The organism is Kitasatospora sp. NPDC085879, from assembly GCF_040686255.1.
Classification (GTDB): domain Bacteria; phylum Actinomycetota; class Actinomycetes; order Streptomycetales; family Streptomycetaceae; genus Kitasatospora.
This window is the reverse complement of record NZ_JBFBJZ010000011.1, coordinates 114,870-170,581: the sequence shown is the minus strand read 5'-3', so window position 1 is coordinate 170,581 and position 55,712 is coordinate 114,870. Positions and strand designations below refer to the sequence as shown.

At 74.4% G+C, this 55,712-nt stretch carries 54 protein-coding genes (2 of these 54 cut by a window edge); 26 read left to right on the top strand and 28 right to left on the bottom strand.

Annotation, left to right across the window (positions count from 1 at the left end):
* The 6 genes from AB0P35_RS11835 to AB0P35_RS11810 all read right to left on the bottom strand — a co-directional run.
* On the bottom strand, positions 1–845 hold the 5' portion of the coding sequence (locus AB0P35_RS11835) for an ABC transporter permease (protein ID WP_363509596.1). Its footprint begins 151 nt before the window's first position; 845 of the gene's 996 nt are visible here — the first part of the coding sequence; the start codon lies at positions 843–845; its stop codon lies beyond the left edge, outside the window.
* 44 nt (positions 846–889) lie between these two features.
* The gene (locus tag AB0P35_RS11830; protein WP_363509594.1) at positions 890–1,825 is read right to left on the bottom strand and encodes an ABC transporter permease; all 936 of its coding nucleotides are present in this window, start codon (positions 1,823–1,825) and stop codon (positions 890–892) included.
* A 593-nt stretch (positions 1,826–2,418) separates the two neighbouring features.
* On the bottom strand, positions 2,419–4,803 hold the full coding sequence (locus AB0P35_RS11825; protein WP_363509592.1) for a peptidoglycan binding domain-containing protein: 2,385 nt from the start codon (positions 4,801–4,803) through the stop codon (positions 2,419–2,421).
* Positions 4,804–5,123: 320 nt separating this feature from the next.
* A complete protein-coding gene (locus tag AB0P35_RS11820; protein WP_363509590.1) occupies positions 5,124–5,579 on the bottom strand; it encodes a DUF6113 family protein in 456 nt (151 codons plus the stop codon).
* Positions 5,576–6,463 carry an N-acetyl-1-D-myo-inositol-2-amino-2-deoxy-alpha-D-glucopyranoside deacetylase gene (gene mshB / locus AB0P35_RS11815; protein WP_363509588.1) on the bottom strand — a complete coding sequence of 296 codons (888 nt, stop codon included), beginning with the start codon at positions 6,461–6,463 and terminating at the stop codon, positions 5,576–5,578. Before mshB ends, AB0P35_RS11820 begins: the two co-directional genes overlap by 4 nt.
* Before the next feature lie 114 nt (positions 6,464–6,577).
* On the bottom strand, positions 6,578–6,772 hold the full coding sequence (locus tag AB0P35_RS11810; RefSeq protein ID WP_030275935.1) for a DUF2304 family protein: 195 nt from the start codon (positions 6,770–6,772) through the stop codon (positions 6,578–6,580).
* A gap of 299 nt (positions 6,773–7,071) precedes the next feature.
* Between AB0P35_RS11810 and AB0P35_RS11805 the strand changes: the two genes are divergently transcribed.
* From AB0P35_RS11805 to AB0P35_RS11785, 5 genes are all read left to right on the top strand, one after another.
* Complete coding sequence (locus AB0P35_RS11805) at positions 7,072–9,192, top strand: prolyl oligopeptidase family serine peptidase (RefSeq protein ID WP_363509586.1); 2,121 nt, start codon at positions 7,072–7,074, stop codon at positions 9,190–9,192.
* 138 nt (positions 9,193–9,330) lie between these two features.
* Complete coding sequence (locus AB0P35_RS11800; RefSeq protein WP_363509584.1) at positions 9,331–10,299, top strand: ABC transporter ATP-binding protein; 969 nt, start codon at positions 9,331–9,333, stop codon at positions 10,297–10,299.
* Positions 10,296–11,018: an ABC transporter permease gene (locus AB0P35_RS11795; protein WP_095873311.1), complete on the top strand. Its 723-nt coding sequence runs from the start codon at positions 10,296–10,298 to the stop codon at positions 11,016–11,018. Before AB0P35_RS11800 ends, AB0P35_RS11795 begins: the two co-directional genes overlap by 4 nt.
* Before the next feature lie 8 nt (positions 11,019–11,026).
* The gene (locus AB0P35_RS11790) at positions 11,027–12,268 is read left to right on the top strand and encodes a histidine kinase (RefSeq protein ID WP_095875468.1); all 1,242 of its coding nucleotides are present in this window, start codon (positions 11,027–11,029) and stop codon (positions 12,266–12,268) included.
* The gene (locus AB0P35_RS11785; RefSeq protein ID WP_095873310.1) at positions 12,265–12,870 is read left to right on the top strand and encodes a response regulator transcription factor; all 606 of its coding nucleotides are present in this window, start codon (positions 12,265–12,267) and stop codon (positions 12,868–12,870) included. The genes AB0P35_RS11790 and AB0P35_RS11785 overlap by 4 nt, the downstream gene beginning before the upstream one ends.
* 40 nt (positions 12,871–12,910) lie before the next feature.
* Here the strand turns inward: AB0P35_RS11785 and AB0P35_RS11780 are convergent, their stop codons facing one another.
* Positions 12,911–13,774, bottom strand: a complete 864-nt coding sequence (locus AB0P35_RS11780; RefSeq protein WP_095873309.1) for a transglutaminase-like domain-containing protein — start codon at positions 13,772–13,774, stop codon at positions 12,911–12,913.
* Positions 13,775–13,811: 37 nt separating this feature from the next.
* Positions 13,812–14,753, bottom strand: coding sequence for a GNAT family N-acetyltransferase (locus AB0P35_RS11775; protein WP_363509581.1), 942 nt, complete (start codon positions 14,751–14,753; stop codon positions 13,812–13,814).
* A gap of 205 nt (positions 14,754–14,958) precedes the next feature.
* On the opposite strand from AB0P35_RS11775, the gene fdxA reads away from it, so the two are divergent.
* The gene (fdxA, locus tag AB0P35_RS11770) at positions 14,959–15,285 is read left to right on the top strand and encodes a ferredoxin (RefSeq protein ID WP_030275917.1); all 327 of its coding nucleotides are present in this window, start codon (positions 14,959–14,961) and stop codon (positions 15,283–15,285) included.
* Between the two features lie 26 nt (positions 15,286–15,311).
* Positions 15,312–16,457: a succinyldiaminopimelate transaminase gene (gene dapC / locus AB0P35_RS11765; RefSeq protein WP_363509579.1), complete on the top strand. Its 1,146-nt coding sequence runs from the start codon at positions 15,312–15,314 to the stop codon at positions 16,455–16,457.
* A 74-nt stretch (positions 16,458–16,531) separates the two neighbouring features.
* On the opposite strand, the gene AB0P35_RS11760 is transcribed toward dapC, so the two are convergent.
* Both AB0P35_RS11760 and AB0P35_RS11755 read right to left on the bottom strand, forming a co-directional pair.
* Complete coding sequence (locus AB0P35_RS11760) at positions 16,532–17,260, bottom strand: hypothetical protein (RefSeq protein WP_179419377.1); 729 nt, start codon at positions 17,258–17,260, stop codon at positions 16,532–16,534.
* Between the two features lie 321 nt (positions 17,261–17,581).
* Positions 17,582–18,589, bottom strand: coding sequence for a hypothetical protein (locus AB0P35_RS11755; protein WP_363509577.1), 1,008 nt, complete (start codon positions 18,587–18,589; stop codon positions 17,582–17,584).
* A gap of 113 nt (positions 18,590–18,702) precedes the next feature.
* Here AB0P35_RS11755 and dapE point away from each other — a divergent pair, with 113 nt between their 5' ends.
* Positions 18,703–19,779, top strand: coding sequence for a succinyl-diaminopimelate desuccinylase (dapE, locus tag AB0P35_RS11750; RefSeq protein WP_363509575.1), 1,077 nt, complete (start codon positions 18,703–18,705; stop codon positions 19,777–19,779).
* Positions 19,780–19,842: 63 nt separating this feature from the next.
* Positions 19,843–20,655 (top strand): TIGR00730 family Rossman fold protein, encoded by an 813-nt coding sequence (locus tag AB0P35_RS11745; protein ID WP_095873305.1) that lies wholly within the window; start codon positions 19,843–19,845, stop codon positions 20,653–20,655.
* Positions 20,656–20,665: 10 nt separating this feature from the next.
* Here the strand turns inward: AB0P35_RS11745 and folP are convergent, their stop codons facing one another.
* Positions 20,666–21,478, bottom strand: coding sequence for a dihydropteroate synthase (gene folP, locus AB0P35_RS11740; RefSeq protein ID WP_095875466.1), 813 nt, complete (start codon positions 21,476–21,478; stop codon positions 20,666–20,668).
* A 159-nt stretch (positions 21,479–21,637) separates the two neighbouring features.
* On the opposite strand from folP, the gene AB0P35_RS11735 reads away from it, so the two are divergent.
* Both AB0P35_RS11735 and AB0P35_RS11730 read left to right on the top strand, forming a co-directional pair.
* Complete coding sequence (locus AB0P35_RS11735; RefSeq protein ID WP_363509573.1) at positions 21,638–22,159, top strand: DivIVA domain-containing protein; 522 nt, start codon at positions 21,638–21,640, stop codon at positions 22,157–22,159.
* Positions 22,156–22,749 (top strand): DNA-3-methyladenine glycosylase I, encoded by a 594-nt coding sequence (locus AB0P35_RS11730; RefSeq protein WP_363509571.1) that lies wholly within the window; start codon positions 22,156–22,158, stop codon positions 22,747–22,749. Before AB0P35_RS11735 ends, AB0P35_RS11730 begins: the two co-directional genes overlap by 4 nt.
* On the opposite strand, the gene AB0P35_RS11725 is transcribed toward AB0P35_RS11730, so the two are convergent.
* A complete protein-coding gene (locus AB0P35_RS11725; RefSeq protein WP_095873302.1) occupies positions 22,734–23,534 on the bottom strand; it encodes an enoyl-CoA hydratase-related protein in 801 nt (266 codons plus the stop codon). The two genes, AB0P35_RS11730 and AB0P35_RS11725, sit on opposite strands and share 16 nt — an antisense overlap.
* Before the next feature lie 325 nt (positions 23,535–23,859).
* On the opposite strand from AB0P35_RS11725, the gene AB0P35_RS11720 reads away from it, so the two are divergent.
* A complete protein-coding gene (locus tag AB0P35_RS11720; RefSeq protein ID WP_014137929.1) occupies positions 23,860–24,027 on the top strand; it encodes a DUF3117 domain-containing protein in 168 nt (55 codons plus the stop codon).
* Between the two features lie 142 nt (positions 24,028–24,169).
* On the opposite strand, the gene AB0P35_RS11715 is transcribed toward AB0P35_RS11720, so the two are convergent.
* Positions 24,170–24,826 carry an O-methyltransferase gene (locus AB0P35_RS11715; protein WP_095875465.1) on the bottom strand — a complete coding sequence of 219 codons (657 nt, stop codon included), beginning with the start codon at positions 24,824–24,826 and terminating at the stop codon, positions 24,170–24,172.
* 301 nt (positions 24,827–25,127) lie between these two features.
* On the opposite strand from AB0P35_RS11715, the gene sigE reads away from it, so the two are divergent.
* The 4 genes from sigE (at position 25,128) to AB0P35_RS11695 (ending at position 28,345) form a co-directional block, all read left to right on the top strand.
* Positions 25,128–25,841, top strand: a complete 714-nt coding sequence (gene sigE, locus AB0P35_RS11710; RefSeq protein WP_095875464.1) for an RNA polymerase sigma factor SigE — start codon at positions 25,128–25,130, stop codon at positions 25,839–25,841.
* Complete coding sequence (locus AB0P35_RS11705) at positions 25,838–26,881, top strand: zf-HC2 domain-containing protein (RefSeq protein ID WP_363509569.1); 1,044 nt, start codon at positions 25,838–25,840, stop codon at positions 26,879–26,881. Before sigE ends, AB0P35_RS11705 begins: the two co-directional genes overlap by 4 nt.
* Before the next feature lie 140 nt (positions 26,882–27,021).
* A complete protein-coding gene (locus AB0P35_RS11700) occupies positions 27,022–27,441 on the top strand; it encodes a sec-independent translocase (RefSeq protein ID WP_095873300.1) in 420 nt (139 codons plus the stop codon).
* Positions 27,442–27,667: 226 nt separating this feature from the next.
* The gene (locus AB0P35_RS11695) at positions 27,668–28,345 is read left to right on the top strand and encodes a hypothetical protein (protein ID WP_363509567.1); all 678 of its coding nucleotides are present in this window, start codon (positions 27,668–27,670) and stop codon (positions 28,343–28,345) included.
* 69 nt (positions 28,346–28,414) lie between these two features.
* Here AB0P35_RS11695 and AB0P35_RS11690 read toward each other — a convergent pair whose 3' ends face one another.
* The 4 genes from AB0P35_RS11690 to AB0P35_RS11675 form a co-directional block, all read right to left on the bottom strand.
* Positions 28,415–29,575 carry an Mrp/NBP35 family ATP-binding protein gene (locus AB0P35_RS11690; protein ID WP_363509565.1) on the bottom strand — a complete coding sequence of 387 codons (1,161 nt, stop codon included), beginning with the start codon at positions 29,573–29,575 and terminating at the stop codon, positions 28,415–28,417.
* Positions 29,576–29,675: 100 nt separating this feature from the next.
* A complete protein-coding gene (locus tag AB0P35_RS11685) occupies positions 29,676–30,296 on the bottom strand; it encodes a DUF1003 domain-containing protein (RefSeq protein ID WP_095873297.1) in 621 nt (206 codons plus the stop codon).
* Positions 30,289–31,563 carry a CBS domain-containing protein gene (locus AB0P35_RS11680; RefSeq protein ID WP_095873296.1) on the bottom strand — a complete coding sequence of 425 codons (1,275 nt, stop codon included), beginning with the start codon at positions 31,561–31,563 and terminating at the stop codon, positions 30,289–30,291. The genes AB0P35_RS11685 and AB0P35_RS11680 overlap by 8 nt, the downstream gene beginning before the upstream one ends.
* A 229-nt stretch (positions 31,564–31,792) precedes the next feature.
* Positions 31,793–32,332: a hypothetical protein gene (locus AB0P35_RS11675; RefSeq protein WP_363509562.1), complete on the bottom strand. Its 540-nt coding sequence runs from the start codon at positions 32,330–32,332 to the stop codon at positions 31,793–31,795.
* A 227-nt stretch (positions 32,333–32,559) separates the two neighbouring features.
* Between AB0P35_RS11675 and AB0P35_RS11670 the strand changes: the two genes are divergently transcribed.
* On the top strand, positions 32,560–33,411 hold the full coding sequence (locus AB0P35_RS11670; protein ID WP_363509619.1) for a DMT family transporter: 852 nt from the start codon (positions 32,560–32,562) through the stop codon (positions 33,409–33,411).
* Between the two features lie 33 nt (positions 33,412–33,444).
* Here the strand turns inward: AB0P35_RS11670 and corA are convergent, their stop codons facing one another.
* Positions 33,445–34,557: a magnesium/cobalt transporter CorA gene (gene corA, locus AB0P35_RS11665; protein WP_095873294.1), complete on the bottom strand. Its 1,113-nt coding sequence runs from the start codon at positions 34,555–34,557 to the stop codon at positions 33,445–33,447.
* 406 nt (positions 34,558–34,963) lie between these two features.
* Between corA and AB0P35_RS11660 the strand changes: the two genes are divergently transcribed.
* Positions 34,964–35,611 (top strand): suppressor of fused domain protein, encoded by a 648-nt coding sequence (locus AB0P35_RS11660; protein ID WP_095873293.1) that lies wholly within the window; start codon positions 34,964–34,966, stop codon positions 35,609–35,611.
* A gap of 22 nt (positions 35,612–35,633) precedes the next feature.
* Here the strand turns inward: AB0P35_RS11660 and AB0P35_RS11655 are convergent, their stop codons facing one another.
* The 6 genes from AB0P35_RS11655 to AB0P35_RS11630 form a co-directional block, all read right to left on the bottom strand.
* Positions 35,634–36,239, bottom strand: coding sequence for a MarC family protein (locus AB0P35_RS11655; protein WP_363509560.1), 606 nt, complete (start codon positions 36,237–36,239; stop codon positions 35,634–35,636).
* 80 nt (positions 36,240–36,319) lie between these two features.
* On the bottom strand, positions 36,320–37,168 hold the full coding sequence (locus tag AB0P35_RS11650; protein ID WP_095873291.1) for a PHP domain-containing protein: 849 nt from the start codon (positions 37,166–37,168) through the stop codon (positions 36,320–36,322).
* A gap of 116 nt (positions 37,169–37,284) precedes the next feature.
* Positions 37,285–37,923 (bottom strand): DUF6758 family protein, encoded by a 639-nt coding sequence (locus AB0P35_RS11645; RefSeq protein ID WP_095873290.1) that lies wholly within the window; start codon positions 37,921–37,923, stop codon positions 37,285–37,287.
* A 241-nt stretch (positions 37,924–38,164) separates the two neighbouring features.
* Positions 38,165–38,311 carry a hypothetical protein gene (locus AB0P35_RS11640; protein WP_095873289.1) on the bottom strand — a complete coding sequence of 49 codons (147 nt, stop codon included), beginning with the start codon at positions 38,309–38,311 and terminating at the stop codon, positions 38,165–38,167.
* A gap of 370 nt (positions 38,312–38,681) precedes the next feature.
* Positions 38,682–39,539 carry an alpha/beta hydrolase gene (locus AB0P35_RS11635; RefSeq protein WP_363509557.1) on the bottom strand — a complete coding sequence of 286 codons (858 nt, stop codon included), beginning with the start codon at positions 39,537–39,539 and terminating at the stop codon, positions 38,682–38,684.
* 171 nt (positions 39,540–39,710) lie between these two features.
* On the bottom strand, positions 39,711–41,486 hold the full coding sequence (locus AB0P35_RS11630; RefSeq protein ID WP_363509555.1) for a DEAD/DEAH box helicase: 1,776 nt from the start codon (positions 41,484–41,486) through the stop codon (positions 39,711–39,713).
* A 601-nt stretch (positions 41,487–42,087) separates the two neighbouring features.
* Here AB0P35_RS11630 and AB0P35_RS11625 point away from each other — a divergent pair.
* Complete coding sequence (locus tag AB0P35_RS11625) at positions 42,088–42,807, top strand: ferritin-like fold-containing protein (RefSeq protein ID WP_363509553.1); 720 nt, start codon at positions 42,088–42,090, stop codon at positions 42,805–42,807.
* 53 nt (positions 42,808–42,860) lie between these two features.
* Here AB0P35_RS11625 and AB0P35_RS11620 read toward each other — a convergent pair whose 3' ends face one another.
* The 3 genes from AB0P35_RS11620 to AB0P35_RS11610 all read right to left on the bottom strand — a co-directional run bounded on the left by AB0P35_RS11620 (position 42,861) and on the right by AB0P35_RS11610 (position 44,357).
* Entirely contained in the window at positions 42,861–43,151 is a 291-nt protein-coding gene (locus AB0P35_RS11620) for a hypothetical protein (protein ID WP_363509551.1), read from the bottom strand.
* Between the two features lie 197 nt (positions 43,152–43,348).
* Positions 43,349–43,576: a DUF3107 domain-containing protein gene (locus AB0P35_RS11615; RefSeq protein WP_095873284.1), complete on the bottom strand. Its 228-nt coding sequence runs from the start codon at positions 43,574–43,576 to the stop codon at positions 43,349–43,351.
* Between the two features lie 124 nt (positions 43,577–43,700).
* Positions 43,701–44,357, bottom strand: coding sequence for a TetR/AcrR family transcriptional regulator (locus AB0P35_RS11610; RefSeq protein WP_095873283.1), 657 nt, complete (start codon positions 44,355–44,357; stop codon positions 43,701–43,703).
* A gap of 206 nt (positions 44,358–44,563) precedes the next feature.
* Here AB0P35_RS11610 and AB0P35_RS11605 point away from each other — a divergent pair, with 206 nt between their 5' ends.
* The 5 genes from AB0P35_RS11605 (at position 44,564) to moeZ (ending at position 50,797) form a co-directional block, all read left to right on the top strand.
* Positions 44,564–45,478, top strand: coding sequence for an alpha/beta hydrolase (locus tag AB0P35_RS11605; protein ID WP_363509549.1), 915 nt, complete (start codon positions 44,564–44,566; stop codon positions 45,476–45,478).
* 353 nt (positions 45,479–45,831) lie between these two features.
* A complete protein-coding gene (locus AB0P35_RS11600; protein ID WP_363509547.1) occupies positions 45,832–47,469 on the top strand; it encodes a DUF3492 domain-containing protein in 1,638 nt (545 codons plus the stop codon).
* A complete protein-coding gene (locus tag AB0P35_RS11595) occupies positions 47,466–48,422 on the top strand; it encodes a hypothetical protein (protein ID WP_363509545.1) in 957 nt (318 codons plus the stop codon). Before AB0P35_RS11600 ends, AB0P35_RS11595 begins: the two co-directional genes overlap by 4 nt.
* An 83-nt stretch (positions 48,423–48,505) precedes the next feature.
* The gene (locus AB0P35_RS11590; protein WP_095873279.1) at positions 48,506–49,444 is read left to right on the top strand and encodes an NAD(P)-dependent oxidoreductase; all 939 of its coding nucleotides are present in this window, start codon (positions 48,506–48,508) and stop codon (positions 49,442–49,444) included.
* A gap of 174 nt (positions 49,445–49,618) precedes the next feature.
* Complete coding sequence (moeZ, locus tag AB0P35_RS11585) at positions 49,619–50,797, top strand: adenylyltransferase/sulfurtransferase MoeZ (protein WP_095873278.1); 1,179 nt, start codon at positions 49,619–49,621, stop codon at positions 50,795–50,797.
* A 75-nt stretch (positions 50,798–50,872) separates the two neighbouring features.
* Here the strand turns inward: moeZ and AB0P35_RS11580 are convergent, their stop codons facing one another.
* A complete protein-coding gene (locus AB0P35_RS11580) occupies positions 50,873–53,530 on the bottom strand; it encodes a lysylphosphatidylglycerol synthase transmembrane domain-containing protein (RefSeq protein ID WP_363509543.1) in 2,658 nt (885 codons plus the stop codon).
* Positions 53,531–53,664: 134 nt separating this feature from the next.
* Between AB0P35_RS11580 and AB0P35_RS11575 the strand changes: the two genes are divergently transcribed.
* Positions 53,665–54,015 carry an MGMT family protein gene (locus tag AB0P35_RS11575; protein WP_095873277.1) on the top strand — a complete coding sequence of 117 codons (351 nt, stop codon included), beginning with the start codon at positions 53,665–53,667 and terminating at the stop codon, positions 54,013–54,015.
* A gap of 175 nt (positions 54,016–54,190) precedes the next feature.
* Positions 54,191–55,712: the start of an ATP-dependent DNA helicase gene (locus AB0P35_RS11570; protein ID WP_363509540.1), read on the top strand. Its footprint extends 1,757 nt past the window's final position; only the first 1,522 of its 3,279 coding nucleotides appear in the window; its start codon is at positions 54,191–54,193; the stop codon falls past the right edge of the window.

Below are 55,712 nucleotides of genomic sequence, written 5' to 3'. Positions count from 1 at the left end.
TCACCGACGAAGGAGACCGCGAGGCCGATCAGCACCAGGCAGCCGGCGGGGAAGTAGAACAGCCACGGGAAGGTCGGCGCGTTGGTGGTGTTCTCCGCGATGATCGTGCCGAGCGACACGTCCGGCGGCTGCACACCGAAGCCGAAGAAGGAGAGGCCGCTCTCGCCGATGACCGCCGCGCCGACCTGGATCACCGAGTCGATGATCAGCAGCGAGGCCATGTTCGGCAGGATGTGCCGGAACACGATGACCGGGCCGGGGACGCCCATGTACTTGGCGGCCTTGACGAACTCACGGTCCTTCAGCGTCAGCGTCATGCTGCGGACGACACGTCCGGTGATCATCCAGCTGAAGGCGGCGAGCAGGACGACGAACACCAGCCAGCTGGCCGAGCGGAACGCCGGCGAGAGCACGGCGATGATCAGGAAGCTGGGCAGGACCAGCAGCAGGTCCACGCCCCACATCAGGAGCCGGTCGACCCAGCCGCCGTAGTAGGCGGCGAAGGAGCCGACGGCGGCCGCCACCAGGGTGGAGATCACACCGACCAGCAGGCCGATCACCAGGGACTTCTGGAGTCCGCGCATGGTCAGCGCGAACAGGTCCTGGCCGCCCTGGTTGGTGCCCCACCAGTGGTCGCCGCCGGGCGGCGCGGTGAAGGCCATGTAGTCGTGGAAGGTGTAGTCGTACTTGTCCACCAGCGGGCCGATGTAGGCCGCCAGGAACAGCAGGACGATGATGCCCAGGCCCACCAGGGCCAGGCGGTTGCGGGCAAAGCGGCGGACGGTCAGCCGGGCGCGGCCGGATCGCTTGGCCGAGGGCTTCGCAGCGGACGGGTTGACGCTCATCGGTTCTTCCTCTTCGTCGGTGGTCGGTCGTTGCGGACGGGGTGTCAGCGCACCCGGACGCGCGGATCGAGCGCCGCGTAGGCGAGTTCGGAGAGGAGGCCGGCGATGAGCACCAGGACTGCGGTGAACAGCGCGCCTGCCGCGGTCGAGTTCACGTCGTTGCGTGTGATCGAGTTGACCAGCATCTCGCCCATGCCGTGCCAGCCGAAGGTCTTCTCGGTGAAGGTGGCGCCGACGAACAGCAGCACGATGTTGAAGACCAGCAGCGGGACGACCGGCAGGACGGCGGTCCGCAGGCCGTGCTTCACCAGGGCCGTGCGGCGGCGCAGGCCCTTGGCGCGGGCGGTGCGGAGGAAGTCGCTGCCGAGCACGTCGAGCATGGTGCTGCGCTGGTACCGGCTGTAGAGCGCGACCTGAATGAGGATCAGGGTGAGCCCGGGCAGCAGCATGTGCTCGGCGCGGTTGGCGAGCGCCGCGAAGTCCCAGCGGCCGGCGAACTCGGGGTCGGTCTCACCGGTGAAGTGGATCGTGCCCGCGCCGAGGAAGTTGATCGAGGAGATCTTCAGGAACAGACCGAGGACGAACGTCGGCATCGCGAGGACGAAGAACGAGCCGACGGTGGTGACGCGGTCGAAGAGCTTGTACTGCTTCACCGCGCCGAGCGCGCCCATCGCGACGCCGCCGGCCGAGCCGATCAGGGTGGCCAGCAGCAGGAGACGGGTCGAGACGCCGATGCGGCGGCCGACCTCGTCGTTGACGGGGGAGCCGTCGATGGTCTTGCCCAGGTCGCCGTGGACGACGCCGTTCGCCCAGGTGCCGAAGCGCTCCAGGATGGGCCTGTCGGGGTTCATGTTGACGTCGTCGAGCGTCTTGCTGATGGTGCTCTTCGCCAGGGGAGGGTTGCGTCCCTCGTAGTTCGCCTGGGGATGGAGACTCAGCCCCGCGACGATGTAGGAGAGAGACGCCGCAAGTGTGACCATAATCAGGTAATTGGTCAGCTTGCGAAGCATGTAACGACCCAAGGTGGTTCTCCCCCTCGTGCGGTCCCGCGTTCACCGACCGCGCAAAGACCCTGCCGATCGCGATGCCAGAGGTCGTCGGCATCGGTACAGGTCGTCCGGGGCGCATCTCGATGTCGGATGGTTGATCGGAACTTGTGCTACCGCTGTGGAACGGCTCGTGCCACATCTTGCTGAACATGGCGAATGCTTGTCGACCGGCGTTGTATCAAAGATTGGTAACGCCGGAGGCGATCCTTCGGCCAGAGTGAGTTTCAACCATCGGTTCTTCGGAAAAATGCCCAGGTCGCGGGCGTTTCGCAGGCGTTCGACTGCACTTCGCGGCCGGTTTCCAAACCAAGCGCAGGATCTGATGTTATGTCCGGTTATGGAACGCCAATGGCGACGATTCGCCAGAAATGGCCATGAGTCGACGGAGCGTCAGACGATCTTCTCAGGCCGGGCGGTGGAGGTGCTGCGCGGCTGGTCCGGGGCGGGAAGCACCGAGGCCGGCACCCTGCGGGTACCGGCCTCGGTGCGGTGCTCGACCGTCCTCGGACGGTGCTCCGGCGGCGTCAGGCGGGGAAGGTGAAGACGCGGTCCTTGCCGGTCTTGCCGATCACGGTGGCGATGCCGTCCGCGACGTCCTGCGGGGTGATCGCGACGAGCGCCCCGTTCTTGCGGGTCTTGGCCTTGTCGAAGACGCCGTTCAGCGCGGCGTCCAGCTTGTCCAGGTCCCAGGTGAGGACGACCTTGCCGGAGGCGTCCGGGGCGAGGGTCAGCGCCCTGCTCGCGGTGAGCTTGCCGAAGTCCCACTTCCTGGCGCCGGCCTTGAGCGTCACATTGCCGTTGAGGACCTGCTTGCCGAGCTCGGCGGCTGCCGCCTTGAGCACGTCCTCACCGACCTTCGGCTGGGCCGCGGTCAGCGTCAGCGCGACCTCGCCCTCCGGCTGGCCGGCCGCGCGGTTGCGGTAGGCCTGCTCGACCTGCTCCGCGGCAGCCGCGGAGTCCAGGCCCTGCCCGGGCTTGCCGGCCACGACCTCGGCCTGGCCGGTCTCGGTGAAGCGGACGAAGCCCTCCTTGAGGCCCTGACCGGACTTCGCGGCCAGCTCGTCCAGCGCCGCCTTGAGCTTCGACCGGTCGACCTTGACCTCGGGCGCGACCGCCTTGGTACCGCCCGCCAGCGAGCCGATCACCTCGACCGGGTTGTAGCTGTGCTTGGTCAGCCCGTCCACGGTGCCGGTGGTGTCGAAGCTCAGACCGGCGGTGGCCGGGTCGAGGGTCAGCGCCTGGCCGCCCAGCTTCAGCTTGATCGGCTCCTTGCCGGTCTTGGCCACCGACTCGTCGAGGGCGCTCACCGCCTGGTCGCGGGTGTCGCCGCCGATGTCGGTGCCGAGCACGGTGGTGCCCTTGGGGATGTCCGCCTGGTTGAGCATCAGGCCGGTGCCGTACGCGGCGGCGCCGGCGAAGAGCAGACCGCCGACGGCGTAGCCGGCCAGCTTGCGCGACTTGCCGCGCTTCTTGGCGGCCGGCGCGGCCGGCTCCGCCGTCGGGGAATCGGCCTTCGGGGGCTCCGGCTTCGGGGCGGGCTCGGGGGCCGGCTCCGCGGCGGCGCGGGCCTGCGAGGGGCCGGGGCCGGCGAAGGGGCCGCCGAACGGGTCGCCCTGCCGGGGCGCCGTGCCGAACGGATCGGCGAACGGGTCGGCGGCGGCCCGGGCCGCGCCGGGCGCGAACGGGTCCGCCGGGGCGAACGGGTCGGAGGGGGCGAAGGGCCCGGCGGGGGCGCCCGGGGCGAAGGGGGCGGCGGCCGGCGGCGCCGAGCCGAAGAGGTTGGCGGTCGGCATGCCGGGTATCGAGTCGCCCTGGCGGGGCTCGTCACGGATCGGCTCGAAACCGCCGATCTGGGTGTCCTCGGGCTCCGGCTGCGGCGCGCCGGCCGCGCGGCCCGCGGCGAACGGGTCGGCCGGGCCGGTGTGGAAGGGGTTCTCCGGCGCCGGCGCGGCCGTGCCGAACGGGTCGGGGGCCCCCGGCACGCCCTGCGGCGGTGCGGCGAACGGGTCCGCGGCGAAGCGGCCGGTCGGGCGCGGGCCGGCGCCGCCCTCCGGGCGGCCCTGCGGCGGTGCGGCGAACGGGTCCTGCGGCGCACCCTCGGGCCCGCCGGCGAACGGCGAGGCCGGGGCGCCGGTCGGCCGCGGCGCGGGCCGCTGCTCGCCGGGCATCGGGCTGCGCGGACCGGGGGCTGCCACCCGCGGCCCGCCCTGCGGGGAGGTCCGAGGAGCGGCTTGCGGAGCGCCCGGGGCGGACTGCCGGGCGGCCTGCGGGCCGGCCTGGGCAGCGGCCTGCGGACCGGCCTGCAGAGCTGCCTGCGGGGCCGCGCCCGGGGTGCCCGCCGCGACGGGGGCGGGCCCGGCGGTCTTCTGCCGGGGCCGGAACCAGGCGCCGGTCGACTCCGACTCGCTGGTGCCGTCGGAGCGGCCCTGGCCGCCGGCGGGGGCGCCCTGGCCGCCGGCCGGGCCTTCCTGCCACTCCGGCGGCAGGTTCGGCGGCGCGGTGGCGGTGCCGGTGTCCATCACGCCGAGGACCGGCGAGCCGGGGCCCTCGGAGCGGTGCCGGGGCGCGCCCGGCTCGGCCGGGGGCTCCTCGTTCTTGACGGGGCTGCGCACCACGACCGGCGGGATCGGCCGGGATCCGGGGATGTTGATCCGCACCCGGGTGGTCAGGGTGGTCTCGGTCTTGGGGGCGTCGTCGGCGGGTGCGTCCGGGACGCCGATGCCGGCGCCCTGGGTCGCCGTGCCGAAGGGGTCGTCGCTGCGGCCGTGCGCGAACGCGGCGGCGCCCGGCAGACCGGTGCCGTACGGCGGGGTGCCGGAGGGGTAGGCGTCCGCCCCGTCCGCGCTGCGGCGGCCGGGGTTGGCCCCGCGGGGCGGCGGGTACGCGCTGTCAGATTCGCGGCTGCTCAATGCTGCTCTGCTCCGGGTTCGCGGCCGCGCCTACGGGCGGCGGCCGCGGGTTGTGGGACGTCCTCCCGCGTGCGGTGCGGCACCGCGCTGCGGACCGGACGGCCCTCCGACACCAGCTTCTTCACGTGTTGGCTGAGACGGCGCCGCCGCCACGCGACTGGGGCTGAAGGTACCCTCCCGCCCTGCGTCCGAGGCATCCGGGGCTGTCGTCCCCGGTCGTAGGACCGGAGGCACCCGCACCGGCACCACCATACTGGGAAGCGCCAGGCGACGGCCCGGAACGGAAAGAACCCGATATGTCCGATAATTCCGCTATCGGGCTATGCGTGCGGGTCCTTGACGGGACGTTGCCGATCGCCGCCGACCGCCCCGAGGCCCAAGGCCGTCCGGGTCGGCAGCGTCGCACAGACCACGCCGGCGACCGCGCCGGCGAACAGGTAGAGATACGAGGTCAGCCCGGCCGCCAGGACGAAGTCGCCCTCCGGGCGGGGCGCCATCATCACCATCAGCACGGCGAACCAGCCGGCCAGCGGGATGCCCGCGCCGAGCTTCGTCCCGGTCAGCCGCAGCCCGCCGTAGAAGACCCCGCCGGTCGCGCCCAGCGCCAGCAGCACGCCGAACGGCGGCCACAGAGCCTGCGCGAACGCTCCGCACAACGAGACCGCGGCCCCCACGAGGAAGAGCACGGCGTAGGCGGCCACCCGGAAGCCGCGCGGCGGCAACGGCTCGGCCAGCCGCTGGGACCGGGTGCCCAGGAGGGCGTGCTGGGGCTTCACAGCGCCACCCCCGCGAAGAGGTCCGTCTCCGGCAGCGGTCCGCCCGGCTCGCCGTGCACCAGCTGGTAGTACTCGGTGGCCACCAGCGGCTGCCCCAGGTCGTTGCTGAGCGCGAAGTACTCGCCGGCCACGGTGATCTGAGTGGCGTGCGCCCGCATCGCGGCCGCCTTCGCCCCGGCGTACGCCCGCCCGTCCAGGACGGCCGTCACCACCGCGTCGTCCACCACGCCGGGCACGTCGCCGGGGGCGGCGGTGCCGGGGAAGACCGCGGCGGCGGCCGTCTCCTTCAGGCCCTGCTCGATCACCGAGCGCGGCATCCGGTTGTAGTACACCTTGGCGATCCGCCAGGCCGCGCCCAGCTCCGGGCGGTGCGCCGGGTCGGCCGCCAGCTCGTACGCCCGGAGGGCAACCCGGTGCGCCTGGATGTGGTCGGGGTGGCCGTAGCCGCCGTTCTCGTCGTAGGTGACGAGCACCTGCGGCCGGACCTCGCGGACGACCGCGACCAGGTGGTCGGCGGCCTCGTCCACGTCGGCCTGCCAGAAGCAGCCGGGCCGCTCGTTGTCGGCGACGCCCATCATCCCGGAGTCGCGGTAGCGGCCCGGGCCGCCGAGGAAGCGGACATCGGCGACGCCGACCGCGCGCATCGCGGCGGTCAGCTCGCCGATCCTGTGGTCGCCGAGGGCGTCCTCCCGATCGGCCGTCAGACGGGCCAACTCGGGCGGGATCACCTCACCGCCCTCGCCGAGGGTGCAGGTCACCAGCGTGACCCCGGCACCCTCGGCGGTGTACCGCGCCATGGTGGCTCCGTTGCCGATCGACTCGTCGTCGGGGTGCGCGTGCACCAGGAGCAGGCGGCGTGGCGGGCGGTCGGAGGCTGCGGTCATGGCCGCCAGCCTAGTGCCGCGTCAGGCGACCTTCGCCCCGTCGCGGCCGGGCGGCTCGGGCCGCTCCTTGAGGGGCAAGGGTCGCCTGACGCGACACCGGCGACCGGTGGTCCGTCAGAGCTTCAGGCCATTGATCATCCCTGCCACGTTGCTGGTGACCTCCTGGATCGACGGTGCGATCGAGGTGGAGGCGAGGTAGAAGCCGAGGAGCGCGCAGATGATCGCGTGCGCCAGTTTCAGGCCGGATCGGCGGACCAGGACCACCACGATGACCAGCATCAGCACGGCTGCGGAGACGGACAAAGCCATGACGGCTCACACCCCTTCTCGGGTGCGCCGCCCTGGGCGGGCGGCGGGTCGTGCGGGACGGGCTCTCGATCCGGAACCGGGAAGGAACGGGACGGTCCGGCTCCGTATCGCGATGAGCAACACATACCCGATCGGTGACCCCGGTGTTACGTACCGTGAGGCGTCGAACGGTGGCGCGAGGGTGCTCCGGACGGCCGAACAGCCGGTGGGACACGGGCAGTCGGCCCCTCGGGAGCCATTGTCGGCGGCTGCTCCGAACGAGTGATCACCGGTACGGGCAGGCCGTAGGGTCGGGAGTCATGACCACCGAGAACCCCGCGGACACCTTCCCCCGGCAGTACGCGCGGACCCTGCGCTACACCGTCGGCGCCCCCCGCTCCTTCGCCGTCGCACCCGACGGCGGACGGGTCGTCTTCCTGCGCTCCGGCTCCGGCCGGGACCGTGCCAACAAGCTCTGGACCCTCGACCCCGCGACCGGCGAGGAGCGGATCGCCGCCGACCCGGCCGTCCTGCTCGGCGGCGGCGAGGAGCACCTCTCCGCCGCCGAGAAGGCCCGCCGCGAGCGCAGCCGCGAGGGCTCCGCCGGCATCGTCGGCCACGCCCTGGACGCGGCCGGCGCGCTCGCCGCCTTCGCCCTCTCCGGCCGGCTCTTCGCCGCCGACCTCGCCGCCGGCACCGCCCGCGAACTGCCCGCCGAGGGGCCGCTGCTGGACCCGCGGCCGGCCCCCGACGGCAGCCACGTCGCCTACGCCACCACCGCCGGCGCGCTGCGCGTCACCCGCACCGACGGCGGCGGCGACCGGGCCCTCGCCGAGCCCGACGCCGACGGCGTGACCTGGGGGCAGGCCGAGTTCGCCGCCCAGGAGGAGATGGGCCGCGACCGCGGCTTCTGGTGGTCGCCGGACAGCCGCCGGCTGTTGGTCGCCCGGGTCGACGACACCCCCGTCCGGCGCTGGTGGATCGCCGACCCGGCCAACCCCGCCACCGCCCCCGCCGAGGTCGCCTATCCGGCCGCCGGCACCCCCAACGCCGAGGTCGGGCTCTGGCTGATCGACCTGGACGGCACCCGCACCGAGGTCGTCTGGGACCGCACCGCCCACCCCTACCTGGCCCGGGTGCACTGGTCGGCAGGCGGCGCCCCGCTGCTGCTCGTCCAGGCCCGCGACCAGCGCCACCAGCAGATCCGCACCGTCGACACCACCGACGGCAGCACCGCGCCGCTCGTCGAGGAGAAGGACGCCGCCTGGCTGGAGCTCTTCGACGGCGTCCCCGCCTGGACGCCGGACGGCAGGCTGGTCCGGATCTCCGACGCCGGCGGCTCCCGTGCCCTGCTGATCGACGAAAAGCCCGTCACCGACGATTCCCTGCACGTCCGTTCGGTCTTCGCGATCACCGCCGACGGGGTGCTGTTCAGCGCCTCCGAGGGCGCGGCCGGCAGCGGCCGCCCGCCGGGCTGGACCGGCCTCTTCCGGGCCGGCGCCGACGGCATCACCCCGTTCGGCCCCGAGACGGACGGCGCGGCCGCGGCCGTCCACGCCGGCGGCACCACCGTGCTCTCCACCGCCTCGCCGGACCGGCCCGGCACCCTGGTGCAGGTACTGCGGGACGGCGAGCCCGTCGCCACCGTCGCCTCGCACGCCGAGACCCCGCTGCTCACCGCCCGCCCCGCCTTCCGCTTCGCCGGCGAGCGCCGCATCCCCGCCGCCGTCCTGCTGCCCACCGGGTACGACCGCGACCGCGACGGCCTGCTGCCCGTCCTGATGGACCCGTACGGCGGCCCGCACGGCCAGCGCGTCGTCCGGGCGCACAACCCGCACCTGACCTCCCAGTGGTTCGCCGACCAGGGGTTCGCCGTGGTCGTCGCGGACGGCCGCGGCACCCCCGGGCGCAGCCCCGCCTGGGAGAAGGCCGTCCGGCACGACTTCGCCGGCGTCACCCTGGACGACCAGGTGCACGCCCTGCACGCGCTCGCCGAGGAGTTCCCGCTCGACCTCGGCCGGGTCGCGATCCGCGGCTGGTCCTACGGCGGCTACCTGTCCGCCCTCGCCGTGCTGCGCCGCCCCGACGTCTTCCACGCCGCCGTCGCGGGCGCGCCCGTCACCGACTGGCGGCTCTACGACACGCACTACACCGAGCGCTACCTCGGCCACCCCGAGGAGCACCCCGAGGTGTACGACGCCAACTCGCTGACCGCGGACGCGCCGAAGCTGGAGCGGCCGCTGATGATCGTGCACGGCCTGGCCGACGACAACGTCGTCGCCGCGCACACCCTGCGGCTGTCCTCCGCGCTGCTGGCCGCCGGCCGGCCGCACACCGTGCTGCCGCTCTCCGGGGTCACCCACATGACCCCGCAGGAGCAGGTCGCCGAGAACCTGCTGCTGCTCCAGGTCGACTTCCTGAAGCGCTCGCTCGGGCTCTGATCCCGCCCGGTGATCCCGCCGGTGTCCTCGGCATGACATCCGTCATGCCGAGGACACGACGGCCCGCACTGCCGCCGGCACGCCCCTGCGCGTGAGCCTGGAGAGGTCAGCGAAAGGGCGTCGGAGGGACACCGGGCGATGGGTACGGGTACGGGGGAGGTCGCGGCCTTCCGGAACGTCGGCAAGCGGTACGGCCGCGTCACGGCGGTGGACGGGCTGGACCTCGTCCTGCGGCCGGGCGAGACGGTCGCGCTGCTCGGGCCGAACGGCGCGGGCAAGTCCAGCAGCCTCGACCTGCTGCTCGGCCTGCGCGAACCGGACACCGGCAGCGTCGAACTCTTCGGCGGGCCCCCGCGGGCCGCGATCGAGGCCGGCCGGGTCGGCGCCATGCTGCAGAGCGGCGGCCTGATGACCGAGGTCAAGGTCCGCGAGCTGGTGGCCCTCGCCTGCAGCATCCACCCCCGCGGGCACGCGGTGGACGACGTGCTCGCCGAGGCCGGCATCACCGAGATCGCCGACCGCCGGGTCGACAAGCTCTCCGGCGGCCAGGAACAGCGCGTCCGCTTCGCCCTCGCGGTGGCCGGCGCCAACGACCTGATCGTCCTCGACGAGCCCACCACCGGCATGGACGTCTCCGTCCGGCAGGCCTTCTGGGCCACCATGCGGGCCCAGGCCGCGGCCGGCCGCACCGTGCTCTTCGCCACCCACTACCTGGAGGAGGCGGACTCGGTCGCCGACCGGGTCCTGGTGCTCCACAAGGGCCGGCTGATCGCCGACGGCACCTCCGCCGAGATCAAGGCCAGGGCCGGCGCCCGCCGGGTCGGCTTCGAACTGCACCCCGGCGACGGCGAGGCCGACGAGGCCGCGCTGCGCGCCCTGCCCGGCGTCGCCGGACTCGAACTCGGCGGCCGACCGGGCGGCGTGCGCACCGTGCGGATCCGCGCTACCGACGCGGACGCCTGCGTGGCCGCCCTCTACCGCGCCGGGCTGTACCCGCGCGGCCTGGAGGTCACCGGCCTCGGCCTGGAACAGGCCTTCCTGACCATCACCGAGCAGGCCGCCCTCGAGGAGTCGGCCGCGGCGACCGCCGAGGAGATCGCGCGATGACCACCCTGATCCGGCTGGAGATCCTGCGCACCCTGCGCAACAAGCGGTACCTGATGTTCACGGTGCTCTACCCGGCCCTGCTGTACGTCTTCTTCATCAGCGCCTACAGCGGCGGCGACGTGGCCGGCGGCGTCCCGGCGAAGTCCTACTTCATGGTGTCGATGGCCACCTTCGGCGCGGTCGGCGCGGTGCTGACCGGCTCGGCTCAGCGGATCTCGCTGGAGCGCCGCAGCGGCTGGGTGCGGCAGCTGCGGCTGACCGCGCTGCCCGGCCGGGCCTACACGGTCGGCAAGATCGCCGCCTGCGCGGTGACCACGCTGCCGGCGATCCTGGTGGTCTTCGCGATCGGCGCGGTGGAGGGCGTGCAGCTCTCGGCCGGCAGCTGGCTTGGCCTCGCGGCGGTGCTCTGGCTCGGCAGCTTCGTCTTCGCCGCGCTCGGGGTGGCGCTCGGCTACGCCGCGCCGCCGGACGCGGTGCAGCCGATCGTGATGATCGTCTACATGCTGATGGCGCTGTTCGGCGGCACCTGGTTCCCGGTCGGCGACTCGCTGAAGGCCTTCGCCCGCTTCGACCCCGTCTACCTGTACAACCGGCTGGCCGCGTTCGTGCAGCCCGGCCAGGGCCTCGACACCGTCGCGGTCGCCGGGATGGCCGTCTTCCTGGCCCTGTTCGTCACGGCGGCGGCCGTCCTGTACCGCCGGGACACCCGGGCGGCATGATGGCCGACATGGTCGACCAGGACGCACGCACCACCCCGGCGGAGCCCGCCGTCTCCTTCCGGAACATCCCCGGGGCGAAGGTGGAGAGCCGCCGCCAGCTGCTGGTGAAGCTCTGCTGGATGTCGCTGTGGGCGATCTACCTGGTCTATCCGGTGAAGGACCTCGCGGACGGCCACCACTCCACCGCGGCCACGGTGTTCGGCTGGGTGGCGCTCGGCGTCTACCTCGCCTGCTACCTCTCGCTGGTGGCCTTCCGGTCGACCCGGTCGGGCACCTGGCGCGGGCACTACGCACTGGTCGCCGTGATGGTGGCGCTGTCCCTCGTCACCCCCTTCGTCCTGGGGGAGGCCTGGCTGACCCTGTTCACCTACGCCTCGGTCTGCCTCGCGGTGGTGCTGCCGACCCGGTTCAGCGTGGCCGGGGTCGGCGCGGCGACGGTGCTGGCCCTGCTGGTCGGCCTGCTGGCGCACGCCGACAGGGACACCCTGGTCGCGATCGTGGTGCCCTGCTTCCTCTCCGGGCTCGCGATGACCGGCCTGCAGCGGCTGATCACCACCATGCAGGAACTGCGCGAGGCCCGGGCCGCCGTGGCCCACCTCGCCGCCTCCGAGGAGCGGCTGCGGCTCGCGCGTGACCTGCACGACCTGCTCGGCCACTCGCTCTCCCTGATCACCATCAAGAGCGAGCTCGCCGGGCGCTTCTTCGACGCCGGCAAGCACGACCAGGCCCGCAGCCAGGTCGCCGACATCGAGAGCGTCGCCCGGCAGTCGCTGGTCGACGTCCGGGAGGCGGTCAGCGGCTTCCGCCGGCCCACCCTGCCGGTCGAGCTCGCCGCCGCCCGCACCGCCCTCACCACCGCCCGGATCACCCTGGAGGCCGCCCCCGGCCTCACCGACGCCCGCCCCGGCCTGGACGGTGAGGAGGCCGGCGTGCTCGCCTGGGCGCTGCGCGAGGCGGTCACCAACATTGTCCGGCACGGCACCGGCGCCACCGTCTGCACCGTCGCCATGGACGAGAGCTGGGAGGACGACGGCCGCCGCTACGCCGTGCTGGAGGTCACCGACAACGGCCGCGGCCCCGGCAAGTCCGCGCCCGGCAACGGCCTGTCCGGCCTCGGGGAGCGCCTCGCCCTGGTCGGCGGCCGGCTGGCGACCGGCCCCGGCCCGCACGGCCGCGGCTTCCGGCTGCGTGCCCTCGTCCCGCTGCGGGCCGTCCCGGCGGCGGCCGCGACCGATAGTGTGCGCGAATGATTCGCGTGCTGCTGGCCGAGGACCAGGGGATGGTGCGGGAGGCTCTCGCCGCCCTGCTGGGCCTCGAAGGGGACATCGACGTGGTCGCCCAGGTCGGGCGGGGGGACGAGGTCGTGGACGCGGCCGTCGCCCACGACGTGGAGGTGGCCGTGCTGGACATCGAGATGCCGGGGATGACCGGCATCGAGGCGGCCGGGGAGCTGCGCCGGCGCCGCCCGGACACCAAGGTGGTCATCGCCACCACCTTCGGCCGGCCGGGCTACCTGCGGCGGGCCATGGAGTCCGGGGCGGACGCCTTCCTGGTCAAGGACGCGCCCGCGGCCGAGCTGGCCGAGGCGATCCGCCGGGTGCTGCGCGGCGAGCGGGTGATCGACCCGACGCTGGCCGCCGCCGCGCTCGCCGAGGGCGCCAACCCGCTGACCGGGCGCGAACTGGACGTCCTGGCGGCCGCGGCCGACGGCTCCGTCAACGCGGACATCGCCCGGCGGCTGCACCTGTCCGAGGGCACCGTCCGCAACTACCTCTCGATGGCGATCCAGAAGACCGGCGCCCGCAACCGCGCCGAGGCGGTCCGGGTCGCGAAGGAGAAGGGCTGGCTGTGAACGCCCGCCCGCGCCGGGGGTGAACGCCCCCCGTCCGGCCTCAGTTGAGCCGGTGCCGGGCCGCCCGGGCGTCCTGCCGGGCCTTCGCCGCGGCCTCCGGGTCGAAGGCGTCCAGGATCCGCGCGTACTCGTCCATCTCGCGCGCCCCGGCCAGGAAGTCGCCGGTACGGACGAGGAGTTCGGCGCGCTCCAGGCGCAGCTGCGCCGGATGGCGGGGCAGCAGCAGGGCCAGTTCGGCGGCCCACAGCTGGGTGCGGGCGTGCTCGGGGCGGTCCGCCGCCCAGGCCCGGATGTTCCCGAGCACCCGCAGCACGATGTCCAGCGGCTGTGCCGGGGTGAGGAGTTCGGGGGAGAAGGGGTGCCCGGCGGCGGTCACCAGCTGCGCCGCGTCGTCGAGGTCGAGCAGCCGGCCGCCGTGGAACGGGTCGGCGAGGACGTAGTCGTTCCCGCCGGCCGGGCCGCCGACCGCGACGATGAAGTGGCCCGGCAGGGCGATGCCGTGCACGGTCAGGCCGGCCCGGGCGGCCACGCCGATCCAGACCAGCGAGAGCGTGATCGGCAGGCCGCGGCGGCGGCGCAGCACCTCGGGCAGCAGCGAGGACTCCAGCCGCCGGTAGTCCGCCTTTCGGCCGTGGAACCGCTCGCGGCCGCCGAGCACCGCGGCGAGCAGCGCCGCGGTCTCCTCCGGACCTGCGGGTTGCCGTTCGGCCACCGCCTGCCGCACGGCGGCGGCGTGCCGGTCCAGCGCGGCCTTGCAGCCGGCCAGCAGCTCGTCCAGGGTGGGCGCCGGCTCGCCGGGCGTGCCGAAGGGGTGCTCCGCGGCCGCCAGCAGGCACAGCAGCACGGGATCGGGGCGTTCGGCCCGGGCCTCGGCGCGGAAGCGGGATCTGCTCTGCTCGGTCACAGCAGCCTTCGTCGGTACAGAGGGGGCGGGGTGAACGCTACCGCTCGGGGAGACGGGCGTAGTGGTAAGTGTGACTTGTGGTGAAGCCCAGCCGGTCGTAGAGGGCGATCGCGCCGCCGTTCTCCGCCTCGACCTGCAGGTACGCACCGGTCGCCCCCTCCTCGGCGGCCCGGGCCGCGAGCACGGCCATCACCGCCGTGCCGAGCCCCGAGCGGCGGGCCGAGGGGTCGACCTCGATCGCGGAGAAGCCCGCCCACGGCCCGTCGACGGCCACCCGGCCGATCGCCTGCGGGGCGCCGCCGGCCGGGTCCGGGACGGTGGCGAACCAGACCGAGGGCCCGCCGTGCAGCACCTCGGCGGCGGCGCGCTCGACCGCGGTGTCGGCGCTCACCCGCCGGTAGCGGGACATCCAGCGGGCGTCCGCCGTCCGGGCCAGCCTGACCCGGCCGTGCGACTCGGCGGCGGCCCGGGCGAGCGGGGCCAGCGGGGCGGTGCGGAACAGCGTCTCGGCCTGTCCGGCACCGAGCCGGGCGAGTTCGGCGGCCAGGTCGGCGGGCGAGCCGGGCTCGATCACCTCGACGTACGCGGGCAGCGAGCGCGCCGCGTACCAGTCGCGGACCTCCTCCAGGGCCTGGCCGAGCGGCCGGCCGGGGTCGCCGAGCGCCTGGACGGAGTTGGCCCGACGGGTGAAGCCGGCGGAGGCGCGCAGCACCCAGCCGCCGAGCGGCTCCTGCTCGACGGCGGGCCAGCCGCGGGCGGCCACCCGCTGCAGCTCCACCGGGCCGGCCCCGGGAAGCGGCGCGCGGCGGGCCGGGAACGGCGGCACCGGCTTGCCCGCGACCAGCAGGTCCTCGGGGAAGACCACCGGATCGCCGCTGCGGGGCACCACGACGAGGCCGTTATCGTCCCAGGATGCGAGCACCCCGATCACATCGCGGAACACCGGCCGCCCGTCGACCAGCTCCGCGATCCGTCGCACGGACACCCGTCGTCCCACGTCAGAGCGGCCCAAGCGGACCTCCGGACGGCCGGTCGCGGGGGCTCTGTCCGCCATCGAGGGCACCTCCTGTGCATTTGCGGTCTCCGACCCGCGATACTAGGGGCGGGCATCGACGACGCCGCGCTCACCCGCGCACGCAAGCAAACAGTTTGGGCCGCCAGCCCTTCCGAGGAGGAACGACAGCGTGACCTACGTCATCGCGCAGCCTTGTGTCGACGTCAAGGACAAGGCGTGCATCGAAGAGTGCCCGGTTGACTGCATCTACGAGGGCGAGCGTTCCCTCTACATCCACCCGGATGAGTGTGTCGACTGCGGCGCCTGTGAGCCGGTCTGCCCGGTCGAGGCGATCTTCTACGAGGACGACACTCCCGAGGAGTGGAAGGACTACTACAAGGCGAACGTCGAGTTCTTCGACGACCTCGGCTCGCCCGGTGGTGCCTCGAAGCTCGGCCTGATCGAGAAGGACCACCCGTTCATCGCGGCCCTGCCGCCGCAGAACGCCGACCACTGACGACACTGATCGGTGACAACTGAGTCGTGAGCACCCATCACACCGCGCGCGCGCCGTTCCCGGGACACCCGGGGGCGGCGCGCCGCGTATCCGAGCTTCTTCCGGTCTTCCCGTGGGACCGGCTGGAGCCGTACAAGCGGACCGCGCTCGCACACCCGGACGGGCTGTGCGACTTCTCCGTGGGCACCCCGGTCGACCCGGTGCCCGAGGTGATCCAGAAGGCGCTGGCCGCCAGCACCGACACCCCGGGCTATCCGACCGTCTGGGGCCCGCTGGAGCTGCGCGAGGCGGTCGCCGGCTGGCTGAACCGCCGCTGCGGCGCGGAGATCGGCCCGAAGGCCGTCCTGCCGACCATCGGCTCCAAGGAGCTGGTGGCCTGGCTGCCCGGCCAGCTCGGCCTCGGCCCCGGCGACCAGGTCGCCTACCCGCGGCTGGCCTATCCGACGTACGAGGTGGGTGCCCGGCTCTGCGGCGCCGAGCCGGTGGCCTACGACGACGTCGACGAGCTCGACGGCTCCCGGGTCCGGCTGCTCTGGCTGAACTCGCCGTCCAACCCGACCGGCCGGGTGCTCACCGCGGACGAGCTGCGCCGCGCGGTCGCCTGGGCCCGCCGGCACGGCGTGCTGCTGGTCAGCGACGAGTGCTACCTGGAGCTCGGCTGGGAGGCCGAGCCGGTCTCGGTGCTCCGCCCGGACGTCTGCGGCGGCTCGCACGAGGGCCTGCTGGCCGTCCACTCGCTCTCCAAGCGGTCCAACCTGGCCGGCTACCGGGCCTCCTTCGTGGCCGGCGACGAGGTCGTCGTCGCCGAGCTGCTGGAGATCCGCAAGCACGGTGGCATGATCGTGCCCGCCCCGGTGCAGGCCGCCACCGTCGCCGCCCTGGCGGACGACGCCCACGTGGCCGAGCAGCGGGCCCGCTACGCGGCCCGGCGCGCGGCGCTGCGCGGCGCCCTGGAGGCGTCCGGCTTCACCATCGAGCACTCGGAGGCCAGCCTCTACCTGTGGGCGACCCAGGGCCGGCCGTGCTGGGAGACGGTGGCGGAGCTCGCGGAGCTCGGCATCCTGGTGGCGCCCGGCGACTTCTACGGGCCGGCCGGCGAGCGGCACGTGCGGGTGGCGTTCACCGCCACCGACGAGCGGGTCCGGGCCGCGGTGGCCCGGCTCGGCGGCTGACGCCGGCGACCGACGGACGAAGGGCCGGCCCCCCGAGCGGGGGCCGGCCCTTCGGCGTTCGGCGGGTGGTGCGATCAGCCGCCGATGCCGCCCCCGCCGATCCCGCCGAGCAGGCCGCCCAGCGGGGTACCGCCGAGCACGCCGCCCAGCAGGTCGGTCGGGTTGGAGCCGAGCGAGGGCACACCGCCCAGGCGGTTGGACGCGGCCGGGGAGCCGGTCAGGGTGCCGAGGGTGTCCGCGCCGGGCAGCGCCTGCGGGATGCCGCCGGTGGGCAGCGCGCTGGTCACCGTGCCGACCGGCAGGCCGCTGGTGGGCAGGGCGCCGGTGACGGTGCCGAGCGGGGAGCCGGCGCGGGCGCTGCGGGTGCCGGGCACCGAGGGCAGCACCTTCTCGGCGACCGCCGGGCCGGCCCGGTCGATCAGCGCGGGCGCCACCCGGCCGGCCACCGTGGTCAGCGCGCCGGTGGCGGCGGTGGTCTTGCCGGCGGTGTTGCTCACCGGGCCGAGCGCCTTGTCGGCGTCCGGCAGCGCGGAGGCGACGGTGTGGCCGGCGGCGTCGCCCGCCGCCGGGACACCGGTGGCGACCGTGGCGGCGCCGGTGGCACCCGCGGACTGGCCGAGCTCGTGGGCGGCGCCCTGCACGGTGCCGGAGGGGGAGTCGAGCTGGGTGAGGCCGGACCCCAGGTCGGTCCCCTGCGGCACCAGGTCGGCGGCCGAGGCGGAGCCGGCCGCGATCAGGGGCGTCGCGCCGGCCGCGACGAGCAGCGCGGCCTGGGCGATCCGGCGCGTGAGGGGGTGGGACATGGTGCTCCTAAGACGAGAGGACAGGGCCGTCCGTCGGGCGGACGACGTGAATACCGCTCAGGAGGCGGGAAGGTTTCGCCCGGCCAAGGTAAAGGGCAGGCAAAGATCGGACGATCGGCTTTGCGGCGCACCGGGTGGACGATCACCCGCGGGAGTGAGTGAAGAACCGTTACTTCCCTTGTCGTGTCGGGGTTCGGTGATGCTCCGGGCGGCCCGGCGCCACGGCCCCTCCCGGGGCCGTGGTGGGTCCACGCCGGTTGACCGCTGTCACCCGCCGGGTCGACGCCCGCTCACAGGTTCGTCAACACGCCGTCACCGTGCTCACGGCGCACCGAGGGTGACCAGGACCTGGCCGGCCGGGGCCGCCGCGTCCTTCGTCTGCCAGCCCTCCGTGGGGTGGTCGAAGCGCCACACCCGGTCGTCGAAGGCGACCGCGCCGATGCCCAGTTCCTGCGCGTGCGCCACCGCCCACTGGGCCACCGCCCAGCCGGACTGCCGCTGCCCGTCCGGGCCGGAGTCGGTCGAGGCCGAGGCCTGCGGGCCGAGCGCCAGCACCGTCCGCGCGTCCTTGGGCCCCTTGGGCGCGGCGGCCACCGACACCATCCGCCCGAACTCCCGGCGGACCCGCTCGCCGACGTCCGCCGGGCGGCGGCCGGCGGACGGCGACGCCGAGGGCGACGGAGAGCCGGAGGCGGAGACCGCGGCGGCCGGCTCCGCGAGGTCGTGCACCACGCAGTCGAGCGAGGCCGCCTCGCGGCCGGTCAGCGCCGAGGTCACCAGCATCGCGTTCGACTCGTGCTTGGCGTACGCCTGCGGGTAGCCGCTCTTCTGCACCTGCTGCGCGGCGTCGGTCAGTGGCATCCGGGCGTACCCGGGCACCTTCACCAGGCCGTCCAGGAACTTGTTGGTGGCGTACACCGGGTCCTTGATCTGCTCGGCGGTGCCCCAGCCCTGGGACGGCCGCTGCTGGAACAGGCCGACCGAGTCCCGGTCGCCGCCGTCCAGATTGTGGATCTTGGACTCCTGCATCGCGGTGGCCAGCGCGATCGTCACCGCCCGCTCCGGCAGGCCGCGGGACATCGCCACCGCGGCGATCGTCGAGGCGTTGGCGGCCTGCGCCAGGTCGAGCGTCCCACTGCCCGCCGCGGTGCTGATCCGGCACCCCTCGGGCGGCACGATCAGCCGGTCCCGGTTGAGGTACAGCACCAGGCCCGCGACCAGCGCCACGGCCACCAGGCCGATCAGCAGCCGGCGCAGCAGCCGCGGCCGCCGCCGACGCCGCCCCGACGCCGTGGAACCGTCCGCCCCGCCCTCCGCCACATCGGCCACCGCTGCCCCTCTCGCTCGCTGTGCGCACACCGTACCCACTCCGACGGCCGACCGGCCCCGGGCGGTTGCGCCGCCCGCCGGCGCGGGCCGCGGCACCGATACGCTAAACCACCATGAGCAGCCCGAACACGCCCCTCGACCTGTCCCTCGACGGCGGCACGCTGACCGCGCAGCTGGTCGACTTCCCGTCCGTCAGCGGCGACGAGCAGGCGCTCGCCGACGCCGTCGAGAACGCGCTGCGGGCCCTGCCGCACCTGACGGTCGACCGCCACGGCAACAACGTCGTCGCCCGGACGAACCTCGGCCGGGCCGAACGGGTCCTGCTCGCCGGCCACCTGGACACCGTGCCGATCGCCGACAACCTCCCCTCCCGGGTGGAGGGCGACCTGCTGTACGGCTGCGGCACCTCCGACATGAAGTCCGGCGTCGCCGTGCAGCTGCGGCTCGCCGCCACCCTCACCGAGCCGAACCACGACCTCACCTTCGTCTTCTACGACTGCGAGGAGATCGAGGCCTCCCGCAACGGCCTCGGCCACCTCGCCACGGAGCACCCCGACTGGCTCGCCGCCGACTTCGCGGTCCTCATGGAGCCCAGCGGCGCGGTCGTCGAGGGCGGCTGCCAGGGCACCCTGCGCGCCGAGATCGTGCTCACCGGCACCCGCGCCCACTCGGCCCGCAGCTGGCTCGGCGACAACGCCATCCACAAGGCCGTCGAGGTGCTGCGCCGGCTCTCCGCGTACGAGCCGCGGCGGGTGCTGATCGACGGCCTGGAGTACCGCGAGGGCCTCAACGCCACCCGGATCGACGGCGGCGTGGCCGGCAACGTCATCCCCGACGAGTGCACCGTCCAGGTCAACTTCCGCTACGCGCCGGACCGCAGCGAGCAGCAGGCGGCCGACCACGTCCGCGAGGTCTTCGCCGGCTTCGAGCTGCGCGTCACTGACAGCGCCCCCGGCGCGCTGCCCGGCCTCGACCGGCCCGCCGCGCGGGCCTTCCTGGCGGCCGTCGGCGGCGAGGCCCGGGCCAAGTTCGGCTGGACGGACGTCGCCCGCTTCAGCGCGCTCGGCGTGCCCGCCGTCAACTACGGACCGGGCGACCCGAACCTCGCGCACAAGCGCGACGAGCACTGCTCGCTCAGCGCCATCGCCGAGGTCGAGGAGCGCCTGGCGGCCTGGCTGACGGCTTCCTGACGTCCACGCTGCCGCCACCCGCCGTTCGCCGAATTCGGCGGACGGCGGGCGTAGGGTTTCGTCATGACAGGCACTGGAGACGTAAAGCACTACGGGCACGGACCCGAAGAAGTCGACGCGCCCGCACCCAAGAAGCCCTGGCCCGAGAAGCAGAAGGGCCCGGTGCTGCTCCGCCGCGACCAGGTCGGCACCAGCACCACCGACCAGCGTCTGCTGGACACCACCGGCCCCACCGACTGGCTGCACACCGACCCGTGGCGGGTGCTGCGGATCACCTCGGAGTTCGTCGAGGGCTTCGGTGCGCTCGCCGAACTCCCGGCCGCCATCAGCGTCTTCGGCTCCGCCCGGACCCCGGTCGACTCCACGGAGTACGCGACCGGCGTGGCCATCGGCCGGGCGCTCGCCGAGGCCGGCTACGCCGTCATCACCGGCGGCGGCCCCGGCGCCATGGAGGCGGCCAACCGCGGCGCCTCCGAGGCCGGCGGCCTCTCGGTCGGGCTCGGCATCGAGCTGCCCTTCGAGCAGGGCCTCAACGAGTTCGTCGACCTGGGCCTGAACTTCCGCTACTTCTTCGTCCGCAAGACGATGTTCGTGAAGTACGCGCAGGGCTTCGTCGTCCTGCCCGGCGGCCTCGGCACCCTGGACGAGCTGTTCGAGGCGCTCACCCTGGTGCAGACCCGCAAGGTCACCCGCTTCCCGGTGATCCTCTTCGGTACCGCGTACTGGGGCGGCCTGGTCGACTGGCTGAAGAACACCCTGATCGCCGAGGGCAAGGCCTCCCCGCAGGACCTCGACCTCTTCCACGTGGTGGACGAGGTCGAGGACGTGCTGAAGATCCTCGCGGCGGAGACCCGGTCGAACGGCGACCGGATCTGACCCGGAGCCGTCAGGCGAGCCCCCGGCGGGCGACCGCCGGGGGCCGGGTGCCGCGGATCGAGGCGACCATGTCCAGCACCTGGCGGGTCTCGGCGACCTGGTGCACCCGGTACACCTGCGCACCCAGCCAGGCCGAGACGGCGGTGGTGGCCAGGGTGCCCAGCAGCCGCTCGTCCACCGGCCGGTCCAGGGTCTCCCCGACGAAGTCCTTGTTGGAGAGCGAGACGAGCACCGGGAAGCCGGTGGCCGTCATCTCCGGCAGCCGCCGGGTGGCCTCCAACGAGTGCCGGGTGTTCTTGCCGAAGTCGTGGCCCGGGTCGATGAGCACCGCGTCCCGCCGCACCCCGAGCTCCACCGCCCGCTCGGCGAGGCCCACGGTCACCTCCAGGATGTCGGCCATCACGTCCGCGTAGCCGACCCGGTGCGGCCGGGTGCGCGGCTCGGCGCCGCCGGCGTGCGTGCAGACCAGCCCGGCGTCGTACCGGGCGGCGACCTCGGCGAGCTTCGGGTCGACGCCGCCCCAGGCGTCGTTCAGCAGGTCGGCGCCGACCTCGCAGACCGCCTCGCCGACCTCGTGCCGCCAGGTGTCGACGCTGATCACCGCCTCCGGGTGGCGCTTGCGCAGCTCGGCGACGAACGGCACGGTGCGGCGCAGCTCCTCCTCGACGGTGACCTCCTCACCCGGGCCGGCCTTCACCCCGCCGATGTCGAGGATCGCCGCACCCTCGGCCATCGCGCGGTCGGCGGCGGCGAAGGCGGCCTCGTCGGCGAAGGTGGCACCGCGGTCGAAGAAGGAGTCCGGGGTGCGGTTGACGATCGCCATGATCACCAGCTCGTCGTCGCCGAACTCACGCGGGCCAAGGCGCAGTGCCACCGGAATCTCCTCCACAGCTCGCCCGGGTGCAATGATGGGCCCCGGCCTGTCCGGGGACCATGATCCCACCATTGCCGGAGGCGGGCCGGGGACTGACGGAGGCGGCTCGTGTTCTGGGTGATCGTGGCGGCGATGGCCGTGGTGGTCGGCGGTGCGGCGCTGGTGGCGCTCGGTGGCGGCGGCACGCTTCCGGAGGCGCTGCCCGACCGGATCGCCGCCCGGCTGCCGCAGGACCGGCCGCTGGGCCGGCACGACGTGGACGAGCTGCGGCTGCCGATGGCGCTGCGCGGCTACCGCATGGACGAGGTCGACAACGTGCTCGACCGGCTCGGCGCGGAGCTCACGCTGCGCGACACCCGGATCGCCGAGCTGGAGGCCGCCGCCGTGGTGCGCGGTGCCGTGGAGCTCGCCCCCGGGCAGCCGCAGGACGAGCCGCTGCCGGGCCTGGAGGCGTTCGCCGCGGTGGTCGAGCCCGGCACCCCGGCCCCGGCCCCCGCGCCCGCTGACGCGCCCGCGCCGGCCGCAGAGCAGGGCGCCGAGCAGGGCGCCGCGGAGGACGGGAGCACGGAGGGGAAGCCGGTCGACCCGCGCGCGGACTTCTTCAAGAAGTCCGGCGGGGAGCAGTCGTGACCGGCGCCGTCCTCGGCCCGGACGGCCTGCTGCGCTGCGGCTGGGGCGAGTCGACGGACGACTACCGCGTCTACCACGACACCGAGTGGGGCCGCCCGGTGCACGGCGACGCCGCCCTGTTCGAGCGGATCAGCCTGGAGGCCTTCCAGTCCGGGCTGTCCTGGATCACCATCCTGCGCCGCCGGGAGGGCTTCCGGGCGGCGTTCGCCGGCTTCGACATCGCCGCGGTGGCGGGCTACGGCCCGGCCGACACCGAGCGGCTGCTGCAGGACACCGGCATCATCCGCAACCGGGCCAAGATCGAGGCGACCGTGGCCAACGCCCGGGCCGCCCTCGACCTGGCCGGCGGCCTGGACGAACTGGTCTGGCGGTTCGCCGCGGACCCGGGCCGGCCGGCGCCCCGCACGCTCGACGAGGTGCCGGCCGTGACCCCGGAGTCCACCGCGCTGGCCAAGGAGCTCAAGAAGCACGGCTTCCGCTTCGTCGGCCCGACCACCGCCTACGCGCTGATGCAGGCCTGCGGGCTGGTCGACGACCACCTGGCGGACTGTCACGCGCGCGGGGCGGCCGCGGGTCAGCGCCCGACGTAGTCCGGCTTCTCCTTGGCGACGAAGGCCCGGACGGCGATCCGGTGGTCCTCGCTGGCGCCGGCCCGGGTCTGCAGCTCGTCCTCCTTCTCCAGCAGCTCGGCGAAGGAGTGCGAGGCGCCGTACGCCAACGACTCCTTGACGGCGGCGTAGGCGACCGTCGGACCGGCGGCCAGCTCGGCCGCGAAGGCCCGCGCGGTGGCGGCGAGTTCGGCGGTCGGGACGACCCGGGTGGCGAGCCCGAGGCCGAGCGCCTCGTCGGACTTCACCGTCCGCGGCACCATCAGCAGCTCGGTGGCCCGGGCGTGGCCGACCAGCCGCGGCAGCGTCCAGGAGACGCCCGAGTCGGCGGTCAGCGCGACCCCGACGAAGGAGGTGTTGAAGCCGGCCGTGTCGGCGACGATCCGGAAGTCGCAGGCGAAGGCCAGCCCGGCGCCCGCGCCGGCCGCCACGCCGTTCACCGCGGCCACCGTCGGCTTGGCCATCCCGGCGAGCGCCCGCAGCAGCGGGTTGTAGTGCTCGGCGACCGTCTTCAGCGCCCCCTCGCCGGTCTCCTCGGCGCGCTTCAGCAGCCCCAGGTGCTCCTTCAGGTCCTGCCCGACGCAGAACGCCCGGTCGCCCGCACCGGTCAGCAGCACGGCCCGCACCGCCGGGTCGTTCGCGGCCTCGGTGACGGTGTCGCGCAGCGCCACCTTGGTCGCCGTGTCGAGCGCGTTCATCGCGTCCGGGCGGTTGATGGTGATGACGGCCAGGCCGCCGTCGAGCTCGTACAGCACGGAGTCGGACATCGGGTGAGGGCTCCCCTGGTCGTGGTGGGTGGCACGGCGGTGCCGCGGCTCGTGGCCGCGGCCACGGACTCAGCATGACGGAGCGCGGGGCCGGCTGGGGAGTGTGAGGTACCGCACCTTCGGATGTCGTGCCGGGCCGCGGCGGAATGGGGCTTTTCGGCAGGTGATCGGCCGGTTTGGGCGGGTGCGGGCACGGTTGCGCGGAGAGTGATGTTGGTCATCGGGGGGCGGGATGCGGGATAATGGCTTCCGATCAATGCGTTCGATACCGGCGGTGGACGGACCTCCGGTACGTAGCTGAGCGGTTGCAGGAAGGGGAACGAGCATGGCGGCCATGAAGCCGCGGACGGGTGACGGCCCGCTCGAGGTCACCAAAGAGGGGCGGGGCATCATCATGCGAGTTCCGCTCGAGGGCGGCGGTCGCCTGGTGGTGGAGCTGACGCCCGATGAGGCGGACGCCCTGGGCGAGGCCCTGAAGAAGGCCTGCGGCTGACCGCAGCGGGTGCTCACCTCATCTCCTGGAGATGCCGACAGGGCCCGGATTCGCGACAGAATCCGGGCCCTGTGCCATGCCCGGACGCGGCGCCGCCCGGCTCCCCGGGACCGCCGGCCGAGGCCGCCCGCCGGACGCCCTGTCAGCGCTTGACGGCGCAGAGCAGCCCGTCGGAGACGGGCATCAGCGCGGGCAGCAGCCGGTCGCTCTCCCGGACGTCCCGGACGAGCTCGCGCACCGCGTGGGTCTGCGGGTCGTCCTGGTCGGGCTCGGCCAGCCGGCCCTCCTGGAACACCCCCTCGAAGCAGACGATCCCGCCCGGCCGCAGCAGCCGCAACGATTCTGCGAGGTAGGCGCGGGACTCGGCCGGGTCGCCGTCGCAGAACACCAGGTCGTACTGGCCGTCCGCGAGCCGGGGCAGTACGTCGAGCGCCCGGCCCGGGATGAAGCGCGCCCGGTTGGGGGCGAACCCGGCGGCCAGATAGGCCTCCCGCGCGCACTGCTGGCGCACCGGCTCGGTGTCGACGGTCGTCAGCACGCCGTCCGGCCGCATCCCGCGCAGCAGGTAGACCCCCGAGACGCCGGTGCCGGTGCCGATCTCGGCGACCGACTTGGCGTCCAGCGCCGCCGCCAGCAGCCGCAGGAAGGCGCCGCCGCTCGGCCCGATCGCGCGTATTCCGGCCCGCGCGGACTGGGCCCGGGCGTAGGTCAGCACCGCGTCCTCGCCGACGTAGGTGTCGGCGAGAGCCGCCCGCTCGGGCCCGAACTCGGTGATGGCTGCCTCTCCGGAGCGCCTGATGCCGACCCGATGTCGACATTTTTCAGCCACAGATTACTGGCCGACCGGGAACCGCGTTCGGCGGCGGGCCGTTGATGGGAACAGGACTTGGCGATCGGGGTACGCACGACGCCTTCCGCCGCCGCCCGCCGGGCGGCCGGAGGGAGGGAGCCGCGCACTTTATCCGGATCTGACGGGCGAGGTGGATATGGTGGTGGCCCTGCTGGGCAGAAGAGCCGACCGAGGAGGTGTGGCCGAGGGCGACGTCCCTGTGCAGCGGTATCCCCGCGGCACCTCGTCGGCCCGTACGCCGAAGCCCGTGATGAACCAGCCCGCGCACACCCCCCAGGACGCAACCACCGAGGCGGCCGGGGCCGCGGCCGAGCCGGCCGCGCTCGCGACCTTCGCCGAGGGCCCCGACGCGCAGAGCTGGACGCCGCCGACCTGGGAGGAGATCGTCGAGGCGCACAGCGCCCGCGTCTACCGCCTGGCCTACCGGCTGACGGGAAATCAGCACGACGCCGAGGACCTCACGCAGGAGGTCTTCGTCCGGGTCTTCCGCTCGCTCTCCACCTACACCCCCGGCACCTTCGAGGGCTGGCTGCACCGCATCACCACCAATCTGTTCCTGGACATGGTGCGCCGCCGCCAGCGGATCCGCTTCGACGCCCTCGCCGAGGACGCCGCCGAGCGCCTGCCCAGCCGCGAGCCCAGCCCGGCCCAGCACTTCAGCGACACCCACTTCGACGCCGACGTCCAGCAGGCGCTCGACACCCTCGCCCCCGAGTTCCGCGCCGCCGTCGTGCTGTGCGACATCGAGGGCCTCTCCTACGAGGAGATCGCCGCCACCCTCGGGGTCAAGCTCGGCACGGTCCGCAGCCGGATCCACCGCGGCCGCTCGCACCTGCGTGCCGCCCTCAAGCACCGCGCGCCGGGCGGCGCCCCCGGCCGCGTCCGCCGTGGCGGCTCCGCCGAGCCCGTCCCGGTCGGCGTCGACACAGGCCCCGCCGCCGGGCCGGACCGGAGGGGCTCGTGAACGCCGGCGCCCACCAGAGCGGCCCGGAGCCGACCGGCCGGTCCCGCCGCGGCCCCTCCTGGGCCCAGCTCGGCCGCCGTGCAGACCACCCGCAGGCCCCTGCCGAGCCGGCCGAGCGGTCCGTCGCCGAGCCCGCCGCGCCGCGGGCCGTCGCGGTGCGCCCCGCCGAGCCCGCGGAGGAGCACCATCTCGGCGACCGCCTCTCCGCCTACCTCGACGGCGAACTCGGCCACGACTCCCGCGAGCGCGTCCAGGCCCACCTCGCGACCTGCCCCGACTGCCTCGCCGAGGCCGACGAGGGCCGCGCGGTCAAGCACCTGCTGACCCGCACCGACACCCCCGGCCCCTCCTCGATGCTGATGGCCCGGCTGCTCGCGGTCGCCGCCCTGCCCGAGGACGAGAACGGCGACGGCCCCGGCGCGGGCACCTCCGTACCGGCCTCCCCCGGCACGTTCGGCGGCAGCCGGCTCACCGGCGGCTCCTTCGGCCGCGGCGCCGGCGCCTCCTTCGGCTCGGGCGCGCTCGGCGCACAGAGCCCGATCCCCGGGGTCGACCCGCGGGCCGGCCGCCCGATGCTGTCGATGCCGGGCAACCGGCTCTCCCTGGTGCCCTCCGCGGCCCGCCCGGCCGCCGCGCTGCGCAGCCTGACCGAGCCCCGCGGGCGCCGGGCGGTGCAGCCCTCCGGCGGCCGCCCGGGCATGCTGCCCGAGCCCGCCGCGGCCGCGGCCCGGCCGGGGTCGACACCGTTCGGCCGCCGCTTCGTGTTCGCCGCCGCCGGCGCCTTCTCGGTGGCCGCGGTCACCCTGGGCGGCGTGGGCGGCCCCTCGGCCGTCGGCGGCGAGGAGCAGCACGGCAGCCGGGTCAGTCCGGTGAGCAACCCCGGCGGCGCCGCAGTCCCGCTCACCGCCCAGTTGCCGGCCGACTTCCCGATGGTCCCGGCATTGGCCCCGGTGCCGCCCGGCCAGCTCCCGCAGCCCGACTCGGCCGGCTCGGCCGGCTCCGATGTGACGCGGCTCGGCCCGCACAACCTGCTCCGTTAGGGCGCACGCACTCGGCCGTCGGGTGGTCTGGACCGCATTCCGCAGGTGGTGGGGTCACAGACCGGCCGGCGGCCATTACCCTGGTGGCGACGGCTGCCGCCGAGCTCGTCGGGTCGGTCCATCAGGAGCTGGGAGCGTACGTGTTCAGTGACATAGGCCCACTGGAGGTCGTTGCGCTGGCCGTCATGGCCATCGTGATCTTCGGGCCGGACAAGCTGCCGAAGCTGATCCAGGACACCATGGGCTTCATCCGCAAGGTGCGGTCCTTCGCGGACAGTGCCAAGGACGACATCCGCAGCGAGCTGGGCCCGGAGTTCCAGGACTTCGAGTTCACCGACCTGCACCCGAAGACCTTCGTCCGCAAGCAGCTGATGGGCGGCAACGAGGACCCGCTGGGCTTCAAGGAGCTCAAGGACGGCCTCGACTTCAAGTCCGCCCTCAACGACGAGCCGCCGCGGCGGGTCGCCGGCGCGGCCGACCTCAACAAGAGCGCGCCCGCCGAGACGGGTGCGCCGCTCGCCGCCGGTGAGCGCCCGCCGTTCGACCTGGACGCCACCTGACGCGGCCGAGCGCCGCCGCACACCCCTAGCGCCCCGCCCGGGCAGATTCGCCGGGCGGGGCGTCGGCGTCCGCGCCGCTATGGTGTTCAGGTTGACCGCACGGCAGTTGCGTTGTGCCGTCGGTCACGCCACGACGTGTCGGCGGCCCGACCGCCCCGCGGCGGCGCGCCCGGTGCGCCACCATGGAACGCCGCCGCAGAACACAGGTGCATGGAGGAGGCCGGCGATGGACGTGACGAGCCGAGTGGGCGACACGGTCGCCCCGGGCGGGCGGACGGCGCCCGTGGTGGGGGCACAGGCCGGGCCCGTCGACCCGCTGGCGCCCTACCTGGAGGCGGACTTCCCCTGGTACGGGCTCGACGAGGGCTGGACGGGCCGCCGCTGGCTGTCCCCGGCCGGTGCGGGCCGCGCCGGGCAGGGTGCCGGCACCGACTACGGCTCGCTCGGCCACGGCGACGAGCCCGCCAGACCGTACGAGTCCCGGGAGGCCGGGCGCTTCGCCGTCGTGGTGACCGTCGCCCGCCGCCCCGGCCGCCGCAGCGCCGACGACACCGGCATGCTGGAGGCGACCTCCGCCTCCTCGGCCGCCTGGGTGGCCGGCTCCGGCCTGATCGCCACCGTGCCGCCGGGCCAGCTCGACCGCTCGCTGCGGCAGGACTGGCTCGACCAGCAGACCGCCCTCGCCTGGGACCTCGCCGACGACCTGGAGGGCCCGGGCTGGTCCGCGCTCACCCTGCCGGTGAACGGCCTCCCGCAGCCCTTCCGCTACCGCGAGTCCGAGTACGGCTGGGTGCTGGCCGGAGAGGCCCCGGGCGTCCTGCTCGGCGCCTACGGCCGCGGCATCAGCGCCTACGGAGTCGGCTTCACCACCGTCCCCGACCTCACCGTCTACAACGGCCGCTGAGCACGGCAAGCGCGAAGGGGCGCGTGGGGAGACCTCCCCACGCGCCCCTTCGCGGCGTTGCGGCTGTGATCAGAACTTGTTCTTCGGGGTGAGCCCGAGGGAGAGGCCGGACAGGCCGCGCTGGCGGCCGCCGAGCTTGCCGGCGACGGAGCGCAGGGCGGCGCCGGCCGGGGACTCCGGGTTCGAGAGGACGACCGGCCGGCCGTCGTCGCCGCCCTCGCGGAGGCGGACGTCGATCGGGATCGAGCCGAGCACCGGCACGGTCGCGCCGACGCTGCGGGTGAGCGCGTCCGCGACGGTCTGGCCGCCGCCGGTGCCGAAGACGTCGATCATCTCGTCGCAGTGCGGGCAGGGCATGCCCGACATGTTCTCGATGACGCCGACGATCTTCTGGTGGGTCTGCAGGGCGATGGTGCCGGCCCGCTCGGCGACCTCGGCGGCGGCCATCTGCGGGGTGGTGACGATGAGGATCTCGGCGTTGGGCACCAGCTGGGCGACCGAGATCGCGATGTCGCCGGTGCCGGGCGGCAGGTCCAGCAGCAGGACGTCCAGGTCGCCCCAGTACACGTCCGCGAGGAACTGCTGCAGGGCGCGGTGCAGCATCGGGCCGCGCCACACCACCGGGGCGTTGCCCGGGGTGAACATGCCGATCGAGATGACCTTCACGCCGTTCGCCGACGGCGGCATGATCATGTCCTGGACCTGGGTGGGCCGGCCCTCGACGCCCAGCATCCGCGGGATGCTGTGGCCGTAGATGTCGGCGTCCACGACGGCGACCTTGAGGCCGTCGGCGGCCATCGCGGCCGCCAGGTTCACGGTCACCGAGGACTTGCCGACGCCACCCTTGCCGGAGGCGACCGCGTAGACCCGGGTCAGCGTGCCCGGCTTGGCGAACGGGATCTCGCGCTCGGGCGCACCGCCGCGCAGCAGCTGCGAGAGCTCCTTGCGCTGCTCGTCGCTCATCACGTCGAGCTCGACCTCGACACCGGTGACGCCCGGCACCTTGGCGACGGCCTCGGTGACCCGGTTGGTGATCGTCTCGCGCATGGGACAGCCCGAGACGGTGAGGTACACGCCGACCTTCACGGCGCCGCCCTCGGCGATCTCGACGGATTTCACCATGCCGATCTCGGTGATCGGGCGGTTGATCTCCGGGTCGTGGACGGTCGCCAGCGCCTTGCGGACGGACTCCTCCGTCACGCCTGCGGCAATCTCGGTCTCGTTGGCCATGCCTTGATGGTACGGCGCCGGGAGCGGCCCCCGACTCGCCGGTAGCGTGCCGCCCGTCACACGAGGTCACCGCGCCCGAAGGGCCCCGGCAGGACCGGGCTCACACCAGGTCGCGACTCTCCCGCCGGTCGTCCAGCTCCTTGAGCAGCGCCATCAGCTCGGAGCGCACGAAGTCCCGGGTGGCGACCTCGCCGAGGCCCTGCCGCAGCGCCGCGACCTCGCGGGTCAGGTACTCGGTGTCGGCGATGTTCCGGTCGCTGCGGGCGCGGTCCTGCTCCATGTTGACGCGGTCCCGGTCGTCCTGGCGGTTCTGCGCGAGCAGGATCAGCGGCGCCGCGTACGAGGCCTGCAGCGAGAGCATCAGGGTGAGGAAGATGAAGGGGTACTCGTCGAAGCGGACGGCCGACGGCAGCAGCGTGTTCCAGACCACCCAGGCGACGATGACGACGGACATCCAGACGATGAAGCGCCCGGTGCCGAGGAAGCGGGCGATCCGCTCGGAGAGCTTGCCGAAGGCCTCCGGGTCGTAGGTCGGCATCGGGATGAGGCCGCGCCGGCCGGTGCGCGGCTGGTCGAGCCGGCTGCGTCCGGTGCCGCCCTCGGGCCGCTGCGGGCGGACGCCCTCGCGGGCCCGGAGCTCGCGCAGCTGCCGCAGCTCCCGCAGCTCGCCCTGGATGCGCTGGCGGGGGCTGTCGTCGCGGCGGCTCTTGCGGTCATCCATGGACGGTCTCGCTCTCGGCCGCGTGCAGGGACGCCTCGCGCCAGTCCTCGGGCAGCAGGTGGTCCAGCACGTCGTCCACGGTGACGGCGCCCACCAGGTGGTCGGCCTCGTCGACGACCGGCGCGGCGACCAGGTTGTAGGCGGCGAGGTAGCTGGTGACCAACGGCAGCGGGGTGTCCGGCGGCAACGGGTCGAGGTCGTCGTCGACCAGCGAGCCGACCAGGGTGAACGGGGGTTCGCGCAGCAGCCGCTGGAAGTGCACGGTGCCCAGGTACTTGCCGGTCGGCGTCTCGTTGGGCGGGCGGCAGACGTAGACCTGCGCGGCCAGGGCGGGCTTGTTCTCGGCGATCCGCACCCGGGCGAGGGCCTCGGCGACGGTGGCGTCCGGCTCCAGCACGATCGGCTCGGTGGTCATCAGGCCGCCGGCGGTGTCCTCCTCGTAGGAGAGGAGGCGGCGCACCGACGCGGCGTCCTCCGGCTCCATCAGGCGCAGCAGCCGTTCGGCGTCCTCCTCGGGGAGGTCGGAGAGCAGGTCGGCGGCGTCGTCCGGGTCCATCGCCTCCAGGACGTCGGCCGCGCGCTCCTCCTTGAGCTTGCCGATGATCTCGATCTGGTCGTCCTCGGGCAGCTCCTCCAGGACGTCGGCGAGCCGGTCGTCGTCGAGGGCGGCGGCCACCTCGGCGCGGCGCTTCGCCGACAGGTGGTGCATGACGTTGGCGAGGTCGGCCGGGCGGAGCTGCTCGAAGGTGGCGAGCAGGTTGGCCGCGCCCTGGCCCTCCTCGGCGAGGGAGAAGCCGGTGAGCTCCGACCAGTCGAGGGTGAGCGTCTCACCGCGGGCCTTGCGCAGCCGGCCGACCCGGCCGACCTGGACGAAGACCTTGCGGACCTCCCACTCGCGCAGGCGGGCCTGCACCATGGCGACGTCCAGGACGGTGACCTCCTCGTCGGTCTTCGTCCGGACGACGGTGCGGTCGAGCAGCTCGGCGAGGACGAGGGTCTCGGAGGGGCGCTGCTCGAAGCGGCGCAGGTTGATGACACCGGTGGCGAGCACCTGGCCGGACTCCAGGCTGGTCACCCGGGTCATCGGCAGGAAGATCCGGCGGCGGCCGATCACCTCGACGACCAGGCCGAGCACCCGGGGCGGGCGGCCGCCGATCCGCAGCGAGACGACCACGTCGCGGACCCGGCCCACCTGGTCGCCGTTGGGGTCGAACACCGGGAGGCCGGAGAGGTGCGAGATGAAGACCCGGCTGCCTGCGCCTGCCATCGGCTCCCTCTCTCCGGACGGGCCCGCGGGGCGCGGGCGATGCTGGTGACGGTGCGGCCGCGGCACCGCCGGCGGCCGGTCGCGCTGTCGCCCGCACGGCTGGGTCCGGCGCGTCCTCCGGCGCCAAGGCTACCCGGGGGAGTCGACCGGAGCCCGCCGGTGGCCCGCCGCCGCCCGGCGCGTCAGACCGGCCCGGCGGCGGGGTGTCAGCGGGTTGTCATGAGGGGTGTCAGCCCTTGCGGCGGCCCAGCAGCAGCTTGGGCAGGCCGGCCGGGATCGGGCGGCGGGTGGTGGCGCCGGTCGGCAGCGGCACGGCGGCGTGCGAGCCGTCCGGCATGGTGCCGGGGCGCTCGGTGAGCGGGCCGGTGGGCTCCAGCCGGAGCACCCGGCACTCGCGGGCCCAGCGGTCGCCGATGGTGTCGGTGTCGGGGGCGTTGAGGCGCTTGGACCGGAGCTCCTCGACGGCGCCCTGCCAGGCCTCGCTGTGCGGGGCGAGCTCAGTGACGGCGGCGAGCCAGCCGGTGAGCCGGCCCCCCTTGTCCTTGCTGCGGACGGTCACCTCGGCGCGGGCCCCGGCCGTCAGGCCGTGCAGCGGCTGCTCGCCGCCGTCACCGACCACCACCACGGCGCCGTCGTGCCAGGCGTGCCAGAGCGCCCGGCCGTGCGGCAGGCCCTCCGGGCGGACCCAGAGCAGGCCGGACTTCTTCGCCGCCTCCTCCAACAGGGCGCGGTCCAGGAAGTCCTCGGCAGGGGTCGTCGTACGCTCCATGGCCACAGCGTACGGCCTGCCGGGCCGTCGGCCCGAGGCCGCTCGGCGGTTCGTCCCATCCCCCGGAACGACAGCGCCATGACGGCATTTGAGGCCTTACGGTAGGACGGTCGCACCCGTCCGTTCGAAGGAGAGCCGTGTCCGCCCGGCCCGCCGCCACCGCCGCCCCCGCGGAGCTCCGTCCCGCCCCCGCCCCGGGCCGGCCCGCGCTGCCGCGGCTGGACCTGATGCTGCTCGCCGTCTCGATCGCCGGCATCTCGCTCTCCGCCCCGCTGATCAGCGCGACCGCCGCCCCGCCGCTGGCCATCGCCTTCTGGCGCAACTTCATGTCGGTCGGCGTCCTCGGCCCGTACGCGCTGCTGCGGCACCGCACCGAGCTGCGCGGCATCGGCCGGCGGGCGCTGCTGCTCGCCGTCGCCGCCGGCGTGCTGCTGGCCGTGCACTTCGCGCTCTGGATGCCCAGCCTGCGGATGACCTCGGTGGCCTCGGCGACCGCGCTGGTCACCACCACCCCGCTGTGGACCATCCTGCTGCTGCGGCTGATGGGCGAGCGGGCGCCGCGGCTGGTGCGGATCGGTGTGGCGGTCGCCTTCGCGGGCGTGCTGGTGCTCACCGGCGTCGACCTGTCGCTCTCCCCGCGGGCGCTGCTCGGCGACGCGCTGGCGCTCGGCGCGGGCGCCGCCGCCGCGGGCTACGTGCTGCTCGGCGCCGAGGTCCGGCGGACCGTCAGCACCACCGCCTACACCCTGGTCTGCTACACCACCACGGCAATCGCCCTGCTCGGCGTCTGCCTGGTGGCCGGCACCCCGCTCTCGGGCTGGCCGGCCGGGGTCTGGTGGCAGATCGTGCTGCTGATGGTGGCCGCCCAGCTGCTCGGCCACTCGCTGAGCAACCGGGTCGTCCGCACCCTGGGCCCCTCGGTCACCTCGACGGCGATCCTGCTGGAGACCCCGGGCGCGGCCCTGATCGCGGCCGTCTGGCTCGGCCAGTGGCCGCCGGTGGCCGCGTACCCGGCGGTCGGCCTGATCCTGCTGGGGCTGGTGCTGGTCGCCCGGGGCGGCCGCGACGGGCGCGGCTGACCACGGGCCGGGACGCCCCGGTCCGACCGGGCGTCAGAGCCACCCGTTGCGCCGGAACCCGCGGTACATGGCGATGCAGATCACCACGACGCTGCCCAGCACCATCGGATAGCCGTACTTGTGGTGCAGCTCCGGCATGTAGTCGAAGTTCATGCCGTAGATGCCGGTGATCATGGTCGGCACCGCGAAGATCGCCGCCCAGGCGGTGATCTTGCGCATGTCCTCGTTCTGCGCCACCGACACCTGCGCCAGGTTGGCCTGGAGCAGCGAGTTCAGCAGCTCGTCGAAGCCGTGCACCTGCTCGGTGACCCGGGCCAGGTGGTCGGCGACGTCACGGAAGTACTTCTGGATGTCCGGGTCGATCAGCCGCTGGATCGGCTCGGAGAGCAGCTGCATCGGACGCAGCAGCGGCGCCACCGCCCGCTTGAACTCCAGCACCTCGCGCTTGAGCTGGTACACCCGGCCGACATCGGCGCCGCGGCCGGCCTTGGCCGTGAAGACGTCGAACTCCACCTCGTCGACGTCGTTCTGCAGCCGGTCCGCGACCAGCAGGTAGTTGTCGACCACGTGGTCGGCGATCGCGTGCAGCACCGCGGACGGGCCCTTGGCCAGCAGGCCGGCACCATCGGCGTCGCCCTCCAGTCGGCGCCGCAGCTCCTTCAGCGAACCGTGGCCGCCGTGCCGGACGGTGATGACGAAGTCCTGGCCGACGAAGACCATGAGCTCGCCCGTCTCCACGACCTCACTGGTCGGGGTGAGCTGGTCGTGCTCGACGTAGCGGATCGTCTTGAAGACCGCGAACAGCACGTCGTCGTACCGCTCGACCTTGGGCCGCTGGTGCGCGTGCACCGCGTCCTCGACGGCCAGCGGGTGCAGGCCGAAGCGCTGCGCGATGCCCTCGAACTCGGCCTCGGTGGGCTCGTGCAGACCGATCCAGCTGAACGACCCGGTGTCCTGCTGACGGCACAGCTTGACCCGCGCCACGGCCTCGCGCGGGCTGCAGCTCTCGCCGACCCGCTTGCCGCCCTGGTAGACGGCGCAGTCGACCACGGCCGACGGGGCGTGGCCCGGGCGGAGGGCGTCGAAGGAGGTGTCGCGGCGGCGGTGCGGACGAACGGCCGCACGCAGGTTGTTGATCATCGACATGGCAGGCTCCTGAGGCAGGAACCGCCGCACGGCAGGCGGTGACGGCCGTGGTGCGACGGCGAGGAACACCGATGGACGTCCCGGGCCGCGCCGGCGCTCACCAAGAATCCGCCGCGAATCGGCGAGAGTTCGGTTTGGGCGCCTCGGCTCCCGGGAAGGTGCTCTCCCGGCCGGGTGTGACGCCGCCTCAACTACCTCGTCAGGGGTGGGTGCGGCGGAGAAGGACAGGCCGGGCAGAGCTGCCGGTACTGCATGGTCGGCTGGTATCCACCGCAACCACCTCCTTCATGCCGCGGCCCCGAGGATCAGCATCCCCGGTAGCCAGCCCCCCACACTAACAGTTGTCGGCGTGCCGCCGCCGGGGTGTGCGCGAACCGACAACTCCCCGGGCGCTAAGGTCGCGTGCATGGCCCACGACTTCCCGCTGTTCGGCGACTTCTCCGACTCCTCCGGCGGCTCCGCGGAACTCACCCGCGCGGCCGTGCTGGCAGCCGTCGAGGCGCGCCTGCTCACCACCTTCGGCGAGAGCAGCGGCCGGGCCTCGGTCACCTTCCTCGGCACCGAGCGGATCGAGGTGCTGCGCTTCGGCCCGGACGCCGACGGACTCGTCCGCTACGCCACCCTCGGCATGGCCGTGAGCCCGATGGCCGATCCCACCGCGGCGGTCGCCGACCCGGTGCGCGGGCCCCGCGCCGAGTTGGTGCTCACCGTCCGCGAAGGGCGCGACGACGTGCTCCGCGCGCTCGCCACCTTCGCCGCGACGCCGCAGGTCGAAGGCCTGGTGGTGGCCCCCGGCGGCTCGCTCGACCTCGGCTCCCCGCTGTGGGAGGGCGCACCGTTCACCTCCGTCCTGGTGGCCGAACCGGGCGGCCTGGTCGAGGACGTCGAACTCGCCGAACCGGCCGAGCCGGTGCGCTTCCTGCCGCTGCTCCCGATGACCCCGAACGAGGCCGCGCACAAGCGGGTGCAGGGCGCCGCCGCGCTCGAGGAGCGCTGGCTGCGGTACGGCACCGACCTGCGCGACCCGAACCGCCGGGGCGTCCCGCTGGACTGACCGGGGCCCGGCCGACGGGCGGTCAGGTGTAGGAGGCGATGAAGGCGAAGACGCCGTTCGCGACCAGCTGCACCGCGATCGCCGACAGCAGCAGGCCGGACAGGCGTGTGATGAGAACCACACCGCCGTCCTTGATGATGCGGATGATCACCAGCGAGAACCGCATCGTCAGCCAGAGCACCACGTGGATCGCCACGATGGCCGCCCACACCGCCGCGTACTGCGCGGCGCGGTCCGCCGTCTGCACCGCGAGGATCACCGCGACGATCGCGCCCGGGCCGGCCAGCAGCGGTGTCCCCAGCGGCACGAGCGCCACGTTGACGTCCTTGGTCTGGGTCGGCTCCTCGATCTTGCCGGTCAGCAGGTCCAGCGCGATGAGCAGCAGCAGGATGCCGCCGGACACCTGCAGCGCGGGGATCGACACGTGCAGGTAGTCGAGGATCTGCTGGCCGAACAGTCCGAAGCAGGTGATCACCCCGAGCGCGACCAGCGCCGCCTGCCAGGCCATCCGCCGCTGCACCCGGTGCGTCCGCCCCGAGGTGAGCGCCAGGAAGATCGGGATGGTGCCCGGCGGGTCCATGATCACGAACAGGGTCACGAACAGCGACCCGAACACCCTGACATCCATGGGTGAATTGTCCGGTTGTGGACCGTTCCGTGCCGCCGCGGCGCGCCTGCCGAGGGTCGCCGATCCGATCGCGGGCGGGGTCAGCCCTTGATCGGTGCCGCGCCGGTCGCCTGGCCGAGCAACCGCTCGTACGCGGCCGGGTCGGTGGTGTACTCGCCCAGCCGGACGGTCTTGCGGTGCCCGTGGTAGTCCGAGGAGCCGGTGGTGAACAGGCCCAGTTCGGCGGCCAGGCCGCGCAGGTGGTCCCGGGTCGGCTCGTCGTGGTCGGTGTGGTCGACCTCCAGGCCGCCGAGGCCGGCCGCCGCCAGATCGGCGATCACCCGGTCGGAGACGGTGCGGCCGCGCTTGACCGCGCCCGGGTGCGCGAACACCGGGACGCCGCCCGCCGCCCGCACCAGCCGGACGGCGGTGACCGGGTCCGTCTCGTGCTTGCGGACGTCCGCCCGGCCGCCGTTGGCCAGCCACTCGGCGGTGAAGGCGTCGGAGACCGTGGCCACCACGCCCGCCTCGACCAGGGCGCTGGCGATGTGCGGGCGGCCCACCGAGCCGGAACCGGCGATCCGCTCGACCTGCTCCCAGCTGATCGGCGCGCCCAGCTCGCGGCAGCGCTCCACGATCGCCCGGCCGCGCCGGAACCGGTCCGTGCGGACCAGCTCCCGCTCGGCGGCGAAGGCCGGCTCCGCCGGGTCGAAGAGGTACGCCAGCAGATGCATGCTGATGCCGTCGACGTGGCAGGAGAGTTCGGCGCCCGGCACCAGCGTCAGGCCGGTGCCGCGGACGGCCTCGGCCGCCTCGGCGTGCCCGGCCACCGTGTCGTGGTCGGTCAGGGCGACCACGTCCAGCCCGGCCGCGACGGCCGCAGCGACCAGCTCGGCCGGGCTGTCGGTGCCGTCGGAGGCGTTGCTGTGGGCGTGCAGGTCGATGCGCACGGGAGAGGCTCCAGGGGCCGGTCGGGGCTGGTGCTGGCCCGGCCCAGCCTAGTGCGCCAGCCCCGGCCGCCGGGGCCCGGGCGGCAAACCGCCCGCGGTGGGGGCGGCCGGGCGGCTCAGCCCAGCAGGCGGGGGGTCAGCGCGCCGCAGGGCAGCAGGCCGAGCTCCGCGCCGGCGTCCCGGAGGTCGGTGAGGACGAGCTCGTCGTGCATCAGCAGTGCCGACTGCTCGGGCCAGGCGACCGCCCAGAGCCAGAGCCCGCGGGCCTCGCCGACGTACACCGCGCGGTCGACCGGCGCGTCGGGCACGTGGAACATCGGTGTCGGGCGGCCGGCCGCCATCAGCTTGGCGTCGGCCGGCTTGTACAGCGAGACGGTCTCGCCGGGGTCGGGGCCGTCCAGCCCGGCGTAGCGGGCGCCGAGGCCGACCCCCAGCTCCTCCGCGACGAGGACCAGCTCGCCGAACCCGCCGAGCGGGGCCGGGCCGGCGCAGGCGACGGCCGTCGCCCGGGCACCCGAGAGGTCGTCACCGACGTGCGCGATCCCGGTGAACAGCCAGCCGACCGGCAGCGGCCACGGCAGCCAGACCGGGACCTGCGAGCGGGCCACGGCGACGTTCAGGGCTTCGACGCTGGGCGGCAGCACCGGCTGCATCGGGTGGACCGCACCGTGCTGGTCGCACTGCCAGGTGTCGGAGAAGAGACCGGGGGCGCGGACCCGACCGGCGCACCTCGGGCAGCTGGGCTCGCCCCTCATAGCCGACAACGCTCCTCCCTCCGGACCGCCGCGTCAAGGACGATCACCCGTACGGGGTGCCTCGCGTCGGGGCTGTGCGGCCCCGTTGGGAAATGTCCCGTCCCGGGCGGCGGCAAACACCACCCTGGTCGCACCGGGTGCCACGGGGACGCACTGACGCCCCGTCGTCCACACTCGGGGATGACGGGGCGTCAGTGCGATCTCGGGGCGTCGGACCCGGCGGAGGCCGGTCCGCCGCCGCTCACACGTTCTTGCACGGCCGGATGTACAGGCGCTCGCCGGTCGCGGCGGCATCCTTCACGTACTGGCCGACGGTGTCGGCGTCCACGATCAGTCGGTCGGTGGCGACACCGGAGGCGTCGTCCAGTCGGAGGATCTCGAAACGCATGGGCCTCTCCCTTCCTCGCCCCGTGGGGCGCGGCGGCTGCGGCAGGCCGCCGACCACGGGGTCGTCGGCCGGCTCCTGCTGGGTCTGTCGTCCGGCTGCTGCTGCTCGCATGGTCCCCCCTCGCGCGCCGTGCGGCCTGCGCGACCGAGGCGACAGTGCCTCATGGGTCCACAGTGCAGCACCGCTGATTCCTACCGGTTGCCCGTCCGTAAAGTCCTGGTTTCGGCGCTTACCGCCGTGAAGGGCAACGGGGCTCGTGGCGCAACGATTCCCGGACAGAGTCAAATATTACCCGAGCTAAAGAATTTTGTCCCGTGCTTTACCCGCCGGGCCGGGCGGGCACGGCGGGGTCAGGCCCGGAAGGGCGAGGTCAGGCCCAGAAGGCGGCCAGCGCGGCGGCCGTCGCGGCGGGCTGCTCGGCGTTGGGGGAGTGCCCGGCGTCAGGCACCGCGGTGTACGGGGCGCCCAGGCGCCGGGCCATCGCGGCCTGCTCCTCGACCGGCCAGGCGTAGTCGCGCACACCCGACACCACCTGGACCGGCAGCGGCACCGCGGCGAGCTCGGCGACCCGGTCCGGCGCCGCCACCAGGTGCTCGCCCATCGCGGCCAGCGCCTGCGGCACGTTCGACACCCACCGGCGGTGCAGGAACTCGGCGATCTCCGGCCGCGGCGCGGGACCGGCCCCGCTGCCCTCCTCCATCTGCTTCATGACCTGCCAGATCGCCTCCAGGTCCATCGCCGGCAGCACGTCCAGCAGCAGCTTGGTGCGGGCCGCCTCGGCCGGGTCGATGGCGCCGGGCCCGGAGGACAGCAGGGTCAGCGACTGCCAGGGCAGCGGCCCGCGGACGTCCAGCACGGCCTCCCGCACCACCTGCCCGCCGAACGAATGGCCGAGCAGGTGCAGCGGCCCGCGGTCGGCCAGCACCGCCGACAGCGCCCGCACGTCCCGGGCCAGCTCCCCGATCCGGTACGCCTCCGGGTCGGCCGGGCCGCCCGTCTCGTGCTGGCCGCGCTGGTCGACCGCCGCCACCCGCCAGCCGGCCGCCGCCAGCGGCTCCAGCAGCGCGATGAAGTCCTCCTTGCTGCCGGTGAACCCGGGCACCAGCAGGGCCGTGCCCCGCACCGCCCCCGCCGGCTCGGCCAGCAGCGCGGCGAACTCGCCGCGCGCGGTCTCCAGCCGCAGCGCACGGGCACAGCCGGGCAGGGTCAGGAACTGCGGAGTGCTCATCGCGAAGGGCTCCAGACGGCGCAAGTGGATTCGTCCTCCGAGCTTAGGGCGCCCGACCCCCGCCAGGAGAACAGGCCCGCAGGGGCGGGCAGCCCCGGGGTGGGGAGCCGCGTCCGGGCATGCCGGAGGGCGGGCCCGATCGTGCGGGCCCGCCCTCCGGTGCGGGGTGTCTCAGCTCTCCTGGACGGCCTCGGCGGTGGCCGCCGGGCGCCGGGCGCGGGTCCGGCGACGCGGAGCCGCCTCGCCGTCCGCGGCCGCCTCGGGGGCAGCGGTCTCCGCACCCGCCTCGGGGGCGGTGGCGGCGGCCTTGCGGGTCCGTCGCCGCGGGGCCGGCGTGGTCGCGACGGCCTCGGCGGCCGGAGCCTCGCCGACCTCGGCGACCTCGGCGGCCGGCTTGGCGGCCGCGGTGCGGGTCCGCCGACGCGGCGCCGGCACGGTCTCGGCGGCCGCCGGCTCGGCCGGGGCCTCCACCGCGACGGCGACGGCGCCCGCGGCCTGCACCGGAGCGGCAGCGTCATCGGCTGCGCCGCGGGTGCGACGGCGACGGCGACGCGGAGCCGCATCGCCCTCCCCCTCGACGGGTGCGGCGGGTGCGGCGGGAGCCACGGCCTCGGCGGTGGCGGCCTCCGCCGCGCTCGCACCGCCGCGGGTGCGGCGGCGCTCACGGTTGCGGCGGGCCGGCTTCTCGGCCGGCTCGGCGGCCGGGGCGGCGGGGGCCGCCGAACGGCCGCCGCGGCCGCGGGAGCCGCGTCCTCCGGTCTCGCCGAGGTCCTCGACCTCCTCCGCGTCCAGGCCGGCGCGGGTGCGCTCGGAGCGCGGCAGGACACCCTTGGTGCCCGGGGCGATCCGGAGCAGCTCGTACAGGTGGGCCGAGGTGGAGTAGGTCTCCTCCGGCTCGTTGAACGGCAGGTCCAGCGCCTTGTTGATCAGCTGCCAGCGCGGGATGTCGTCCCAGTCGACCAGGGTGACCGCGGTGCCGGAGGCGCCGGCCCGGCCGGTGCGGCCGATGCGGTGCAGGTAGGTCTTCTCGTCGTCGGTGCACTGGTAGTTGATGACGTGGGTGACGCCCTCGACGTCGATGCCGCGGGCCGCGACGTCGGTGCAGACCAGCACGTCGACCTTGCCGTTGCGGAAGGCCCGCAGGGCCTGCTCGCGGGCGCCCTGGCCGAGGTCGCCGTGGACGGCGCCGGCCGCGAAGCCGCGCTTGGTGAGCTGCTCGGCGACGTCGGCGGCGGTGCGCTTGGTCCGGCAGAAGATCATCGCCAGCCCGCGGCCGTCGGCCTGCAGGATCCGCGAGACCAGCTCCACCTTGTCGAGCGAGTGCGCACGGAAGATGTGCTGCTCGATGTTGGCGACGGTGGCGCCGGTGTCGTCCGGCGCGGCGGCCCGGATGTGCGTCGGCTGGCTCATGTAGCGGCGGGCGAGGCTGATGACCTGGCCCGGCATGGTGGCCGAGAAGAGCAGGGTCTGCCGCTTGGCGGGCAGCATGGTGATGATCTTCTCGACGTCCGGGAGGAAGCCCAGGTCGAGCATCTCGTCGGCCTCGTCGAGGACCAGCGAGCGGACCTTGGAGAGGTCCAGCTTGCGCTGGCCGGCCAGGTCGAGCAGGCGGCCCGGGGTGCCGACGACGATGTCGACGCCCTTCTGCAGCGCCTCGACCTGCGGCTCGTAGGCGCGGCCGCCGTAGACCGCGAGGACGCGGACGTTGCGGACCTTGCCGGCGGTCTGCAGGTCGTTGGTGACCTGGGTGCACAGCTCGCGGGTGGGCACCACGATGAGCGCCTGCGGGCTCTCGGAGAGGTCGTCCTCGGTGGCGCGGCCGGCGTCCACGTCTGCGCGCACGACCACCCGCTCGATGAGGGGGAGGCCGAAGCCGAGGGTCTTGCCGGTGCCGGTCTTGGCCTGGCCGATGACGTCGTGGCCGGTCAGCGCGACCGGCAGGGTCATCTCCTGGATCGGGAAGGGGTGGACGATACCGACGGACTCGAGGGCCTCGGCGGTCTCCGGAAGGATGCCCAGATCCCGGAAAGTGGTCTTGGGGGTCTCGGTGGTGGACAGGGTGCTGCCTCTTCCATGGTGGGGGCCGAGAGCGAGTCAGGTGCAGCGGGCGGCCCGTCGCGCGTTCGGGGCCTTCGGCCCTGCGACTGCGTCGGGACGCACAACCGCGCCCGCCCCTGGGCGGCTGGCGGGCGCCCCGTCGCGGGGCGTCGTCGGCGGCGCCGGGGAGGATTCCCGTGAGGGGCTGGCGCGGGACCTGCGCCGGGCGGCGCGGTCCGCGGCGGCCCTCGCTCGGCCACTGATGCGGTGCCTGGGCCCGAAGTCCGGGCCAAGGTCGGAGCCGATCGGCTCTCCGACCGGGCATCCGCGTACGTGAGGGCCGGATGCGGTGTCCGTGCGATGTCTGTGCTGTGCACGTCTGCGCGGCCTGCCACCAGTGGCGGGCCGCGCGATCACACCAGGCCTCACTACCACCATACAGGGGCGCGACCACTCGAACACGTGACGCGCCTTACTCCGTTCCCGACCGGCCCGGCTAGGGTGGCGAGCCATGGAGTCTCAGGAATCTGGCGATGTCACCTCGATCGGCGACTGGGCGGCCTGCTCGGCCGACCCGGGCTACCGGGCCGCGGTGCTCGACCTGCTCGGCGCACTGGCCTACGGCGAACTGAGCGCGTTCGAGCGGCTGGCGGAGGACGCGAAGTTCGCGCCCGCCCTGGTCGACAAGGCCGCGCTGGCCCGGATGGCGTCCGCGGAGTTCCAGCACTACCAGCAGCTGCACGACCGGCTGACCGAGGTCGGGGCGGACCCGACCGAGGTGATGACCCCGTTCGTGGAGCCGCTGGAGGCCTTCCACCGGCTGACGGCGCCGTCCGACTGGCTGGAGGGCCTGGTCAAGGCGTACGTGGGCGACGCGATCGCCACCGACTTCTACCGCGAGGTGGCCGTCCGGCTGGACGACGACACCCGCGAGCTGGTGCTGAAGGTGATGGCCGACACCGGGCACGCCGAGTTCGCCGTGGAGCGGGTGCGGCAGGCCATCGAGGAGGACCCGCGGGTCGGCGGCCGCCTCGCGCTGTGGGGCCGCCGGCTGATGGGCGAGGCGCTCAGCCAGGCCCAGCGGGTGGTGGCGGAGCGCGACGCGCTCTCCAACCTGCTGGTCGGCGGGTCCGGCGTCCAGGGCTTCGACCTGGTCGAGGTCGGCAAGATGTTCACCCGCATCACCGAGGCCCACACCCGTCGGATGGCGGCCCTCGGCCTCGCCTCCTAGCCGCCGCCACTGTCGCCGTCGCCGTCGTCCCCCGTCCGGGGCCGGCGGCGCCTTCAGGCCGGCCGGTGCCGGCGGGGGCGGTGGCCGCCCGAGCGGTCGATCAGGTCGGGCCGGGCCAGCACCGAGACCAGCAGCGCCGAGCAGATCGCGCTGAGCGCCAGCGAGGCGCCCGGCGCCTGCTCGTTCAGCGCGTAGCGCGAGACCAGCCCGGAGAGCAGCGCCGCGACCACGGCGGTGGAGACCGTCAGGCTGCGGGCGGCCGGGAAGTACGCGGGAAACAGGGCCAGCGCGCCGGCCCCCACGGCCAGGCCGATGAGCGTGTAGGCGATGGTCTCCACCAGCACGGGGCGGCCTCCCGGGTCGTACGGCGCGTGCCTCGCCCGGGCCCATACCCGGGGCGGCCGGTGCGTACGCGCTCGGCGGGTGAACTCCCCCGCCCGGCCCCGGCCCGCCGGACGCCCGGTGGGCCCCGGGAACACCGCGGCGCCCCGCCCTCACGGGGAGGACGGGGCGCCGGTCGCCCTGCGGGCGGTGTCTCGGGTCAGAGCGTGCCGAAACCGACCTTGCGGACGGCGGGCTCGCCGATCTCCACGTACGCCAGGCGCTCGGCCGGGACGATGATGCGGCGGCCGTGCTCGTCGGCCAGCACCAGCAGCTTGGAGGTGCCCTCCAGCGCCTTGGCGACGGCACCCTCGACCTCGTCGGCAGTCTGCGGGCTCTCGAGAACGATCTCTCGGGGCGCGTTCTGCACGCCGATCTTGACCTCCACGGGTTCCGTCCCTCCGGGTTGCAGCCATCCACGCGCATTGTTCGAACTGTCGTCCGAGGTCGCCGCGCCGTACGGCTTCACCTTAGAGCACCGGCCGCGCCATGCGGCGAAGGTCCGGCGATCGCTACTCGCCGGCCGCCGGGCGCTCGCCGTCGGCGGCGTGCATCGGGAAGCCCTTCAGTCCGCGCCAGGCCAGGCTGGCCACCAGCCGGACGGCCTCGTCGCGCGGGATCTCCCGGCCCTGCGAGAGCCAGTAGCGCGCGGTGATCTGGGCCAGCCCGCAGACGCCCGCGGCCAGCAGCTTGGACTCGGCCTCCGGCAGATCGGTGTCCTCGGCGATCACCTTGCTGACCAGCGTCGCGCTCAGGTCGGAGGCGCGCTCCACCCGCTCGCGGACGGCCGGCTCGTTCGTCAGGTCCGACTCGAAGACCAGCCGGAACGCGCCCGACTCGCTGGAGACGTAGTGGAAGTACGCCTCCATGGTCGCGGCGACGCGGTGCTTGTTGTCGGTGGTCGCCTCGAGCGCCTGGCGGGTGGCGTCGACGAGCGCGTCGCAGTGCTTGTCCAGCAGCGCGAGGTAGAGCTCCAGCTTGCCGGGGAAGTGCTGGTACAGCACCGGCTTGCTGACCCCGGCGCGGTCGGCGATGTCGTCCATCGCAGCGGCGTGGTAGCCCTGCGCGACGAACACCTCCTGAGCGGCTCCGAGCAGCTGTTCACGGCGGGCGCTTCGCGGCAGTCGGGCACCGCGCGGACGCTCCTGCGCCTCCTGGATGGCCGTCACGGCGGTCCTCACTTCACGATCTGGGCGTCTCCGGCAGGCCCCGAGTCTACTTTTCGGTAACCGGATCTGCGCCTGGGAAAGCCGAGTAAAGCGCAGAAACCCGCTTGTCGGGAGCCCACAATACGACCCGCGTACGCCCGGTCCACAGGGTGAGACGGGCCCGGGCACTGGGGAAACGGCGCCCCGGCTCACTACGATCGTGCCTCATGAGCGCTGATCAGCAGGTGCAGAGCGATCCCGGTCCCCACCGCACGGTCGAGGTCCCGGGTGCGGTGCTCGCGGTCGGGCCGCGCATCCCCGCGGAGGCGGACGGCCTGCCGCCCGCGCTCTTCGTGCACGGCCTCGGCGGCTCCGCGGACAACTGGACCGACCTCATGGCCGAGCTCGCCGGCGAGGTCTCCGGCGAGGCGATCGACCTCCCCGGCTTCGGCTGGTCCGCGCCGCCGCAGGACGGCAACCTCACCCTCAACGGCCACGTCCGCGCGGTGATCGGCTACCTGGAGAAGTCCGGCCGCGGCCCCGTCCACCTCTTCGGCAACTCGCTCGGCGGCGCCGTCTCCGTCCGCCTCGCCGCCCTCCGCCCCGACCTGGTCCGCAGCCTCACCCTGATCTCCCCGGCGCTGCCCGAACTGCCGCCGCAGGTCAGTGCCTGGCCGACCGCCGCGCTCGCCGTCCCCGGCGTGCCCGCGCTGCTGCGCCGCCGGGCCGCCACCCGCGGCACGAACGCCGAGCAGGCCACCGAGGAACTGCTGCGGCTGGTCTACGCCGACGTCGACGGCATCCCCGCCGACCGCCGGGACCGCGCCGTCGCCGAGTACCGCCGCAGGCTCGGGCTGCCGTACGCGCTGCAGGCCAGCATCGGCTCGGCCCGCGGCATCGTCTCCGCCTACACCGAGCGCGGCGAACAGGCGCTCTGGCGGCAGGCCGCACACGTCCGGGCGCCCGTCCTGCTGGTGTACGGGCTGAAGGACAAGCTCGTCTCCTACCGCTCCGCGAAGCGGGCCTGCGAGGCCTTCCCCGACGCCCGACTGCTGGTGCTGCCCGACTCCGGGCACGTCGCGATGATGGAGCACCCCAAGCAGGTCGCCCGGGCCGTCCGGGAGTTGCTCGTCGAGGCCTGACCGGAGGCCCTGACCTCGTAGGACCGGACCGCGGACGACGCCGCGCGCGGGCGCGCGCGACGGCCCCGAACGCCCCGTACAACGCGGCGGGCGGCGGCAGGTCACGGCCTTTCACTCGATCAGGTGGCATGGCGGCGGGCGCTCCGGGAGTTGTCGGCGATCCGCTCTACCTTCGTGCTGTCCGACCGAACAGGTGTGGGGGAGTGGCAGCCGGCACCGGGCCCAGAACGGCCCGTGCCGGCCGTGCGGCGGGTGCCGTCGCCGGCTTTCCGAGCAGTGCTGTCACCGGGTGATCAGGCTCCCTGTCCCGTCGGCGTCCCATCCAGGTCCATCGCACCGCTCCGGAGGTCGTCGTGCGCATCGCTCTGCTCACCGAGGGCAACCTCTCCGTCGCCCAGCGCACGGGAGGCGGCTGGTGCGGCCGACTCGCCGGCGCGCTGGCCGAGCACGAGTTCCAGCTCTACCTGCTCGGCTCCGGAGACGGCGGCGACTTCGCCGGCGTGCCTCCGCGCGGTCTGCTCGCCGTCCACGAGCTGCCGATATGGGGCCGCCGCCCGGCCGGTGGGCGGCCCACCGCGCACCGCCGCCGTGCCTACGGATCCGCCTACGAGGACCTCGTCCGCTCGCTCGTCCGCCCCGCCGAGCGCGTCCGCTTCGGGCCCGCGCTGTACCGCCTCGCCGAACTCGCCCGGGAGGACGGCGCGCTGCCCGCCTTCCTCGCCTCTGGCCAGGCCCACCGCACCCTGGAGCGGGTCTGGCGGGCGCCCGGCGCCGAGACCGCCGCCGGCCAGCCGCTGGTCCGCGACGTCCTGGTCGCCGGCGACCTGCTGGAGCAGTTGCTCCGCCCGCTCTCCGCCCCCTGGTACGGCACCGGCCCGAGCGGCCTCGGCTCCGCCGACCTCTGCCACGTCGCCGGCGGCGGCCCGGCCGTGCTGCCCGCCCTGGTCGCCAAGCACGTGCACGGCGTGCCCTTCGTGCTCACCGAGCACGGCCTGCACCTGCGCGAGCAGTACCGCGGCTACCGCACCGCCCCCTACCGCTGGCCGGTGCGCGCCCTGCTGCTGGCCTTCTTCCGGCAGCTCACCGCCGAGACGTACCGGCAGGCCGCGGTGCTCACCCCCGGCAGCGGCTACGACCGGCGCTGGCAGGAGCGCTGCGGCGCCGCCCCGGAGCGCATCCGGGTCGTCCACGAGTCCACCCCCGAGTCGGGCCGGCCGCCGGCCGGGGCCGAGCCCGAGCGACCCACCCTGGTGTGGGCGGGCGCGCTGGAGCCCGGCCGCGACCCGGAGCTGATGCTGCACGCCTTCGCCCGGGTGCGCGCCGAACTCCCCGCCGCCCGGCTGCGGATGTACGGCGAGGAGGCCGCCCCCGGCTACCTGGCGCACTGCCGGTCCATCGCCCGCAAGCTCGGCGTCGACGCGGCCGTCGACTTCGCCGGCCGTCCGCCCGCCACCGCCGACGCCTGGGCGGCCGGCAGCGCCGTCGTCTTCACCGCGCTCTCCCAGCGCAGCCCGAGGCTGCTCGCCGACGCGATGCTCAGCGGCCGCGCGGTGATCGCCACCGAGGTCGGGGTCGTCCCCGAGGTGGTCGGCCCGGCCGGGCTGGTCGTCCCGCCGCGCAGCCCGCGTGCGCTGGCCGACGCCTGCCTCGCCCTGCTCACCGACGAGGAGCGGCGCGGCCGGCTCGGGCTGGCCGGCCGGCTGCGCGCCCAGGAGCGCTTCGCCCTGGAGCCGGAGGCCGCCGCCTTCCGCGAGATCTACCTGGAGCTGGTCTCCCGCTGGCCGGCCTTCCCGGCCGCGGCCGAGCGGATGCGACCCTTCGCCCGCCCCGCCGAGTACTGGGTCGCCGGTGCGCCGGTGCCCGCCCCGCAGACCAGCCGCGAGACCCCGGCCGCGCCGACCGCCGGCGACCCGGACCCGCACCCACAGGACGGGCCCGCCCCGGACGACGGCCGGGCCGCCCCCGGCGCACTCGCGGAGGCGAGCCGGTGAGCCGGCCCGGCCGCGCCCCGGCACCGTCCGGCGACCCCGTCCGGGCGCTGATGGCCGACCACCGGCGGCTCTGCGAGCAGGCCGTCGACCCGCTGGACATCGCCGCAGGGCTGGAGGACGTGGGGCTCTCCGACACCGCGGCGGCCCGCTACCGGCACGCCGACGTCTTCTCGCTCGCCGAGGAGCTGTACGCCCGGGTGGAGCGCCGCCCGGAGCCGCCCGCCCCGGCCGCGCCCGCCGCGCCCTGGGGCCCGGACACCGCCCGCGCGCTCGGCACCGCCGCCCTGCACCTCCCGGCCGCCGGGCTGCTGGCCGCCGTCCCCTGGCTGGCCCAGGTGGTCGGCCCGGTCGCGGCCGTCCCGGCCGCGCTGCTCGCGGTCGGCTGGCTCACCCTGGCCGCGCCGGCGGCCGCCCCGACGGCCCGGGCCGGCTACGGGCTCGCCGCGGGCCTGCTGATCGCCCCCGCCGCGGCGGGCGGCCTCGGCCCGGCCACCGTCCTCGCCCTCGCCGCGGGCGCCGCCGACCTGGCCTCCCGGCGGCTGCGGGACGCCGGCCGGCGGCACCTGGCCACCGCCCCGACCGAGGCCGAGTACCGGGCCCGGATGCGGCCCCTGCTGCCGGTCGCGGTCGGCGCGCAGTTCGCCGCGGCCGGCCTGGCCGCCGCCGCGCTGCCCGCCGGGGACGTGCCGGCCGCCGCCGGGCCGGTGCAGGCCGTGCTCGCCGTGCTGCTGCTGCTCGTGGCGGTGCTGCTGCGCGGCGGCCGGACGACCGTCGCGGTGGCTGGCCCGGCTGCCGTCGGCGCCGTGCTGTCGCTGCTGCCGACCGCCGCTCCGGCCGTGCACCTGGTGCTCTGCGCCGCGGCCGCCGCGGTGCTGGCGCCGTACACGTGGCTGGTCCTCGGCAGCCCTCGGGCCTGCCGAGCGGAGTCCGACGGCGGCCCGCCGGGGGACTGACCGGGCCCGCCCGCTCGCCATCCGTACGCATCCGTAGTCCCGCCCGGCCTTCTGCGGCCGGGCCTCGTGGAAGGACACCCCCGATGAGGGTGCTGCTGCTGGGCGCCGACGGCTTCATCGGCCGCCGGGTCGCCGACCGCCTGCTCGTCGAGCCCGACCTCCAGGTCGCCGTGCTCGGCCGGCGGGACTCGGCCGACATCCGCTTCGACCTGACCGCGGGCAGCCCCGGCGCGCTGTCCCGGTTCCTGGACGCGGTCGCCCCGCAGGTGGTGATCAACTGCGCGGGCGCCACCTACGGCAGCTCGCGGACGCTGATCCGCGCCAACACGCTGGCGGTGGCCACCGTCTGCGAGGCGATCCGGCGCAGCCGGGAGCCCGCCCGGCTGGTGCACATCGGCTCGGCCGCCGAGTACGGGCCGATGCAGCCCGGCGCGCCGATCGGGGAGGGCACCGAGCCCCGGCCGGTCGGCCCGTACGGGGTGTCCAAGCTGGCCGGCACCGAGCTGGTGCTGGCCTCCGGGCTGGACGCCGCGGTGCTGCGGGTCTTCGACGTGGTCGGTCCGGGTGCTCCGCCGGCCTCGCTGTTCGGACGGCTGGCGGACGGGCTGCGGCGGGCGCTGGTCCACGACGAGCTGCAGGTGCGGATGCCGGACCTGTCCGGATACCGGGATTTCGTCGATGTGCGGGACGTTGCCCGGGCCGTCCAGGCGGCCGCGGTGTCGGCCGCCACCGGCGTGATCAACATCGGCAGCGGGCACGCGGTGCGCGCCCGGGACGCGGCGCACCTGCTCGTCCGGGCCTCGGGTTTCGAGGGGATCGTGGCCGAGGACGGCCGCCCCGCACTGGTGCCGAGCCAGGGCGGGGAGCACCACCGGGCGGGCGAGCCGAGGCCGCTTCCGGAGCCCGTGCCGTGGCGCCAGGCGGACGTCAGGACCGCCCGTGACCGTCTCGGATGGCGGACGCAGGTGCCGCTGGAGGAGTCCCTGGGCGACGTTTGGCTCGAAACCGCCTGCCGGGTCTGATCCGTCCGAAAGGCCCCGGATGCCGTGTGACCAGCGGCGACGTGCGATCGCCCGGCCATCTCGGCATCCGGTGTCGGCCATCTCACATGGCGGACCTGCTGTCTCGGAATACCGGTGGCGCGTGACACTGTTGGCACAGCAAAGCCCTACGAACTGACGACCATCGGAGTCCCCGTGTCGCTGCCACCCCTGGTCGAGCCGGCCGCCGAGCTCACCGTCGACGAGGTCCGCCGGTACTCCCGCCACCTGATCATCCCCGACGTGGGCATGGACGGGCAGAAGCGGCTGAAGAACGCGAAGGTGCTCTGTGTCGGCGCGGGCGGCCTGGGCTCGCCCGCCCTGATGTACCTGGCCGCGGCCGGCGTCGGCACGCTCGGCATCGTCGAGTTCGACACGGTGGACGAGTCGAACCTGCAGCGCCAGATCATCCACGGCCAGTCCGACGTGGGCCGCTCCAAGGCCGAGTCCGCCCGCGACTCCGTCAAGGAGATCAACCCCTACGTCGACGTGATCCTCCACGAGGACCGGCTCGACAACTCCAACGTCATGGAGATCTTCTCCGGCTACGACCTGATCGTGGACGGCACCGACAACTTCGCCACCCGCTACCTGGTGAACGACGCCGCGGTGCTGCTCGGCAAGCCGTACGTCTGGGGCTCGATCTACCGGTTCGACGGCCAGGCCAGCGTCTTCTGGGCCGAGCACGGCCCCTGCTACCGCTGCCTGTACCCGGAGGCCCCGCCGCCGGGCATGGTGCCCTCCTGCGCCGAGGGCGGCGTGCTGGGCGTGCTCTGCGCCTCGATCGGCTCGATCCAGGTCACCGAGGCCATCAAGCTGCTCGCCGGTGTCGGCGAGCCGCTGGTCGGCCGCCTGATGATCTACGACGCCCTGGAGATGCAGTACCGCTCGGTCAAGGTCCGCAAGGACCCGAACTGCGCGCTCTGCGGCGACAACCCGACCGTCACCGAGCTGATCGACTACGAGGCCTTCTGCGGCGTCGTGTCGGAGGAGGCCCAGGCCGCGGCCGCGGGCTCCACCATCACCTCGAAGCAGCTCAAGGAGTGGCTGGACGACGAGGAGAACATCTTCCTGGTCGACGTCCGCGAGCCCAACGAGTACGAGATCGTCAGCATCCCCGGCGCGACGCTGATCCCCAAGGGCGAGTTCCTGATGGGCACCGCGCTGGAGCGGATGCCGCAGGACAAGAAGATCGTGCTGCACTGCAAGACGGGCGTCCGCTCGGCCGAGGTGCTGGCCGTCCTCAAGTCGGCGGGCTTCGCCGACGCCGTCCACCTGGGCGGCGGCGTGATCGGCTGGGTCAACCAGATCGAGCCCGAGAAGCCGATCTACTAGTCCCGAGCAAGCACACCGACGGAAGGGCCCGCCCGGCAGTACGCCGGGCGGGCCCTTCCGTCGGTGTGTGCGGCCTCAGAGCGCGTTCCTGCGCTGCAGCACGTTGTAGGAGATCCAGCCGGGCAGCACCGGCAGCCAGAAGGTCAGCAGACGGTAGAGGAACACCGCCGGGGTGGCCGCGGAGGGCGGCACGTTGCCGACCGTCAGCGCACCGATCAGGGCGATCTCGACCGGGCCGATGCCGCCCGGGGTGGGGATCGCCGAACCGGCCGCGTTCGCGGTCAGGAAGACCACCGCCACCGCCGAGTAGCTCATCTCGCCGCCGAAGGCCCGCACCGAGGCGTACAGGCAGGCGGTGAAGGAGAGCGTCAGCAGCAGGATGCCGCCGAAGCCGGTGACCAGCTTGCTCGGCGTCTGCATCAGGTCGAGCATCCGCGGGACGACGCCGAAGAACAGCGAGCGGACCCGGGTCACCACGAAGCGGCGCAGCGGTGCCACCGCCGCCACCACCAGGGCCAACACCGCGGCCGACAGCACGCCGATGATCACCGCGCGGGAGGCGCCGAGGTCACCGTTCTTCTGCGTCCCGGTGATCAGGCCGAAGCTGAACAGCAGGAGCAGGTGCCCGGCGAGGCCGGCCAGCTGTGAGGCGCCGACGCTGGCGACCGCCTGGCCGGAGCGGATGCCGGTCTTCTGCAGGTAGCGGGTGTTGAGCGCGATGCCGCCGATCGCGGCCGGCGCGACCAGCTTCACGAAGGAGCCGGCGAGCTGGGCGGCGACCGTCCGCCCGAACGGAAGTTTCTCCGGGACGAAGCCGGTGAGGCTCATCGCCGCGGCGCCGTACGTCGCGGCCGCGGCCGCGAGGGCCACGGCGGCCCAGCCCCAGTCCATCTGGGAGAGCTTGAGCTGGCCCGGCTGGATGGTGGTCAGCGCCAGGTAGGCGGCGAAGGTCAACGCGATGACCATGATCAGGGTCTTCGGCTTGAGCCGTTCCAGTTTGGCCGGGGCGAGCGGCGCCTCCGGGGCGATCTGCAGGATCTGCCGGCGGATCCGGCTCAGCAGGTCCTCGCCGGCCGCCGCGATGTCCTCCTCGGCCTGCTCCTGGGTGCGCTCGCCGGCGGCCACCTGCTCCAGCGCCAGGGCCTGGGCGGCCGCCTTGCGCTCCTTGGTCATGCGCTGCAGGTCGATCCGGGTGGAGCGGCTCAGGCCGACCGGCTGCAGCAGCGGCAGCGCGGAGGCCACCCGGTCCGCGCCCAGCACCCGGTTGGCGATGTCCACCGAGCGCTCCGGGCCGAGCCGCAGCGCGAAGGTGGTGAGCAGCTGGGCGATGTCGATGCGCAGCGTCAGGTCGCCCGCCGCGATGTCGCCGCCGGAGAGGTTCACCAGACAGCCGGTCTTCTCGTCGACGACCAGCAGCGACTCGCCGGTGAGCCGGCGGTGTGCGATGCGGCGCTCGTGCAGGGCGGCGACCGACTCCCAGAGCGAGGCCATCAGGTCGTCGGTGATCTCGTCGTCGGCGAGCTCGTCGAGGGTGCGGCCGGCCACGTTCTCGTAGACCAGGATCGCGGCGTCCGGGCCGAGCTCGGAGGTCGCCACCAGCTGCGGGGCGCGGGCCCCGGAGGCGGCGGCCGCGTAGGCGATCAGCGCCTCCTGCTCCAGCGCCTGGCGCAGCGACTGCGGGCTGCGGCGCACCGCCACCGAGCGCAGCCTTATCCGCCGCCAGGCCCGGTAGAAGAAGCCGGAGGCCTGCTGCTCGCGGTCGATGATGTGGACGTCCAGCAGCGGGCCCTCGTACTGGGTGACGAGGTAGCGGCGGGTCTCGCCCGGGGCGTCGGGGGCGCGGTGCGCGCCGGACGGGGTGAAGCCGACCTTGCGCAGCCCGATCATCAGGTGCTTGCCGGTGGGCCGGATGTTCGGCGAGCCGATCGCGTACAGCGTGCCGTACGCCACCGACCAGCCGATCAGCACCGTGAGCAGCAGCGACAGCGGCGTGGTGTAGCCGCTGATCAGCTCGGTGGCGCCGCTGAGGACGACCACCACCCACAGCGCCACCCGCCAGCGCGGGCGGCTCGACATGCCGACGGCCGTCATGTAGGCGATCACCGGCGCCAGGTAGCCGTGCACCGGGTCGGTGAGCGTGTCGCCGCCGCCGGGCGGCGGCTGGGTCAGGGCGTCCCGGATCGCCTGCGGTGCGCCCGCCGCGACCCACCAGTCGATGCCCAGCGAGACGCCGTAGGCCAGCACCGAGGCGAGGACGCCGTCGGCGACCCGCAGGCCGTCCCGCTTGATCAGCCGCTCCACCGCGAAGGCCAGCGGCACCGCCAGCACCGCCACGCTGGAGCCCAGCGCCGCGATCGTGGACAGCATGCCGGGCACCTTGTCGGCATTGGAGGAGATGTCCGTCTCGATGCCGGTGGTCGTCGACACGGCGACCTGGGCGAGCACGAAGACCGCGATGATGCCGAGCACGCCCGCCAGGAAGCGCAGCAGGTCGGACGGTCGGTGGGCGCGGGCCGCGAGCAGCGGTTCGTCCACCGCCAGGTGCTCGCCGGTCGGCTCGTCGGGCGCGGGGGCGTCGGCCTCCGGTGCGGGGCCGTCGTGCGGGCTCCCGTCCTTGCCCGGTGCCTGCCGCTGCGGGGAGACTGTCGGCGGTTCGGGTTCGGGGCCCGCAGACCGGTCGGTGGCGGACTCGTCGGAGCCCTTGTCCACGTTCACGTCTGCCGTCCCCGTCATCTGGCTTGTCCTCGTATCACCCACGTTCTGCCCCGAAGATGCTGCCATGCCGCGGCTCCTCGTGTGGGACAGGGGCCCGATCGGGCGCGGCGGACCGCCCGCACGGGGCCCAGGAATCGACCGGATGGGGAGAAATGCCGCAGCACTCCGACACCAGTTCCGACACCGGGCCCGACGACGGTGCGCTGCCGCCCTTCGCCGAGGCCGTGCTCGACCTCACCGAGCGCATCCCGCCCGGCCGGGTCATGACGTACGGCGACGTCGCCGAGTACCTCGGCCAGGGCGGCCCGCGCCAGGTCGGCCGGGTCATGTCACTGTACGGCGGCGGAGTCCCCTGGTGGCGGGTGATCCGTGCCGACGGCCGGCCGCTGCCCGGCCACGAGCACCGCGCGCTGCCCGAGTACCGGGCCGAGGGCACCCCGCTGCGCGAGGTCGGCGGCGAACCGCGGGTCGACCTGCGGCGGGCCCGCTGGGACGGCGCCTGACCGGACCGCCCGCACGGCCGGGCCGTTCCGTGAAAGGGGTGCGCGGGCCGGGGTTGTCGGTGCAGGATCGTAGGCTCGGTGCGGACACTCCCACCCCCGACACCGCCCGGCGGCCCTTGTCCGGCCGCCGCGCCCCGTACGACCGCACGACCGCCGCACAACCGCCTGGACAGCAGTGACCTCCCCCTTCCGCCTGGTGCGCAGCCCGCTCGCACAGCCCGCCACGCCCGTCCTGGACACGTTCCAGCGCGCGGTGGCCGAGCATGCCGGCGGGCCGCTGCTGGTCCTCGCCGGCCCCGGCACCGGCAAGACCACCACCCTCGTCGAGGCGGTCGCCCGGCGGATCGCGGCCGGCACCGACCCCGAGCGGATCCTCGTCCTCACCTTCAGCCGCAAGGCGGCCATGGAGCTCCGCGACCGGATGACCGCCCGGATCGGCGCCGCCGGCGCCGCACCGCAGGCCACCACCTTCCACTCCTTCTGCTACGCCCTGCTCCGCGAGCACCAGGAGCAGGAGGACGCCGCCGAGCCGCTGCGCCTGCTCTCCGGCCCCGAGCAGGACGTCATGGTCCGCGAGCTGCTCGCCGGCGGCGCCGAGGACGCCCGCGACGGCACCGGCCGCATCTCCTGGCCGCTCGACCTGCGCGCCTGCCTCACCACCCGCGGCTTCGCCGACGAGGTCCGCGCCGTGCTCGCCCGCAGCCGCGAGCTCGGCCTCGGCGAGGCCGAACTGGCCCGCTTCGCCGAGGGCGTCCAGCGGCCCGACTGGGCCGCCGCCGCCCACTTCCTCGCCGACTACCTCGACGTCCTCGACCTGCGCGGCGTCCTCGACTACGCCGAGCTGGTGCACCGCGCCGTGCTGCTCGCCGAACGCCCCGAGGCCGCCGAGCAGCTCGCCCGCCGCTACGACGTGGTCTTCGTCGACGAGTACCAGGACACCGACCCCTCCCAGGTCCGGCTGCTGCGCCGGCTCGCCGGCGGCGGACGCGACCTCGTCGCGGTCGGCGACCCCGACCAGTCGATCTACGCCTTCCGCGGTGCCGACATCAACGGCATCCTCGACTTCCCGCAGACCTTCCGGCAGGCCGACGGCCGGCCCGCCGAGGTCAAGGTGCTGCGGGTCTCCCGCCGCTCCGGCGCCGTCCTGCTCGCCGCCACCCGGGAACTCGCCCGCCGGATGCCGATGGGCCGGCTGCCCGCCGAGAAGCTCGCCCAGCACCGGGCCCTGCTGCCCTCCCGCGAGGGCGGCCGGGTCGAGGTGTACACCTACCCGACCCCCGGCACCGAGCTCGACTCGATCGCCGACCTGCTGCGCCGCGCCCACCTGGAGGACGGCGTGCCCTGGGGCGAGATGGCCGTCCTCGTCCGGGCCGGCGCCCGCTCCATCCCCGGTGTCCGGCGGGCACTGTCCGCGGCCGGCGTCCCGCTGGAGATCGACGGCGACGACCTGCCGCTGCGCGAGGAACCCGCCGTCACCCCACTGCTGCTCGCCCTGCGCACCTGCGCCGAACCCCTCGACCGGCTCACCCCCGACCTCGCGCACACCCTGCTCACCGGCCCGCTCGGCGGTCTCGACGGCTCCGACCTGCGCCGGCTCGGCCGCGCCCTGCGTGAGGAGGAACGCGCCGCCCTGCGCGGCAGCGGCGGGCAGAGCGCCGTCCGGCCCGCCGAGGAACTGATCCGCGAGGCCCTCGCCG

Coding starts and splice junctions, on each gene's coding strand:
- mshB (WP_363509588.1), bottom strand. CDS start 6,463: ATGACCGCAGCCTCCGACCGCCCGCCACGCCGCCTGCTCCTGGTGCAC.
- AB0P35_RS11745 (WP_095873305.1), top strand. CDS start 19,843: ATGACAGGCACTGGAGACGTAAAGCACTACGGGCACGGACCCGAAGAA.
- AB0P35_RS11655 (WP_363509560.1), bottom strand. CDS start 36,239: ATGGATGTCAGGGTGTTCGGGTCGCTGTTCGTGACCCTGTTCGTGATC.
- AB0P35_RS11670 (WP_363509619.1), top strand. CDS start 32,560: ATGCTGCTCGCCGTCTCGATCGCCGGCATCTCGCTCTCCGCCCCGCTG.
- AB0P35_RS11605 (WP_363509549.1), top strand. CDS start 44,564: ATGAGCGCTGATCAGCAGGTGCAGAGCGATCCCGGTCCCCACCGCACG.
- AB0P35_RS11635 (WP_363509557.1), bottom strand. CDS start 39,539: ATGAGCACTCCGCAGTTCCTGACCCTGCCCGGCTGTGCCCGTGCGCTG.
- AB0P35_RS11580 (WP_363509543.1), bottom strand. CDS start 53,530: ATGACGGGGACGGCAGACGTGAACGTGGACAAGGGCTCCGACGAGTCC.
- AB0P35_RS11805 (WP_363509586.1), top strand. CDS start 7,072: ATGACCACCGAGAACCCCGCGGACACCTTCCCCCGGCAGTACGCGCGG.
- AB0P35_RS11695 (WP_363509567.1), top strand. CDS start 27,668: ATGGACGTGACGAGCCGAGTGGGCGACACGGTCGCCCCGGGCGGGCGG.
- AB0P35_RS11720 (WP_014137929.1), top strand. CDS start 23,860: ATGGCGGCCATGAAGCCGCGGACGGGTGACGGCCCGCTCGAGGTCACC.
- sigE (WP_095875464.1), top strand. CDS start 25,128: ATGAACCAGCCCGCGCACACCCCCCAGGACGCAACCACCGAGGCGGCC.
- AB0P35_RS11725 (WP_095873302.1), bottom strand. CDS start 23,534: ATGTCCGACTCCGTGCTGTACGAGCTCGACGGCGGCCTGGCCGTCATC.
- AB0P35_RS11760 (WP_179419377.1), bottom strand. CDS start 17,260: ATGTCCCACCCCCTCACGCGCCGGATCGCCCAGGCCGCGCTGCTCGTC.
- AB0P35_RS11640 (WP_095873289.1), bottom strand. CDS start 38,311: ATGCGTTTCGAGATCCTCCGACTGGACGACGCCTCCGGTGTCGCCACC.
- AB0P35_RS11590 (WP_095873279.1), top strand. CDS start 48,506: ATGAGGGTGCTGCTGCTGGGCGCCGACGGCTTCATCGGCCGCCGGGTC.
- AB0P35_RS11800 (WP_363509584.1), top strand. CDS start 9,331: ATGGGTACGGGTACGGGGGAGGTCGCGGCCTTCCGGAACGTCGGCAAG.
- AB0P35_RS11830 (WP_363509594.1), bottom strand. CDS start 1,825: ATGGTCACACTTGCGGCGTCTCTCTCCTACATCGTCGCGGGGCTGAGT.
- AB0P35_RS11680 (WP_095873296.1), bottom strand. CDS start 31,563: ATGGCAGGCGCAGGCAGCCGGGTCTTCATCTCGCACCTCTCCGGCCTC.
- AB0P35_RS11575 (WP_095873277.1), top strand. CDS start 53,665: ATGCCGCAGCACTCCGACACCAGTTCCGACACCGGGCCCGACGACGGT.
- AB0P35_RS11810 (WP_030275935.1), bottom strand. CDS start 6,772: ATGGCTTTGTCCGTCTCCGCAGCCGTGCTGATGCTGGTCATCGTGGTG.
- AB0P35_RS11685 (WP_095873297.1), bottom strand. CDS start 30,296: ATGGATGACCGCAAGAGCCGCCGCGACGACAGCCCCCGCCAGCGCATC.
- AB0P35_RS11630 (WP_363509555.1), bottom strand. CDS start 41,486: ATGACCCTGCCGGTCGCGCTGACCGGCCACGACGTCATCGGCCAGGCC.
- AB0P35_RS11675 (WP_363509562.1), bottom strand. CDS start 32,332: ATGGAGCGTACGACGACCCCTGCCGAGGACTTCCTGGACCGCGCCCTG.
- AB0P35_RS11660 (WP_095873293.1), top strand. CDS start 34,964: ATGGCCCACGACTTCCCGCTGTTCGGCGACTTCTCCGACTCCTCCGGC.
- dapE (WP_363509575.1), top strand. CDS start 18,703: ATGAGCAGCCCGAACACGCCCCTCGACCTGTCCCTCGACGGCGGCACG.
- AB0P35_RS11645 (WP_095873290.1), bottom strand. CDS start 37,923: ATGAGGGGCGAGCCCAGCTGCCCGAGGTGCGCCGGTCGGGTCCGCGCC.
- AB0P35_RS11785 (WP_095873310.1), top strand. CDS start 12,265: ATGATTCGCGTGCTGCTGGCCGAGGACCAGGGGATGGTGCGGGAGGCT.
- corA (WP_095873294.1), bottom strand. CDS start 34,557: ATGTCGATGATCAACAACCTGCGTGCGGCCGTTCGTCCGCACCGCCGC.
- AB0P35_RS11625 (WP_363509553.1), top strand. CDS start 42,088: ATGGAGTCTCAGGAATCTGGCGATGTCACCTCGATCGGCGACTGGGCG.
- AB0P35_RS11690 (WP_363509565.1), bottom strand. CDS start 29,575: ATGGCCAACGAGACCGAGATTGCCGCAGGCGTGACGGAGGAGTCCGTC.
- folP (WP_095875466.1), bottom strand. CDS start 21,478: ATGGCGATCGTCAACCGCACCCCGGACTCCTTCTTCGACCGCGGTGCC.
- AB0P35_RS11790 (WP_095875468.1), top strand. CDS start 11,027: ATGGTCGACCAGGACGCACGCACCACCCCGGCGGAGCCCGCCGTCTCC.
- AB0P35_RS11795 (WP_095873311.1), top strand. CDS start 10,296: ATGACCACCCTGATCCGGCTGGAGATCCTGCGCACCCTGCGCAACAAG.